Below are 55,840 nucleotides of genomic sequence, written 5' to 3'. Positions count from 1 at the left end.
AGCGCGTCCTTGTTCACGAAGAAGCCGAGCGTGCCCGAGTGGATCGCGAACCAGTAGCCTTGCGGGTCCTTCAGGTTCGCGGGAATGTCGTTCCAGTGCGCGGGCTTGTACGGCGCGATCACGCCCTTGTCCTTCGCCTGGAATGCCGACGATACGCCCAGGTAGACGACGTCGGCCACCGGGCTCTTCTGCTCGGCGATCAACTGTGCGATCGACTGGCCCGAGTTCTTGTTGTCGAACGGCACGCGGATGCCGGTCTTCTGCTTGATCGCCGCGATCTGCGCGGCCCAGTCGGCCCATTCGGGCGGGCAGTTGTAGCAGATCGCCGTTTCGTCGGCGTGGGCCGCGGGGGCGCCGGCGACGAGCGCGGCGAAGGCGAGCGGCGCGGCAAGCGCGCGCAGCAGCGAGGTCAGGCGAAAGGACACGGTGGGTCTCCGGGCGAGTGGGGTGACGCTGGGGTAACGGGGTGTGGTGATCGGTGTACGTGCCGCGTGCGTGTTGCGCTCAGGCCTCGCGCAGTTGCAGGTCGGCGGCCGGCGGTGCGACCGTCGCACCATCGCGCACCGCATGCGGCAGGATCATCGACGTGCGCTCGATCGCTGCGCCGCCGATGCATTCGACGAGACGCTGCCACGCGTGACGGCCGATGTCGCGGTTCGGCGTCGCGACGCTCGCGAGCGGCGGCGCGAGCAGCTCGCCGATCGCGATCCCGTCGAAGCCGAGCACCGACAGGTCGTCGGGGATCGAGAAACCCGCGCGGCGCAGGCCGCGCATCACGACCATCGCGAGCAGGTCGTTGCTGCAGAAGAGGGCGGTCGGACGCGTGGCCTGCGCGGTGAGATGCGCGAGCACTGCGTCGGGCAGCTCGGGCGCGGTGAAGTCGACTTCGACGGGCGGCAGCGGGGCGACGCCGGCTTCGTCGAGCGCTTGCGCATAACCGAGATGACGCTGGCGTGCGCGATCCGACGCGGCGAGCGAACCGGCCAGCATCAGCACGCGGCGGTGGCCGCGCGCGGTCAGCAGCCGCACGCCGTCATAGGCGGCGCGGCGGTTGTCGACCGACACCGACGGACGGCGCTGCGTGTCGTTGTGCATCAGCACGTAATGCGGGCCGTCGCGATCGAGCATGTCGAGCAGCGGGTGCGTATCCGCATCGGCGACGGTGAGGATCAGCCCTTCGACGCGCTGCTCGCGCAGCGTCTCGATCGCATGACGCTCGCGCGCCGCGTCGTATTCGGTCGTCATCAGGATCAGCTTGAAACCGGCCGCGGTCGCGAGCGCGTCGATGCCTTGCAGGCAGTCGGCGAACACCGGGTTCGACAGCGTCGGCACGACGACGCCGACGAGCCGCGTGCGCTCGCCGCGCAGTTGCCGGCCGAGCGGGCTCGGGCGGAATTGCAGCGTGTCGATCGCGGTGCGGATCGTCTGCAGCGTGGCGGGGCTGACGGTATGCGGTGCGTTGATCGCACGCGAAACGGTGGCGATCGAGAAGCCCGCGAGGGCGGCGACGTCCTTGATGGTCGAGGTCATGAAATAACGCGATGTAAACGTTTTCGGCCGGGAAATTATCGAAAACGTTTGTGACTTCGCGATGACGCACGCGACGCTTGTTTCGTGAAAAGCACGACACAAACGTCAGACGGTTGGGGCCGTCGGACGACGCGCGGTCGATTGTATCGGGGCAGGGTGCGGCGCGGGACGAAATCGTCGGCCGTGTGGCATCGGTGTCGTATCGGTGCCGAATGCGCAGGACGAAGCGGTGCGACGATGGCTGGGGCACGATAGGGCGCGCGCGGAATAAGGGAACGCATGCGCCAGCAGTGGTAGAATCGCGTCCGCCCTCTTGCCGGGGTGATGAAATTGGTAAACATAGCGGACTTAAACGATTGAGTGCCCGGCCGGAAACGGTCGGTGCAGAACCCTTCAAATTCGGCGAAACCCCTGATGCGCGCATCGAGGCAACGCCGAGCCAAGCCTCGCGGCATCCGCGAGGAAGGTGTAGAGACTAGACGGGGGGCACCTAAGGCGCATGGGCAGCGGTCACGCCCGCACGCGACGGTGAAGGCATAGTCCAGCGCACGAACGGTTCGCGCACGCGACGCCGGCTTTGAAAGAAGCAGTGTGACGAAAATCCGCCGCCTTAACTGGCTTGCCGGTTCGAGTCCGGTCCCCGGCACCATCGATTGCGTTGACGCGATTCGATGAAGGTGTAAAAAACCCGCGAGAAATGAAGCGCTCGCGGGTTTTTTATTTGGCGCAGACCTATGCAGCGGCACGTCAGCGAGGCTCGCAACGCACGCCGCTGCACCGAAAACCACGCCATGTGATACTGGCACGCACGTCGCACCGGACGCTTGCGTCGCCATCGGCAAATGCGTCCCGCCGACAGCCTCCATATCGTTTGCCTTTCGCCTGACCACCCGTCATGACCGACTCGACCCATCACTATTACGAACCGTCGCAAGGCCACGGCCTGCCGCACGATCCGTTGAACGCGATCATCGGCCCGCGCCCGATCGGCTGGATTTCATCCCGCGGCAGCGACGGCACGCTGAACCTCGCGCCGTACAGCTTCTTCAACGCGTTCAACTATCGCCCGCCGATCATCGGCTTTTCGAGCACCACCGCGAAGGACAGCGTGCGCAACGTGCAGGAAACCGGCGAGTTCGTGTGGAACCTCGCAACGCGCGATCTCGCCGAGCGGATGAACCAGACCTGTGCCGCCGTGCCGTACGACGTGAACGAGTTCGAACTCGGCGGCTTGACCGCGGTGCCGTCGCGCCTCGTCGACGTGCCGCGCGTCGCGGAAAGCGGCGTGAACTTCGAATGCAAGGTGACCGACGTGATCCGCTTGCGCGATCATCACGGCGTCGAGACGCCGGCCACGCTGGTGCTGGGCGAGGTCATCGCGGTCCACATCCGCCACGACCTGCTGAAGGACGGTATCTTCGATACCTTCGGTGCAGGCATCATTCTTCGCGCGGGCGGCCCGTCGGCCTACGTGCACGTGAAGCCCGACAGCCGCTTCGACATCTTCCGTCCCGACGCATGATCGATCGCGCGCCGCAGTAAGCCGGCAATCGGGCGCGCCGGCGCCCGAACCCGACGAAAGACCCTGCCGGGATCCATGATCTCCGCGGGGTCTTTTGCTTCGTACCCTCACATGATCGGGACGACATCGATCCGTCCGTCCCCGATACCCGATCGTCGTCGCCGGCCCGACGACGATGCGCCGCAGCAAACCCGTCCTTCGCCGGCCTCGTCCGCCGCACCCGAGCGTCGCCGCAATCCACCATGGCAAATCTGCTCACCATGAACGAGCGGCTTGGGCATCGACGCGCGTCGCTGCCAGGCATAAATTTCCAAGGTTGACGTGCTTATCCGCGCGTCAGCTCGCGCGCGCGGCCGGCAACCGGCCCGCGCGTTCCCAAACAGCGTGAGACACAATCGAGCGTGGAGACGACACGATGAGCCTGTCAGAGCCATTGCGTCTGCATGTGCCGGAGCCCACCGGGCGCCCGGGCTGCAAGACGGACTTTTCCTATCTGCATCTATCGCCGGCCGGCGCCGTCCGCCGCCCGCCGATCGACGTAGCCGCGGCGGACACCGCCGATCTCGCCCGCAGCCTCGTGCGCGTGCTCGACGACAACGGCAAGGCCGTCGGCCCGTGGGCCCCCGATCTCGACGATGCGCGGCTGCTCGCCGGGCTGCGCGCGATGCTCAAGACCCGCATTTTCGACGCGCGCATGATGATTGCGCAGCGCCAGAAGAAAATCTCCTTCTACATGTTGAGCCTCGGCGAGGAGGCGATCGGCACCGCGCACGCGATGGCGCTGCGCGACGGCGACATGTGCTTTCCGACCTACCGGCAGCAGAGCATCCTGATCGCGCGCGACGTGCCGCTCGAGCGGATGATCTGCCAGCTGATGTCGAACGAAGGCGATCCGCTGAAGGGCCGCCAGCTCCCGGTGATGTACTCGGATCGCGAAGCCGGATTCTTCTCCATTTCCGGCAACCTCGCGACGCAATTCATCCAGGCGGTCGGCTGGGCGATGGCGTCGGCGATCAAGGGCGACACGAAGATCGCGTCCGCGTGGATCGGCGACGGCGCGACGGCCGAAGCCGATTTCCACACCGCGCTCACGTTCGCGCACGTGTACCGCGCGCCGGTCGTGCTGAACGTGGTCAACAACCAGTGGGCGATCTCGACGTTCCAGGCGATCGCGGGCGGCGAGGGCACGACCTTCGCCGGGCGCGGCGTCGGCTGCGGGATCGCATCGCTGCGCGTCGACGGCAACGACTTCCTCGCGATCCATGCGGCGTCGAGCTGGGCGGCCGAACGCGCGCGCCGCAATCTCGGCCCGACGCTGATCGAGTGGGTGACCTACCGCGCCGGCGCGCATTCGACGTCGGACGATCCGACCAAGTACCGGCCGAGCGACGACTGGTCGCATTTCCCGCTCGGCGATCCGATCGAGCGCTTCAAGCGTCACCTGATCGCGAAGGGCATCTGGTCGGACAGCGCGCAGGACGCACTGACGGCCGAGCTCGAGGCCGAGGTGATCGCCGCGCAGAAGGAAGCGGAGAAGTACGGGACGCTGGCCGACGACCGGATTCCGTCGCCGGCCTCGATGTTCGACGACGTGTACAAGGAGCTGCCCGCGCACCTGCGCCGTCAGCGCCAGGAACTGGGGGCGTGATCATGGCGCAACACGAGACAGGGACGGCGACGCAGCCGATGACGATGATCCAGGCGCTGCGCTCCGCGATGGACGTGATGCTCGGGCGCGACAGCGACGTGGTCGTGTTCGGGCAGGACGTCGGCTACTTCGGCGGCGTGTTCCGCTGTACCGAAGGACTGCAGAACAAATACGGCAAGTCGCGCGTGTTCGATGCGCCGATCTCCGAAGGCGGGATCGTCGGCGCGGCGGTGGGGATGGGCGCGTACGGGTTGCGGCCCGTCTGCGAGATCCAGTTCGCCGATTATTTCTACCCGGCCTCCGACCAGATCGTGTCGGAAGGCGCGCGGCTGCGCTATCGCTCGGCCGGCCAGTTCACCGCGCCGATGACGATCCGGATGCCGTGCGGCGGCGGCATCTACGGCGGACAGACGCACAGCCAGAGCCCGGAGGCGATGTTCACGCAGGTGTGCGGGCTGCGCACGGTGATGCCGTCGAATCCGTACGACGCGAAAGGGCTCCTGATCGCGTCGATCGAGAACGACGATCCGGTGATCTTCCTCGAACCGAAACGGCTGTACAACGGGCCGTTCGACGGCCATCACGAACGGCCCGTCACGTCGTGGCTCAAGCATCCGGCGAGCGCGGTGCCCGAAGGCTACTACACGGTGCCGCTCGATACGGCCGCGGTCGTGCGGCCCGGCAACGACGTGACGGTGCTCACGTACGGCACGACGGTGCACGTGTCGCTGGCTGCGGCCGAGGAGACGGGCATCGACGCGGAAGTGATCGACCTGCGCACGCTGTGGCCGCTCGATCTCGACACGGTCGTCGCGTCGGTGCGCAAGACCGGGCGCTGCGTCGTGGTGCACGAGGCGACGCGCACCTGCGGCTATGGCGCGGAGCTCGTGTCGCTGGTCCAGGAACACTGCTTCTACCACCTCGAAGCGCCGGTCGAGCGCACGACGGGCTGGGACACGCCCTATCCGCATGCGCAGGAGTGGGCGTACTTTCCGGGGCCGGCCCGGGTCGGCGAAGCGTTGCGACGCGTGATGGAGGCGTGAGATGGGGATTCATGTCATCAAGATGCCGGATATCGGCGAAGGGATCGCCGAGGTCGAGCTGGTGGCCTGGCATGTGGAAGTCGGGCAGACGATCAAGGAAGACCAGCCGCTCGCCGACGTGATGACCGACAAGGCGGCGGTCGAGATTCCGTCGCCGGTGGCGGGCAAGGTGCTCGAACTGGGCGGCCGGATCGGCGAGATGATGGCGGTCGGCAGCGAGCTGATCCGGCTGGAAGTCGAAGGCGACGGCAACCTGAAGGCCGCGGCACCGGTGCGAGAAACAAAGGTGGCAACCGCACCGGTCGCGGCGGCGGCGCCGTCGAAGCCGGTGGCCGACGCGCCGGCCGAGCCGCCTGCGCAGCCTGAGGCGCCTCGCGCACCGGCGAAACCGCGCCGCGACGAACCGGTCGCGCCGCCGCGCGCGGCGCTCGCGCCGGGCGAACGTCCGCTCGCGTCGCCGGCCGTGCGCCAGCGTGCATGGGACATGGGCATCGAGCTGCGCTACGTGCGCGGCACGGGCGAAGCGGGGCGGATCGTGCATGCGGACCTCGATGCGTATGCGCGCACCGGCGGCGGCGCGGCGCACGCATCGCAACCGCGCGGCTACCACGAACGCCACGACGAAACCGACGTGCCGGTGATCGGCCTGCGGCGCGCGATCGCGCGCAAGATGCAGGAAGCGAAGCGCCGCATCCCGCATTTCAGCTACGTCGAGGAGATCGACGTGACCGAGCTCGAATCGTTGCGCGCGGAACTGAACCGCCGCCACGGCGACACGCGCGGCAAGCTCACGCCGCTGCCGCTGTTGATCCGCGCGCTGGTGATCGCGCTGCGCGACTTCCCGCAGATCAACGCGCGGTTCGACGACGAAGCGGGCGTCGTCACGCGCTACGGCGCGGTGCACATGGGTGTCGCGACGCAGACGGACGGCGGCCTCACGGTGCCCGTGCTGCGCCATGCGGAAGCGCGCGACGTGTGGTCGATCTCGGCGGAAATCGCGCGGCTCGCCGACGCGGTGCGTGCGAATCGCGCGCAGCGCGACGAACTGAGCGGCTCGACGATCACGATCTCGAGCCTCGGCGCGCTCGGCGGCATCGTGTCGACGCCGGTGATCAATCATCCGGAAGTGGGCATCGTCGGCGTGAACCGGATCGTCGAGCGGCCGATGATCCGCGACGGCGCGGTCGTCGCGCGCAAGATGATGAACCTGTCGTCGTCGTTCGACCATCGCGTGGTCGACGGTGCGGATGCGGCCGAATTCATCCAGGCCGTGCGCGCGGTGCTCGAACGCCCGGCACTGCTGTTCGTGGAGTGAGCCGATGAAGAACGAACACACCACACTGCTCGTCATCGGCGGCGGGCCGGGCGGCTACGTCGCCGCGATCCGCGCCGGCCAGCTCGGCATTCCGACCGTGCTCGTCGAACGCGACCGGCTCGGCGGCACCTGCCTGAACATCGGCTGCATTCCGTCGAAGGCGCTGATCCACGTGGCCGACGCGTTCGAGCAGGCGTGCGGCCATGCCGGCGAGGCGGCGCTCGGGATCCGCGTGCGCACGCCCGAGATCGACATCGCGAAAAGCGTCGCGTGGAAGGACGGCATCGTCGATCGTCTGACGCGCGGCGTCGGCGCGCTGCTGAAGAAGAACGGCGTGCGCGTGCTGCACGGCGACGCGCGCGTGATCGACGGCAAGACCGTCGAGGTCGTCGGCGGCGGCCATACGGTGCGGATCGGTTGCGAACACCTGCTGCTCGCGACCGGTTCCGAACCGGTCGAGCTGCCGTCGATGCCGTTCGGCGGGCACGTCGTGTCGTCCACCGAGGCGTTGTCGCCCGCGACGCTGCCGAAGCGGCTCGTCGTCGTCGGGGCCGGCTATATCGGGCTCGAACTCGGGATCGTTTATCGCAAGCTGGGCGTCGACGTCAGCGTCGTCGAAGCGGCCGAGCGCGTGCTGCCTGCGTACGATGCCGAACTCGTGCGGCCGGTGGCCGATTCGCTCGCGCGCCTCGGCGTGCGGCTATGGCTCGGCCACAAGGTGCTCGGGCTGGACGAGCACGGCGCGGTGCGCGTGCAGGCGGCCGATGGCGCCGAGCAGACGCTGCCGGCCGATCGCGTGCTGATCGCCGTGGGCCGCCGGCCGCGCGTCGACGGGTTCGGGCTCGAGACGCTGATGCTCGATCGCAACGGCCGCGCGCTGCGGATCGACGACGAATGCCGGACCTCGATGCGCAACGTCTGGGCGATCGGTGACGTCGCGGGCGAGCCGATGCTCGCGCATCGCGCGATGGCGCAAGGCGAGATGGTGGCCGAGCTGATCGCCGGCCGGCGTCGCGCATTCACGCCCGCGGCGATTCCGGCCGTGTGCTTCACGGATCCCGAGATCGTGACGGCCGGCTGGTCGCCGGACGATGCGCACGCGGCCGGCGTCGATTGCCTGAGCGCGTCGTTCCCGTTCGCCGCGAACGGGCGGGCGATGACGTTGCAGGCGACCGACGGGTTCGTGCGCGTCGTCGCGCGGCGCGACAATCATCTGATCGTCGGCTGGCAGGCGGTCGGGCGCGGTGTCTCGGAGCTGGCCGCGGCGTTCTCGCAATCGCTGGAGATGGGCGCGCGGCTGGAGGACATCGGCGGCACGATCCATGCGCATCCGACGCTCGGCGAAGCGCTGCAGGAAGCGGCGTTGCGCGCGCTCGGACACGCGCTGCATGTCTGACGGGCGAGCCTGACAGGGCGCCGCCGGTGCACGACGCACGCATCGGCGGTGCGCCGGTTCCGAAGCCGGTCCGGTCGGGTCGCCCGTACCCGCATCCGCACGTCGGGCCGGGAACGCGTCCCGCAGCCGCACCAGCCGGGACGAATTCGATGGCCCAGGGCCCTGCGTGACAAGCCCGTAATTTTTCGAGACGAGGGCAGGGTTGTCGGCGCCGCGTCGGCCGACGATCATGTGGATAGCCGGAAGCCGGGCCGCCTCGGGCCCGCCAACGCAGGCACCACAGGGAAGACCCCGATATGAAACTGCTGCTCGTCGGCGCGACCGGACTCGTCGGGCGCCACGTTCTCGAAGCCGCGCTGGCCGATGCGCGCGTCGATCAGGCGATCGTCGTCGCGCGCCGGCCGTTGTCGCCGCATCCGAAGATGCGCGCGCTGGAAGTCGATTTCGATCATCTGCCCGATTCAGCCGACTGGTGGTGCGCGGATGCGGTGATCTGCACGCTCGGCACCACGATGCGGGCCGCCGGTTCGCAAGCGGCCTTCCGGCGCGTCGATCACGACTATCCGCTCGCGGTCGCGCGGCTTGCGCACCGGCATGGCACGCCGACCTACGTGCTGAATTCCGCACTCGGCGCGGATGCCGGGTCGCGCATCTTCTACAGCCGCGTGAAGGGCGAGCTCGAACAGGCGCTCGCCGGTGTCGGGTTCGAATCGCTCACCTACGTGCGACCGGGCCTGATCGACGGCAGTCGCGACGAGTTCCGCTTCGGCGAGCGGCTGTTGGTGTTCGCGCTGAGCGCCGCCGGGCCGGTGCTGCCGGCGAAGTGGCGCGTGAACCCCGCGTCGCGGATCGCGCGCGCGTTGCTCGACGCGGCGATCGACGCGCGGCCGGGCGTGCAGGTCATCGCCTCCGACCGGCTCGTTTGACGCGGCGCGTGCCGCGCGCCCGCCCGGCTATTCGTCTGCGTTGTCGTCGAGCGCGTCGAACTGCTCGGCGAGCGCGGCCGCGAACGCATCCAGCGCTTCGCTGCCGCCCGAATTCCTCGGCGTCGCGAGCTGGAATGTCACCGTGTGGCTCAGCTTGCTCGCGAGCAGCCGGCGCATCTTCCTGGCGGCGACCCACGGCGCGGCGACGTGGTCGGGCAGGAAACCGACGTGCGCGCCCGACAGGATGAAGATCACGTCGGCATCGACGTTTTCCGAGAACGCGGTCGGCTGCGCATCGCGCAGCGCCGCCCCCGACGTGTTCGTCTTGTACAGCCGCGCGACGTTGCTCGCGCGTGAGACGTCGTTGACCGACACGGTCTTCTTCGCGAACAGCGGATGGCGGGCGCCGCAATACAGCGACTGGTGCTCGACGAACAGCGGTGCGTAGTGCAGCCCCGCCTGGTGGCCGGAGAAATAGCCGATCGCGAGCTGCAGTTCGCCTTTCAGCAGCCGGCGCTCCAGCTCGTCGGGCGGCACCGCGATCATCTCGATCAGTACGTCCGGCGCGCGCTCGCGAAAGCGGCCGACGGCCGCCGCGATCGATTCGACGACGTCGGGCGAGAGCCGTTCGGACAGGCCGATGCGCAACTCGCCGAGCAACGTGCCGCGGACGTGCTGCGTGTCGCGCGTGAACACGTCCATCGCGTGCAGCAGGCGGCGTGTCGACTGCAGCACGCGTTCGCCCTTCGGTGTCAGCCGGAAGCCGCTCTTGCCGCGATCGCACAGCCGGAACCCGAGCCGGGTCTCGAGCTTGGCCATCTGCGTGCTGATCGTCGACGGCGCCATGCCGAGCGTGCCCTGCGCGGCGCTGAAGCCGCCGCTCTCGGCGATCGTCAGAAAGAGCCGCAGCAACTGCACATCCATGTCTCTGAGCCGGGTCAGCATGGCGATACATCGCGTTTCGTGAAGTTGACTTATGTTAGTTCATATTTTTCGTTGCATGCGAGGAAGGCAGAATCGGGCACGAGGTCGCCAGCAGCGCGGCCGTGCCCTTTCAGACAGGAATCCGACGATGAGTCAGAACGATCTCGCGTTCACCCGCGACAGCCTCTACGGCACCCGGGCCGAACCGACTTTCGCGGGCGCGACGAGCTTCATGCGCCGGCGTTTCAGCCGCGATCTCGACGGCGTCGACCTCGCGATCACCGGCGTGCCGTTCGACTCCGCCGCCTCGCACCGGCCCGGTACGCGTTTCGGTCCGCGCGGGTTGCGGATCGCGTCGACGGGCATCGCGTGGGCGCGCCCGTGGCCGTGGTCGTTCGATCCGTTCGACGTGCTGGCCGCGGTCGACTACGGCGATTGCGCATTCGATCTCGGGCAGCCCGAATCGGTGCCGGGCGCGATCGAGCGGCATGCCGACGCGATCCTCGCGCGCGGCTGCGCGATGCTGACGCTCGGCGGCGATCACTTCATCACGTATCCGCTGCTGAAGGCGCATGCGAAGGTGCACGGGCCGCTGTCGCTCGTGCATTTCGACGCGCACACCGACACGTGGCCCGATCGCGACGTGAAGCGCATCGATCACGGGACGATGTTCTATCACGCGGCGCGGGAAGGGTGGATCGTGCCCGAACGGTCGGCGCAGATCGGGATTCGTACGACCAACGACGAGCCGATGGGCTTCGACATCCAGGATGCGCGCCACGTGCATGCGTCGACGCCCGCCGCGGTCGCCGCGCGCATTCGCGAGCGTGTCGGCGATCATCCGGTGTACCTGACGTTTGACATCGACTGTCTCGATCCGGCGTTCGCGCCGGGCACCGGGACGCCGGTCTCGGGCGGCCTGTCGAGCCATCAGGCGTTCGAGATCCTGCGCCACCTCGACGGCATCAACCTCGTCGGCATGGACGTGGTCGAAGTGTCGCCGCCGTACGATCATGCGGAAATCACGTCGCTGGCCGGTGCGACGATCGCGCTGGAACTGATCTGCCTGCATGCGTCGCGCCGGCGGCAGAAAAAGGAAGCCGCGATCGATGGATGACCTCACCTGGCGCAAGGCCGTTCCCGGCGACGCGGCCGAATGCATCGCGCTGCGTGCGCGCACGCGCGAGAACGCGTTCACCGAAGCGCAATTGCGCGTGCTCGGCATCACCGTGGAAAGCTGGGACGCCGGTATCCGCGACGGCCGGTTCTCGGGGCACGTCTGCCGTGCGGGCGGACGCATGGTCGGCTACTGCTTCGGCGACACCGGTTCGGGCGAGATCGTCGTGCTCGCGATGCTGCCCGACTACGAAGGGGCAGGGATCGGCAAGGCGTTGCTGCGGCGCGTGATCGACGATTTCGCGGCGAGCGGCTTCACGTCGCTGTTTCTCGGCTGCTCGACCGATCCCGCGTCGCGCTCGTATGGCTTCTATCGCCATCTCGGCTGGACGCCGACGGGGAAGCTCGACGACGCGGGGGACGAGATCCTGACGTTTCAGGTCGGGCAGCGCGATTAAGCGCATGTGTTGTCCGGCGCATGGCGTCTGCGCCGTCCGGGCAACCGCTCGATCACACAAGGTATCGCGGGCTTCCCTCGCGTGCCGGTCGCTTCGGTCACACGTCGAAGCGACGCAACAGAACACTCGCGTTCACGCCACCAAAGCCGAATCCGTTCGACATCGCGTAGTCGATTTCCATTCGCCGCGCGGCGCCGTGCACGATGTCCATTCCGGCAGCCCTGTCGTCCAGCGTCTGCAGGTTGCGTGTCGCCGGCGCGATTTGATCGCGTATGGCCAGCGCCGTGAAGATGGCCTCGACGCCGCCGGCAGCGCCCAGCAAATGTCCGGTGGACGACTTCGTCGCGGAGACGGCCGGGCATCCGGCCGTTCCGAACACGGCCCGGATGGCGTTCAATTCGCTGCTGTCGCCCAGCTCGGTGGACGTGGCATGCGCGTTCAGGTGCTGCACCGCGGCGGGGGCGATGCCGGCCTGTGCGAGCGCCAGCTCCATAGCCCGGCGTGCGCCGTCGCCGTCGGCCGGTGTCGACGTCATATGATAGGCGTCCGAACTGGTTCCATAGCCGACCAACTCGACGATCGGCGTGGCGCCCCGCCGCAGCGCGTGTTCGAGTTCCTCGATGACGACCAGCCCGGCGCCTTCGCCGATCACGAATCCATCGCGTGCCTGGTCGAAGGGGCGGGACGCGTGCTCGGGCCGATCGGCGAAGCCGGTAGACAGCGCGCGAGCTGCCGCAAACGCGCCGATGCTGACCCGGTCGATGCATGCTTCGGCGCCGCCGCACAGTGCAATGTCCGCCTCGCCCGCCCGAATCAGCCGCGCGGCGTCGCCGATGGCCTGGACGCTGGCCGCGCACGCTGTGACCGGTGCGCCGATCGGCCCCTTGAAGCCATGCCGGATCGCGATGTTCCCGGCGGCCAGGTTGGCCAGGAAACTGGGAACGGTGAACGGGGAGAGCCGGCGAGGCCCTTTGGTCTCGGTCGTGCGCACCGCGTCGGCAATCGCGCCAAATCCGCCGATACCCGACGCAACGACCGTGGCGGTCCGCATCCGCTGATCCTCGGTCTCGGGCGACCATCCTGCCTGGCTCAAGGCCTCCTTCGCCGCGGCGAGCGCGAAGAGGATGAAGCGATCCATCTTCTTCTGATCCTTGGCGTCGGCGGCCGAATTCGCGTCGAAGCCGGCCGGATAGTCCGCCGTGCGGTCAGGGACCCGGCCCGCGACTTTCGCGGGTATGCCGTCGACGATTTCATCCGGCAGCGCGACGAGACCGGAATCGCCCCGAAGCAACCTGCGCCATACGTGTTCCAGTCCACACCCAAGCGGGGAGACGATCCCCATTCCCGTGACGACAATTCTTTTCGCGGCCATCGAATTATTTTTCATGGTGATTCGTTCCAGTCGCTGGAACGGGCGGGCATCCGGCCGCAGCGCCTGTTCGAGACGAACGTCTTCCCGTGCCGGCTGCCGTGATTGACGCACTGACTTCATGCGTGTTCTTTCGCTTCGCGTTTCTTCGCCATTTGTGCAAAACGCGCTTTGATCGTCGCGTCGGCGGCGGGGCCCGCCACGACGACATGACTGTCTTGCGTGATGGGGCGTCCCGTTTCCATGTCCATGAGCCCGATCCGCGCGGGTCGTCCCGATGCCTTGTCGAGCACCTGGACGGCGCGCCCCTCCGGCGACAGATGCTCGCCACCCCATTCGATGAGCGCTAGCATCACCGGACGGAACGACCAGCCGAGTTCGGTCAGCACGTACTCGTAGCGCGGCGGCTTGCTGCTGTACTGGACGCGTTCCAGCAATCCGGCCGCGACCAGGTCGGTCAGCCGTCGGGTCAGCATGTTCGGTGCGATGCCCAGACTCTCTTCGAATTCGTCGAAGCGGGTGAGGCCGTACATGGCATCGCGCAGGATGAGGATGCTCCACCACTCTCCTACGCGGTTCAGGCTGCGAGCGATGGGGCAGGCCCATGCGCCGAGATCGGTACGTTTCATCCGGCGCCTCTTCTTGCGAATCGTTACTTTCAAAATGATAGTAACTATATACTTTCATCATGCAAGTAACAAGCGGGCGTTGCACCTCGGTCGTAGTCGACGGCGTGTCCTGCGTCACGCCCGACGTGCGGCGAAATTGCCCGGGCCTGCACCGATTTCTCGGACGATTTCAAAATTCGCTCGATATCGGGTAAATCACCAATATCTCTCAAGTTGTATATACAAGACCATCCGCTGGCAACGTCGGCACGCGTCGTGCCCGTTGCGCGCCGGCGCGCGGACCGTGCGTGGCGTATGCCGGCGATCCACGGCGCCGCCCCGCATCCGCGGAGCCGAAAGGGCGGCTCGCGGCTTTCCGTCCCGTGCAAACCCTGTGTGGTCCTGAGTATTGTGGAGATCGACCCGTGTCAACGAATTCCAGTGGAAAAGCCGGCGGACTGATCGAGGTACGCTCGATCGACTTCATTCCCGACGCGGAGCGCCACGGCGGCCTGCTGAGCCAGTTCACGCTGTGGCTGTCGGCCAACATGCAGATCACGGCCATCGTCACCGGGGCGCTGGCGGTCGTGCTCGGCGGCGACGTGTTCTGGTCGCTGGTCGCGCTGCTGCTCGGCCAGCTCGTCGGCGGCGCGGTGATGGCGCTGCACGGCGCGCAGGGGCCGCAGCTCGGGCTGCCGCAGATGATCTCGAGCCGCGTGCAGTTCGGCGTGTATGGCGCGATGATCCCGATCGTGCTCGTGTGCCTGATGTACATCGGTTTTTCCGCCAGCGGCTCGGTGCTGGCCGGGCAGGCCGTCGCGCAACTGCTGCACGTCGACGACGCGGCCGGCATCCTGCTGTTCGCGGCCGTGATCGTCGTGCTGACGGTGTTCGGCTATCGCGCGATCCACTTCGTCGGCCGGATCGCGAGCGTGGTCGGCATCGTCGCGTTCGTCTACATGTTCGCGCAACTGTTCGCGAACCACGACGTCGGCGTGTTGCTCGCGAACAAGCATTTTTCGCTCGCGAGCTTCCTGCTCGCGATGTCGCTGTCCGCGTCGTGGCAGATCGCGTTCGGCCCGTACGTGGCCGACTATTCGCGCTACCTGCCGCGCTCGACGTCGTCGGTCGCGACGTTTATCGCGGTCGGCCTCGGCTCGGTGATCGGCGCACAGGCGGCGATGGTGTTCGGCGTGTTCGCGGCCGCGCTCGCGGGCAGCCGGTTCGCGCACCATGAAGTGTCGTACATCGTCGGCCTGGGCTCGACGGGCGCCGTGGCCGCGCTGCTGTATTTCAGCATCGCGTTCGGCAAGGTGACGGTGACGGCGCTCAACGCGTACGGCAGCTTCATGTCGATGGCGACGATCGTCAGCGGCTTTCGCGGCAAGCGTGCGGTATCGTCGAAGCGCCGCCTCGCATACATCTTCGGGATGATCTGCGTGTCGACGCTGATCGCGCTCGCGGGCCGTCATTCGTTCCTGAAGGAATTCACCGCGTTCATCCTGTTCCTGCTCGCGTTCTTCACGCCGTGGAGCGCGATCAACCTCGTCGACTACTACTGCTTCACGCGTTCGCGCTACGACGTGCCGGCGCTGTCCGACCCGGACGGCCGTTACGGCCGCTGGAACGGGATGGCCATCGCGATCTACGTGGTCGGCATCCTCGTGCAACTGCCGTTCATGTCGACGCACCTCTACACGGGGCCGCTCGTCGATGCGCTCGGCGGCACCGACATCTCGTGGATTCTCGGCCTCGTCGTGCCGGCCGTGCTGTATTACGTCGGCGCGCGCGCGTCGCGACGCAGCATTCCCGAGCGCCTGATCCTGCCGCTCGAACGCGGCGAAGTTCACCACTGACGCTGCGTCTTGCGCATCGGGCCGGCGCGCCGCCGGCCTGAGCGCCGAGCCGGGCGCGGCCTGCACGGCGCGCTGTCAAGCACGCGCCGTCATTTCCCGAGCCGCTCCGCGAGCGCGTAGCGCTGCATGCAGCGCTCCATCGCGTCGAGAAACGCATGCTCGGCCGCGTTCATCTTGCGATCGCGATGCCACAGCAGGAACACGTCGACATCGACGAGCCCGTCGTCGGGCGGCAGCCGCCACAGTCGTTGCTGCGCAAGATCGTCGCGCACGATGTGCTCGGGCAGGCAGCCGATCCCGTAGCCCGCGAAGATCAGCCGCCGCACTTCCTCGAGGCTCGGCGACGACGCGACGATGCGCCCCGTGAAGCCCTTCTGGTCGCGAAACACGGTGAGCGGCGACAGGCTGTCGCCGATCTGGTCGCTCGTAAACGACACGAAATTCTCCGCGAGCAAGTCTTCCATCCGCAACTGCGTCTGCCCGAACAGCCGGTGATGGCGGCCGCAGTAGATCGCATAGCGCTGGCGCAGGAAGCAGCGCATCTCCAGCTTGTCGTGCGGCGTGCGGCACAGGCCGAGCCCGGCCGTGGCCGTCTTCTGCAGCAACGAGGAGAGGATGTCCGACGAGCGCATCACTTCGATCTGCAGATCGATACGCGGATACGCGCGATGGAAATCCGCGAGGAATTCGTCGTAGACGGGCGATTCGATGCGGCTCACCGTCAGCAGCCGGATCGAACCGGTGAGGTCGGCCGTGCTGTCGTCGATTTCGGTTTCGAGGCGCGAGATGCCGCCGTAGATGTCGCTCGCGATCCGGTACACGGCTTCGCCGGCCGGCGTCGGCGCGAAGTGCGCGCCGCGCCGCTCGATCAGCCGGCGCTCGAGCGTCTCCTCGAGCCGCCGCAACGCCTGGCTCACGGCCGGCTGCGTGACGTGCAGGCGGGCCGCCGCGCGGCTCACGCTGCGCTCCTGCATGATCACCAGGTAAGTGCGCAGCAGGTTCCAGTCGAGGCGGTCGTTCAGGAACGGGGCGAGGTCGGCGCGCATCGGGTCTCCGGGCGGGTGGCGGAAAGTCATTAGTTGAATTTATACGGCGAATAATAACTTGAAATTTGACTAATGATTTGCGGTCGCCGATAAAGGAGGGGCGCCGCAGCGTGCGGCGCGAGGCCGCGACAGACGGCCGTCGTCACGATATTGCGCATCGCCCCGCCGCGACGCGCGTCAGGAGCCCCCATGACCCAGTCCCTTCCTTCCGCCCGCCAGCCCGGGCGCGCCGCGACGGCCGCGTTCATCGGCACGATGATCGAGTGGTACGACTTCTACATCTACGCGACCGCCGCCGCGCTCGTGTTCGGCGAACTCTATTTCCCGTCGCACGACCGCTTCGTCAGCACGATGGCGTCGTTCGCGACGTTCGCGGTCGGCTTCTTCGCGCGGCCGCTCGGGGGCGTGATCTTCGGCCATCTCGGCGACCGCATCGGCCGCAAGAAGGCGCTGATGACGACGCTGATGATGATGGGCGTCGCGACCGTGTGCGTCGGGCTGCTGCCCGATTATTCGAAGGTCGGCATCCTCGCGCCGGTGCTGCTCGTCGCGCTGCGCGTCGTGCAGGGGATCGCAGTCGGCGGCGAATGGGGCGGTGCGGTGCTGATGGCGGGCGAGCATGCGCCGCAGGGGCGCCGCACGTTCTTCGCGTCGTTCGCGCAGCTCGGCAGCCCGGCCGGGCTGATCCTGTCGCTCGTCGCGTTTCGCGCGGTCACGTCGATGGACAAGGCCGATTTCCTCGCATGGGGCTGGCGCCTGCCGTTTCTCGCGAGTTCGGTGCTGCTCGTGGTCGGCATCCTGATCCGGCTCGGCGTGAACGAGTCGCCGGAATTCGCGCGGATCAAGGAAACCCACCGCACGGTGAAGCTGCCGGTCGCGGAAGTGTTCCGTTCCGCGTCGGGGCTCGTGCTGCTCTGCATCGGCGCGAACACGATCGGCATCGCGGGCGTCTATTTCACGAACACGTTCATGATCGCGTACACGACGCAGTACGTCGGCGTGTCGCGCTCGCTGATTCTCGACAGCCTGTTCGCGGTCGCGATCATCCAGTTCTTCGCGCAGCCGCTCGCCGCGTGGATCGCCGAGCGCATCGGCGGCGCGCGCTTCCTGAAGCTTGCGGCGCTCTTCGCGATGCTGTCGCCGTATCCGATGTTCATGCTCGTGCAGGGCGGCACGTCCGCGTCGCTGATCGCCGGCATCGCGCTCGCCGTGGTGTGCATGGCCGGCTTCTATTCGGTGATCGCGGGCTTCGTCAGCGACGTGTTTCCCGCGCACGTGCGCTATTCGGCGATCTCGCTCGCCTATCAGATTTGCGGCGCGATCGCGGGCGGCCTGACGCCGCTCGTCGGTACGTGGCTCGCGCATCGCTTCGCGGGCCAGTGGTGGCCGCTCGCGGTGTTCTACACGTGTCTCGCCGGTATTTCACTGCTTTGCATCGTCGCGCTCGACGCGCGCCGTGCCGCGCAGCCGGCCGCCGCCGAAGCGCTCGGCTCGCACTGACCTTCAACGAACGAATCGATCCGGAATGCCTATGAAACACCTGCTGGAAATCGACGGCGCCCGCCTGTGGCAGAGCCTGGCCGACATGGCACGCGTCGGCGCGACGCCGCGCGGCGGCGTGCGGCGCCTCGCGCTCACCGAGGACGACCGGCGCGGGCGCGACCTGTTCGCGCAATGGTGCCGCGACGCGGGGCTGACGGTGAGCGTCGATGCGGTCGGCAACCTGTTCGCCCGGCGCGACGGCGCCGATGCGCACGCCGCGCCGGTGCTGATCGGCAGCCATCTGGACACGCAGCCCGAAGGCGGCCGCTTCGACGGCGTCTATGGCGTGCTCGCGGCGCTCGAACTCGTGCGCACGCTGAACGACGCGGGCATCGCGACCGACAAGCCGCTCGAGATCGTGTCGTGGACCAACGAGGAAGGCGCGCGCTTCGCGCCCGCGATGCTCGGCTCGGCCGTGTTCACGGGCGCGTTGCCGCTCGACGACGCGCTCGCGAAGCAGGACGCCGACGGCGTCACGCTCGGCGCGGCGCTCGACGCATGCGGCTATCGCGGCACGCGCGCGACGGGCGGCACGGTCGACGCGTATTTCGAGGCGCATATCGAACAGGGGCCCGTGCTCGAGGCGAACGGCACGACGATCGGTATCGTCACGGGCGGGCAGGCGATTCGCTGGTTCGACGTGACGGTGACGGGCGTGGCCGCGCACGCGGGCACGACGCCGATGCCGTATCGCAAGGATGCGTATTTCGCGAGCGCGCAGATCGCGCTGGAGCTCGAGCGGATCGTCGCCGGTTACGCGCCGCGCGGGCTCGCGACGATCGGGCAGGTCGGCATCCGCCACGCGTCGCGCAACACGATTGCCGGCGACGTGACGTTCACGGTCGATCTGCGCCATCACGACGATGCCGAAGTCGACGCGATGGAGCGCGACCTGCGCGACGCATGCGCTCGCGTGGCGGCCGCGCGTGGGGTGAAGGTATCGATCGAAACCTGCTGGCGCAGCCCCGCCACGCCGTTCGATCGGGATTGCGTCGAACTCGTCGCGCGCGCGGCGGCCGCGTTCGGCTATTCGAACGAGCGGATCGTGAGCGGCGCCGGCCACGACGCGATCCTGCTCGCGCGACGCTTCCCGACCGCGATGGTGTTCATTCCGTGCGTCGACGGCCTGTCGCACAACGAAGCCGAGGATGCGTTGCCCGACGACGTGACGCGCGGCACGAACGTGCTGCTCCATGCGGTGCTGGCGCGCGCGGGCATCGCGGCGCGCGTCGATGCGGCGACTGCCGCGCCCGGCGCCTGATCCGGCGACTCGACGAGGACTCGCAATGAAAACCTATTTCCATCCCGAACAACTGCTGCACCATCCGCGCAGCTACCTGTCGCGCGGCCAGATGCGCGAGCCGCAGGAAGTGCCCGAACGCGCGGCGCGGCTCGTCGCGGCCGTCCGCTCGCTCGACTTCGACGTGCGCGAGCCGGCCGACCGCGGCACCGCGCCGATCGCGGCCGTGCACGACATGAACTACCTGCGCTTTCTCGAGGATGCGCACCGCGACTGGAAGCAGATGCCCGACGACTGGGGCGACGAAGTGATGTCGAACGTGTTCGTGCGCGACCCGAACCCGCTGCGCGGCGTGCTCGCGAAAGCCGCGCGCTACCTCGCCGACGGCAGCTGCCCGGTGGGGGCCAACACGTGGCGCGCGGCGTACTGGTCCGCGCAGGGTGCGCTGGCCGCCGCGGCCGACGTCAACGACGGCGCACGCGAAGCGTATGCGCTGTGCCGGCCGCCCGGCCATCATGCGCGCCGCGACGCGGCCGGCGGCTTCTGCTACCTGAACAACGCGGCGATCGCCGCGCAGGCGCTGCGGGATCGCCATCGCCGTGTCGCGATTCTCGATACCGACATGCACCACGGGCAGGGCGTGCAGGAGATCTTCTACGGCCGCGACGATGTGCTGTACGTGTCGATCCACGGCGACCCGACCAACTTCTACCCGGTCGTCGCGGGGTACGAGGAAGAGACGGGGACGGGCGCCGGCGACGGCTTCAACCTCAACCTGCCGATGCCGCACGGCGCGCCGGAGTCGGCGTTCTTCGAGCGGCTCGACGACGCGCTGCGCGCGCTGGCGCGGTTCCAGCCCGACGCGCTCGTGCTCGCGCTCGGTTTCGACATCTACAAGGACGATCCGCAATCGCAGGTCGCGGTCACGACCGACGGGTTCGGGCGGCTCGGCGGCGCGATCGGCGCGCTGCGGTTGCCGACGGTGATCGTGCAGGAGGGCGGCTATCACCTCGCGAGTCTCGAGGCGAACGCGCGCGCGTTTTTCGGCGGGTTTGCCGCGGCGCGCTGAGCGGGCCGGCGGCGCCGGACAGCAGACAGCACGCTGAAAATGAAGACGGCCGCATGGCGCGGCCGTAAAAATGCGTGCGGAACGGCGCCCGGGGCAACCCGGGTGCCCGCGCTCACGAACGCGCGGCGGCCGGCGAGCGGCGGCGCTGCGCGAGTTGCAGCATCACGAGCGCGAGGCCGGCCGCGGCGATCAGCGCGCCGACGAGCGGCACCGCCGCGTAGCCGAACCCGGCCGAGATCGCCGCACCGCCGGCAGCGGCGCCCAGCGCGTTGCCGAGGTTGAACGCACCGATGTTCACGGCCGATGCGAGCCCCGGCGCTTCGTGGGCCGCGCGCATCACGCGCATCTGCAGCGGCGGCACGACCGCGAACGTCGCGATTCCCCAGACCAGCAGCGTGACGGCGGCGCCCGCGTGGGTGGCGGCGAGCAGCGGGAATGCGGCCATCGTCGCGATCAGCAGCAACAGGAAGCCGATCAGCGTGCCGTCGAGCGAGCGGTCGGCCAGCCGGCCGCCCGCGATGTTGCCGATCGAGAAGCCGACGCCGATCAGCACGAGCATCGCGGTCACGAAGCCGGGCGTGGCGCCCGTCAGGTGGTCGAGCGTCGGCGCGACGTACGTATAGAGCGTGAACATCGCACCGGCGCCGAGCACCGTCGTCCCGAGCGCGCCGAGCACGACCGGGCGCGTCAGCACGGACAGTTCCGCGCGCAGGTCGGGCATCTTGCCGGCTTGCCCCTTCGGCAGCGCGGCGAACAGGCCGGCGATCGCGATCAGCCCGAGGCCCGCGGTGGCCGCGAACGACATGCGCCAGCCGATGATCTGGCCGAGCCAGGTCGCGGCCGGCACGCCGCCGACGTTCGCGATCGTCAGGCCCATGAACATCGTCGCGACCGCGCTGGCCTGCCTGTCGCGCGGCACGAGGCTGGCTGCGACCACCGAGCCGAGCCCGAAGAACGCGCCGTGGTTGAGGCTCGTGACGAGCCGCGCGAGCAGCAGCGTCGTGTAGTCCGGCGCGACGGCCGACAGCAGGTTGCCGATCGTGAAGATCGACATCAGCGCGATCAGCGCGGAGCGGCGCGACCAGCGCGCGAGCAGCAGCGTCATCAGCGGCGCGCCGACCATCACGCCGATCGCATACGCGCTGATCAGCATGCCGGCTTGCGGAATCGATACGTGCACGCCTTCGGCGATCACGGGCAGCAGGCCCATCGGCGAGAACTCGGTCGTGCCGATGCCGAACGCGCCGGCGGCGAGCGCCAGCAGCGGCAGCGTGGCGCTGCCGCCGGGGCGGGAAGCAGAGGAAGTCGTGGGGTTCACGCGGGGGCTCCTGTCATCGTGGGACGACGGCACGAAACCGTCGGGGACAGCGCGCAGTGTGCCTGCATTACTTTTGCGGAAAAAGCCGCATTCGGACGAAATTATCTTGATTTCATGTCAACAATGCGGCCCGCGGCGACGTGCGGCCGGGCGGTCCGGACGCATTGGCCGGCGATCGACGATCGCCCGCGGCCGGCGTTGCGCAATGGCTGAGAAGCCTTTCGCTGCGAGGCACAACGGAAAAAAACCCCGACCACAGGGGGTCCGTGGCCGGGGCGGAAACGCATCCTCTCTTTGGCACGAGGGTTGGATGCGCGCGCAGTATATTTCGGGCCATGACGATTCGAATCGGCGTTAAACGACCGTTTTTAGTGTCAATTTGGACATTGCTGTGTCGTCGCGTCATTCGTCGGCGTTCTGAAGGATTTTTCGATGACGCGACGGTGTCGTCTCGTATGCAGAAACGGCGAAAGCGACGAGATCGTGGAAGGGGAATCCGGACGTCGGTCGGCGGTGGGCAAGTCGCATGGTTCGACCGCGTGCCGATGCGTCCAACGTGCGTTCAGCCCGCTTCGCCGGCCGCATCGCGGACGGCCGCAAGAAACCGCGCGACGACGGGCGACGGGGCCGCCGCCGCGCCGTCGAACACGAATTCGATGTCGAAGCGGCTCGCGAGCTCGTCGAGCGCGACGAGCCGGACCGTGCGCGGGCAGGTCGGCGACGCGCTTTCCGGCACGAACGCGCAGCCCATGCCGGCCGCGACGAGGCCGATCAGCGTCGGGATGTCGCTGCCGACCTGCGCGATGCGCGGCGTGAAGCCGGCCTGCCGGCACTGCGTCATCAGGAACCGGTGGTGCGCGGCCGAGCGCTGCGCATCGAACCAGACGAACGGTTCGTTCGCGACGTCGGCCAGCGTGCGCGGCGCGCTGAAGCGGCCGCCCGGCGGCGCGGGCATCGCGAGCACGAAGCGGTCGCTCAGCAGCCGCACGCCCGTCAGGTGCGGCGCTTCCTCGCGACGCCACGCCATGATCCCGGCGTCGAGCTGGCCGCGCATCAACGCGCCCGCCTGTTCGGCCGACAGCATCGGCGCGATCGACAGTTTCACGTCCGGGCACGCAGCGCGAAACGTCTTGAGGACGTTCGCGACGATCGGCAGCGGCAGGCAGTTCGGCAGCGCGCCGAGCCGCAGTTCGCCGAGCTGGCCGGCCGCGCTGCGCAACGCGCGCTCGCGGCTGTCCTGCAGCATGGCGAGCAGGCCGGTCGCATCCTTCAGGAAGCTCGTGCCGGCCGCCGTGAGCGTGACGCCCGTCGCGCGACGGATCAGCAGCGGCGTGCCGATCGCGTCCTCGAGCTCGCGGATCTGCCGCGACAGCGCGGGCTGCACGATGCCGGCCGCACGGGCGCCCGCCATCACGCTGCCGGCCTCGGCGACGGCGACGAAGTAGCGCAGGTGACGCAGTTCGATGTGGCGCATGCGATGTCCGTTCCGGTTCGTCGATATGCCTGTGAAGCATAGCAAACGCCATTCGATGGTATTGGAAAGCATGGCGGGCCTGCCGTACGATGACCGTCACTGCCGCATGCGCTTGTCGCGCGCGTCGCGTGCGCTTCTCCCGTTTCCACTGCGCTCCGTCCCATGCCCCTTCATATCCCCACGCCTTATATCCGCTCGCCCATCGCATCCCGCCGGCTCGGCAGGACCATCCGGCTGAAGCTCGATGCGCTGCAGCCGTCGGGCTCGTTCAAGCTGCGCGGCATCGGCGCCGTCTGCGAGGCGCGCCACGCGGCCGGGGCCCGGCGCTTCGTGTCGTCGTCGGGCGGCAACGCGGGCATCGCGGTCGCGTATTGCGGGCGCGAACTCGGCGTGCCGGTGCGCGTCGTCGTGCCCGAAAGCGCATCGGCCCGCGCGCGGGAACTGATCCGCGTCGAAGGCGCGGAACTCGTCGTGCACGGCGCGAGCTGGGCCGAGGCCAATGCGTTCGCTCAGTCGACGCTCGGCGAGCACGATGCGTTCGTGCATCCGTTCGACGATCGCGTGCTGTGGCAGGGCCACGCGACGATGATCGACGAGATCGCGGCGGTCGGCCCGAAGCCCGACGCGGTCGTGCTCGCGGTCGGCGGCGGTGGCTTGCTGTGCGGCGTGCTCGAAGGGCTCGCGCGCAACGGCTGGCACGACGTGCCGGTCGTCGCGGCCGAGACGGAAGGTGCCGACTGCTATGCGCGCTCGGTCGCGCAAGGGCGGCCGGTCGAACTGGCGGCCATCGCGAGCATCGCGACGACGCTCGGCGCGAAGCGGCCGTGCGACGCGGCGGTCGAGTGGGCGACGCGTCACGCGATCCACCCTGTCGTCGTGTCCGATGCCGACGCGGTGGCTGCGTCGCTGCGGTTTCTCGACGAACACCGGATCGTCGTCGAGCCGGCGTGCGGCGCCGCACTGGCCGCGCTGGAGCGGCCGGTGCCGGTGCTTGAGTCGGCGTCGGACATCGCGGTGATCGTCTGCGGCGGCGTGACCACGACCGCCGAGCATCTGCAGACGCTGCGCGCGACGTTGCGGTAGGCGAGGGCACGGGCAAGCCGCGCGACGCGAGATGGCGGGTTGCCGGCGATTTTCGCGTGGGGCGACCGGGCATGCGCCGCGCATGGCTGACCGCGATGCATCGGCGCTGCCCTTTGCGTCAAATCCCGCACGGCCATGCGCGGCCGGCACATGGCCGGATGGGCGGGAAGGATCTCGGAGCATGCTGCGGACGAGAGGCGTACCGTCGCGCCGCATGAGGGCAGACGCGACGCTACGGGAGCGCGGTCAATTCGCGGCCGGTGTGCTCGCGCCGGACGGCGCGGACGAAGCCACCGGGCTGGCGGCAGCCGGCGCAGGCGCTGCGCTCGACGGCGCCGATGCCGATGCGGGTGCGGATGCCGCGGACGAAGGCGCGGGCGCGGCCGATGACGGCGAGGTGGCGGCCGGCGGTGCTGTCGGAGTCGAAGCAGACTTGGGCGCGGAAGCCGGTGCGGCCGTCGAACCGGAAGTCGACGAAGGGGCCTGCGTGATTGCCGGACCGGAGGCCGGCACAGGCGCCGAAGCGGGCGCGGCAGCCGAAGCGGGGGCAGGGGTCGACGCAGGCGCCGGGGCGGACGCCGCCGCGGGTGCCGCACCCGAAGCCGGCGCCGACCCGGACGCCGCCGCCGGCGCGGCAGCGCGCATCGCGGCCGGCGCCGCGACGGCCGATGCCGCGGCCGGCACGGCATTCGCGCCCGATCCGGGCGCCACGCCCGGCACCGAAAGCGGCACGGGCGCCGCGGGCGGCGTCGGCACGACCGGCGTGGTCATCTTCATCGGTTCGCCCTGCGGCGTCGGCGCGGGTTCGGGCAGCGGCGCGACCGGCTCCTTCTCGGCGGCCTTCACGGTCGCGCGGTCGCGGCGCGCCGGGTCGATCTTCAGGAAATGGTCGACGAGATTGAAGAAGCGCTCGTAGAACACGCCGGCGGGAATCGTCTCGCTCGCGGTCTTGACGAGCGCATCGTCGCTCGACCCGATCGGCAGCGACAGCGAGCCGAACACGCTCAGGCCGACGCTGGCCGACGTATTCGACTTCTTCAGCGTATAGCGGTCCTGCACCGCGTTCACGTACGCGATGCTCGACGAGCCGTCCGCGTTCGCGTCCGCGCACACGACGTGAAACTCGATCACGACGTGCATGTCGTTGCTCGGCTGGAAATTCTTGCTGCCGTCGACCGCGTCGTCGCGCGACGACGACACCACGTAGCCCTGGCTCAGCAGCGCGCGCCGCGCGGCCTCGCACGCCGCGTCGGATTTCGCGTGGAACGTATGCGCATACGGGCTGCTCGTCGCGTCGAACTGTTCCTGCTGGTAGATCGGCTTGGGCGGCGACGAGCATGCCGCCAGCACGGTCGCGGCCGCGAGCGCGCACGGAACGGAAAACAGGCGAAGTCGGTTGTGCATGGCGTCTTTCAGAAGGCTCGGCGAGAGGCGGCGCAACGGGAATGCCCGGACAGGCGCGCGCACGCATCTCGTATGGCCGGGGCGACATTATAGTTTCGTTTGATGTCGCGCTCGCTTCAGCCGGCCGGCGCGCCGCGCGCCGCGGCCAGCAATTGCGCCGTCAGCGGATGATGTTCGCCGCGCCGCGAGCGGATCGCGTGGATCTCCTCGGTCACGTCGCCCGCGCGCCCGAGCCGCCTGAGCCCGCGCAACAGCGACGCATCGTTCGCGCCGAGCTCGCTCAGCGGAAACACGCCGAGCCCGCGCGCCGCGAACACGGCCATCAGCGCGCTGTCCTCGAACTCGCCGGCCACGCGCGGCACGATCCGTTCGCTTTCCAGCCACACGTCGAGGCGCGCGCGCAATGCCGAATGCGCGGTCGGCAGCAGCACGGGCAGGCCGGCCAGGCACTGCGGAAAGCGCTGCCGCGCGGCCGGCGTGACGAGCGCCGCGGGCCCGTACCAGTCGACCGGCGACGCGACGAGCCGCTCGCTCGTCACGCGCAGGTTCGACCCCGACGGCGCGCCCTGGCCGGCCAGCACGAGATCCAGATGATGCAGCGCGAGCTCCGCGAGCAGCGCGTCGTGCTCGCCCTCGTGGCACAGCAGCCGCAGCGTGGGCGTATCGAGCACCGGCGCCAGGATCGCGTGCGCGGCGAGCTTGGAGATGCCGTCCGCGAGGCCGACCGCGAGCCGCACGGTCGGCTGGCTGGCCGCCGCGCGCACGTCGTCGGGAATCAGCCGGCCCATCTCGAAGATGATTTCCGCACGCGCGAACGCGGCCTGCCCGGCGTCGGTCATCGCGACGCCGCGCCCGGCCGGGCGCAGCAACTGGTGCCCGAGCGATTTTTCCAGCTCGCGCACCTGCGCGCTGATCGTCTGCACGGCCATGTCGAGCCGCTCGGCCGCGCGCGCGAAGCCGCCTTCCTTCACGACGACCCAGAAGTAGTACAGATGTCGGAAATTCAGCATCGACGAGCGATATATCGTAAAAACCGAACCTAAAGTCAGATTCTCTCTGATTTTTTCGAAGTCCGGGGCATCCTATCATCAGGTTTTCCACTTTCGTATCGGCCCCTCCCATGGACTACCTGCTGACGCTTGCCGCCGACCCCGCCGTCTGGGCCGCGCTCCTGACGCTCGTCGTGATGGAAGTCGTGCTCGGCATCGACAACCTGATCTTCATCTCGATCCTCAGCAACAAGCTGCCCGAAGTGCAGCGCGCCCGCACGCAGCGCCTCGGCATCGCGCTCGCGCTGGTGATGCGCCTCGCGCTGCTCGGCAGCGTCGCGTGGATCGCGAGCCTGACCGAACCCGTGTTCACGCTGTTCGGCCATGCGTTCTCGTGGCGCGACATGATCCTGCTGTCGGGCGGCCTGTTCCTCGTGTGGAAGGCGACCACCGAGATCCATCACCACGTGTCGCACGACGGCGACGGCGCGAACGGGGCCGCCGGCGCGGCCGGCCTGACGATGTGGGCCGCGATCGGCCAGATCGTGATGCTCGACATCGTGTTCTCGATCGACAGCATCGTGACCGCGATCGGCATGACCGAGCACGTCCCGATCATGTTCGTCGCGGTGATCGTCGCGGTGACCGTGATGCTGTTCGCCGCGCAGCCGCTCGCACGCTTCATCGACCGCAACCCGACGATCGTGATGCTCGCGCTGTCGTTCCTGGTCGTGATCGGCATGACGCTGATCGCCGAGGGGTTCGGTTCGCACGTGCCGAAGGGGTACATCTATGCGGCGATGGCGTTCTCGGCGTTCGTCGAGGGCATGAACATGCTGGCGCGGCGCGCGAAGGCGAAGCGGGCGACGCACGCGGCGCGCGACTGAACCGGTGCGCGCGACGCCGGCCGCTGCGGCGGCCGGCTCGTGCGTGTCATATGGAATCCGGATGAAATCCGCACGGAAAGGAGCAACGCGATGAAATGTCCTGTCTGCAAGACGCCCGACCTGCTGATGGCCGAGCGCCAGTCGATCGAGATCGACTACTGTCCGACCTGCCGCGGCGTGTGGCTCGATCGCGGCGAACTCGACAAGCTGATCGCCCGCGACACCGGCGACGTGCCGGCCCGCCGCGACACCGCGCCGGCGCAACACGCAGCGCACATGCCGCGCGGCCGCGATGACGGCTGGGGGCGCGACGGCCGCTCGTACGACGAACGCGACCGGCACGACGGCCGGCGTCGCAAGAAGTCGGTGTTCGACCTGTTCGATTTCGATTGAAGCCGCAGCCCGCGTGTCTGAACGCGGGCGGCCCGATGCACAAAAGCCCCGCCCGGCATCGCGCCGGGGCGGGGCTTTTTCATGCGCGTCGCGTCACGTCACGACACGCGTCGGCACTCAGGCATTGCCGGCGGTCACGTCGATGCGGCGCGGACGCGTTTCCTCGCGGCGCGGGATCGTCAGCGTCAGCACGCCGTCGCGCAGGTTCGCGTCGATCCGCGACGTGTCGAGATCGGCGCTCAGCACGAAGGACCGTGCATAGCGCGTCGCACGCACTTCCGCGTGTCGCACGCGCAGGTCGGCCGGCGTGTCGAGGTGCGTCGCGGCCTCGATCGTCAGCGTCGTGTCGTGCACCTTCACGTCGAGGTTCTCGCGCGGCACGCCGGGCAGGTCTGCCCGCAGCGTGACGCCGCGTGCGTCCTCGGCGATGTCGACGGACGGCGTGATCGCCGGCCGGCGCGCGGCTTCGGCGGCGGCTGCGTGAACGGTGCTCGGGTGGCGTTCGGCCAGGGTCGGGTTCGTGTTCATGTCGGTATCCTGAAGGTTACTGAATCGTGATCGCACGCGGCTTCGATGCTTCGCGCCGGCCGACGCGAATCAGCAGGCAGCCGTTTTCGTAGCGGGCGCTGACCTGGTCGGGGTCCGCGTCGCGCGGCAGCTCGACCACGCGGCGGAACGCGCCGTGAAAGCGCTCCTGCGCATAGGTGCGCACGTCGTCGCCTTCGCGCGGCGCCGGCTTGCGCTCGCCGCTGATCGTCAGCAGGTCCTTGTCGATCGACACGTCGAAGTCGGCCGCGGCCATGCCGGGCGCGAACGCGACGATCTCGATCGCATCGTCGGTCGCGCCGACGTTGAGGGCGGGGAACGCGCCGGGGCGCACCGCGCGGATGCCCGACGGGCGTTCGCCGAGCAGGCTCGCCATCTGCCGTTGCACGCGGGCGAATTCGTCGAACAGGTCGTAGCCGTGATGGATACCGCTCATGTTGTCCTCCTGAACAGGGAACGCGGGAGACGTGACCGCGCGTCGCCTGCGGCGGGCGCGACGGGGGGCTCCACGGGGTCGATACGGGGGCGGTGCGTGGCATGCGGCACGGCCCGACGACGCTTAATTAGTGGCCGCCGCCGCGCATTTCAAGAGGGCATTCGCAATCGCATGTCGACGCATGCATGCGGGAATCGATGCGACAATCGCCGCGGCATATCCGCAGACCACCACACGGGACAACCATGGACATTCGACGTATCGCGATCGTCGGCACCGGCGTGATCGGCGCGAGCTGGGCCGCCTTCTACCTGACGCAGGGCTTCGACGTCGTCGCGACCGACCCGGCGCCGCAGGCCGACGCGCGGCTGCGCGACGCGCTCACCGCATTCCTCGGCGAACGGGCCGCCGAACTTTCCGCGCGGCTGTGGTTCGACGCCGATCTCGTGCGTGCGCTGGACGGCGTCGACTTCGTGCAGGAGAGCGGTCCCGAGCGACTCGACCTGAAGCGCGCGCTCTATCGTCAGATGGACGACGTGCTGCCCGCGCACGTGCCGATCGCATCGAGCTCGTCGGGCCTGAAGATGTCCGACATCCAGACCGCATGCGCGAAGCATCCGGAACGCTGCCTGATCGCGCATCCGTTCAATCCGCCGCACCTGATCCCGCTCGTCGAGCTGGTCGGCGGCGACGCGACCGGCCCGGACGTGATCGCGCGCGTGAAGCAGTTCTACGATGCGCTCGGCAAGCAGACGATCGTGCTGAACAAGGAGATGACCGGCCACGTCGCGAACCGGCTCGCGGCCGCGCTGTTCCGCGAGGTGTATCACCTCGTCGGCGAAGGCGTCGTGAGCGTCGCCGATGCGGACAAGGCCGTCGCGTGGGGCCCCGGCCTGCGCTGGGGGCTGATGGGGCAGTGCCTGACCTATCACCTGGGCGGCGGCGCGGGCGGGATCGCGCACTTCCTCGAGCACCTGTCGGGCCCGATCACGAGCTGGTGGGACGACCTCGGCACGCCGTCGTTCGATCCCGAAGTCGATCGCAAGCTGAACGACGCGTTGCGCGCGATCCAGGGCGAGCGCTCGATGCAGGAACTGGCGGCGGAGCGCGACCGGCTGCTCGTCGAACTGATCGACGCACGGCGTCGCAGCTTCCTGCCCTGATCCCGATGCTGGTCCGATCGCGCGCCGCGGCGGCGCCGGTCATTGCGGCGACGCCGCTTGGCGCTCGGGCGGCACGTGGGCCAGCCAGGCCGGGCTCGCGGCCTGCACGAGCTCGCGGTTGCGCGCGCGCGTCGCGGCGTTCGGCGGGTAGTTGCCGTCGTTCGTCGGCAGTTCGCCGTCGAGATAGGCCTGCTTGAGCTGCTCGATGACTTCCGCGCGTGTCAGGCCCTGCGTGGGCGCCGACGCGTCGGTCTGGGCAAGGGCGGGGGACAGCGCGGCGGCTGCGGCGGTCGCGACGGCGAATCGCAGGATGTTCTTCATGGCGGGCTCCGGTCAACGGGACGGGTACGGATGCGCGCGGCGAGGTGCCGAGCGTTCCGATGAGTCGCATTGTCGGAAACGGGTGCTGCGCGGACGATGACGCGTTCCGGGCAAAGCTGTCAGGTGCGGGCGCGATCGCGCCCCGCGCGCGGCGCGCCGTGCCGTTACAACTCGGCCGCCGCCGCGATCAACGTCGCTTCGAGCGCGAGCGTCGAGCGCGACGCGGCCGCGGGCCGGTCGATCACGTATTCGAGTTCGCCGAGTTCGGGCAACCCCGCGTCGAGCCGCGCGAGCCCGGCCGGAATCACGTAGCCGGCGAACGCGCTGACGCCGAGCCCCGCGCTCGCCGCCGCGCGCAACACCGCGATGCTGCTGCTCACGACGGCGATCCGGTAAGGGCGCCCGACGGCCTCGAGCGATTCGAGCACGCGGCGGCGCGACACGCTCGGCTCCGGATGCATCGCGAGCGGCAGTACGGCCTCGTGGCCGGTGATCCGCGAATCGGGGCCGGTGCACCAGTACAGCGGCTCGCTGCGGATCACGCGGCCGCGCCGGCTGCCGGCGATGCGTTTCGCGAACACGAGATCGTGCCGGCCTTCGTCGAGCGCATCGAACAGGTCGCCCGACAGCCCGGTCGAGATCGCGAGCTCGACATCCGGGTTGCGCTGCACGAAGCTCGCGAGCGCGGCCGTCAGGTGCGCCGACGCGAAATCCTCCGACATCGCGAGCCGCACCTTGCCCGACAGCGGCGGCCCGCAGACCGACGTGACGGCCTCGTCCATCAGTTCGAGGATGCGCACCGCGTAGCGGAACAGCGCGTCGCCGTGCTGCGACAGGTGCACGTTGCGCGTGTCGCGCTCGAACAGCGGCCGGTCGAGCAGCTCCTCGAGGCGGCGGATATGCTGGCTGACGGTCGACTGCGACAGGTTCACGCGCTCGGACGCGGCGGTGAAGCTGCCGGACTGGGCGACGGCGACGAAGCTGCGCAGCAGTTCGGGCGGTAACGGACGCATTGCTAAATCCACTGAATCGGTTTCGACAACTTCATAAATGGCCGGATTGTGCGGCGCTAGTATCGGATCACGCGCCAGTGCGGCCTCCGCGAACGGGGGGCGCCGGACGCGTAGCCCGTGTCGCGCCGCCGGCTGCATCGGTCAGTCTAAGCCATCCGGCGTCCGGCCCGAAACCGCATCATCCCATCGACCCCGAGAACGTGCTCGCACGACGAGCCGCCGGGCCGCGGCGCCCCGCCGCAGGAGACAGACAGTCCGCCCGGGATCGGCGTGCGGGCCTGGCTCCCGCACGCGTCAGGCGCCCGTCACGAAGAGACTGGAGACGACTCATGATCATCTACGGAACCGCGCTGCTGGCGTTCTGCCACCTGGCCGGACTGTTTCTCGGCGACCTGCTCGGCGCAGCCATCGGCGTGAAGACCAACGTCGGCGGCGTCGGCATCGCGATGCTGCTGCTGATCTGCCTGCGCCTGTGGCTGCATCGGCGCGGCTGGCTGCCGAAGGAGACCGAGGCCGGCGTCGGTTTCTGGGGCGCGATGTACATCCCGGTCGTCGTCGCGATGGCCGCGAACCAGAACGTCGTCGCCGCGCTGAAAGGCGGCCCGGTCGCGCTGCTGGCCGCCGTCGGCGCGGTCGCGATCTGCGCATGCTGCATCGCGGTATTGGCCCGTACCGGGCGCGACGACACGGCCTTCGCGGGCGTGCCGCAATTCGAAGAACAGTGACGGAGGCCGCCATGCTGCAGATGCTCGAAAAAACCGTCGCCCACAACGGGCTCGTCGCGTCGTTCGCACTGGTCGGCCTGATCATGTGGCTGTCGTCGATCGCGTCGCGCAAGCTCACGTTCGGCCGCGTGCACGGCTCCGCGATCGCGATCGTGATCGGCCTCGTGCTCGCCTACGTCGGCGGCGCCTTCACCGGTGGCGAGAAGGGGCTGGCCGACGTCAAGCTGTTCGCCGGCATCGGCCTGATGGGCGGCGCGATGCTGCGCGATTTCGCGATCGTCGCGACCGCGTTCGAAGTGCAGCCGACCGAGGCGCGCAAGGCCGGGCTCGTCGGCGTCGTGTCGCTGCTGCTCGGCACCGTGCTGCCGTTCATCGTCGGCGCGTGCGTCGCGCGCGCGTTCGGCTATACCGACGCGGTCAGCATGACGACGATCGGCGCGGGCGCCGTCACCTACATCGTCGGGCCCGTCACGGGCGCGGCGATCGGCGCGAGCTCCGACGTGATCGCGCTCAGCATCGCGACCGGGCTCGTGAAGGCGATCATCGTGATGGTCGGCACGCCCGTTGCCGCCAACTTCATGGGCCTGAAGACGCCGCGCTCCGCGATGATCTTCGGCGGGCTGGCCGGCACCGTCAGCGGCGTGAGCGCGGGGCTCGCCGCGACCGACCGCCGGCTCGTGCCGTACGGCGCGCTGGTCGCGACGTTCCATACCGGCGTCGGCTGCCTGCTCGGGCCGTCGCTGCTGTTCTTCACGACGCGCGCGCTGGTCGGCGCGTAGGGCGCTGCGACGCGGCCCGCGCGCGGGCCGCATCCATCGCGGCGTCCTCTGAGTCGCATTCGGCAACATCATCAATCGACGGCGGCGCCAGGCTTAGAATGCCGCTGAACCCTCGAAGCGGAGAACTGTTCATGACGGGATGGAATCACGCGCGGCAGGCGCGCGATGCACGCCTCGCGGCCGGCGCGGTTTATGCGCACGGCAAGCGGGTCGATGCGCGCGACACCGTCGCGTTGCTCGAAGCGGTGCTGCGGCCGGGCGACCGCGTATGCCTCGAAGGCGACAACCAGAAGCAGGCCGACCTGCTCGCGACGGCGCTTGCCGACGTCGACAGCGCGAAGGTCCACGACCTGCACATGGTGCAGTCCGGCGTCGTGCTGCCCGAGCATCTCGACGTGTTCGAGCGCGGCATCGCGAAGCGTCTCGATTTCGCGTATTCGGGCCCGCAGTCGCAGCGCATCGCGAAGCTGCTGTTCGGCGGCAAGATCGCGCTCGGCGCGGTGCATACCTATCTCGAACTGTTCGCCCGCTACTTCATCGACCTCACGCCGCAGGTCGCGCTGATCGCGGCCGTGAGCGCCGACGCCGACGGCAACCTGTACACGGGCCCCAACACCGAGGACACGCCGACCGTCGTCGAAGCCACCGCGTTCAAGGACGGCATCGTGATCGCGCAGGTCGACCGCATCGTCGACAAGGTGCCGCGCGTCGACATCCCGGGCGATCGCGTGCATTTCGTCGTCGAGGCCGGCCGGCCGTTCTACGTCGAGCCGCTGTTCACGCGCGATCCGGCCGCGATCACCGAAACGCAGATCCTCACCGCGATGCTCGCGATCAAGGGCCTCTACGAGCCGTACGGGATCAGGCGCCTGAATCACGGGATCGGCTTCAACACGGCCGCGATCGAGCTGCTGCTGCCGACCTACGGCGCGAAGCTCGGGCTGAAGGGCAAGGTCTGCACGCACTGGGCGCTCAATCCGCATCCGACGCTGATTCCCGCGATCGAATCGGGCTGGGTCGAGCAGATCCACTGCTTCGGCTCCGAGGTCGGGATGGACGACTACATCCGCGCGCGCTCCGACGTGTGGTTCACGGGCCCCGACGGGTCGCTGCGCTCGAACCGCGCGTTCTGCCAGACGGCCGGTCTTTACGCGTGCGACATGTTCATCGGCTCGACGCTGCAGATCGACCTGTCCGGCCATTCGTCGACGGTCACGGCCGAGCGCATCGCCGGCTTCGGCGGCGCGCCGAACATGGGCAGCGACGCGCGCGGCCGGCGCCATCCGAGCGAGCCGTGGCTGAAGGCCGGCGCGGAAGCCGACCCGGACACGCCGGCGGCGCTGCGGCGCGGCCGCAAGCTGGTCGTGCAGATCGGCGAGACGTTCGGCGACAAGAACGTGCCGATGTTCGTCGAGAAGCTCGATGCGCTGAAGCTCGCCGACAAGCTGCAGCTCGATCTCGCGCCGATCATGGTCTATGGCGACGACGTCACGCACATCGTCACCGAGGAAGGGATCGCGAACCTGCTGATGTGCCGCGACAAGGACGAACGCGAGCACGCGATTCGCGGCGTCGCCGGTTATACGGACGTCGGCCGCGGCCGCGACCGCAAGATGGTCGAGCGGCTGCGCGCGCGCGGCGTGATCCGCCGCCCGGAGGATCTCGGCATCGATCCGCTCGACGCCGACCGCCGCTGGCTCGCCGCGCGCTCGATCAAGGATCTCGTGCACTGGTCGGGCGGGCTCTATGCGCCGCCGGCGCGGTTCCGCAACTGGTGAGGAAGAGGGCATGGAACAGTTGAACTATCGCTTCACCGCGCGCGAACGCGCGAAAGGCGAGCAGGCCGCGGCGCTCGTCGGCGTGGTCGCGTCCGGCAATCTCGAGGTGCTGGTCGAGCGTGTGCTGCCGGGCAACGAATGCGAGATCGACATCCGCACCGCCGCCGTCGGCTTCGGCGCGGTCTGGCAGGCGGTCGTGACGGATTTCGTCGAACGGCGCACGCCGGGCGGCCTGAAGCTGTCGATCAACGACGGCGGCGCGCGCCCGGACATGGTGTCGCTGCGGCTCGCGCAGGCCGTGCGCGCGATCGAGGGGGATGCACGATGAGCGACGTGATCCACGACGCGCCGGCGTTCGTCGCGAACGCGGCGAGCTGGTACGAAGCGTCGGCGCGACAGCGCATCGACGGGCTGCTCGACGCGGGCAGTTTCAGCGAATTCCTCGGGCCGGCCGAGCGCGTGACGAGCCCGCACCTGCCGCTGTTCGATCTGCCGCAGCAGTTTGACGACGGGATGGTGGTCGGCCACGGCCGGCTCGATGGCAAGCCGGTGTTCGTCGCCGCGCAGGAAGGTCGCTTCATGGGCGGCGCGTTCGGCGAAGTGCACGGCGCGAAGCTCACCGGGCTGCTGCGCGCCGCGCGCGAGCTCGGCAAGCCGGTGCTGATCCTGTTCGATACGGGCGGCGTGCGGCTGCAGGAAGCGAACGCCGGCGAGCTCGCGATCGCCGAGATCATGCGCGCGCTCGTCGACGCGCGTGCGGCCGGCGTGCCGGTGATCGGGCTGATCGGCGGGCGCGCGGGCTGCTATGGCGGCGGCGGGCTGCTCGCCGCGTGCTGTTCGGCGCTCGCGGTGTCGGAGCAGGGCCGCATCAGCGTGTCGGGCCCCGAAGTGATCGAGACCAATCGCGGCGTCGAGGAATTCGATTCGAAGGATCGCGCGCTGATCTGGCGCACGATGGGCGGCAAGCACCGGCGGCTGATCGGCGGCGCGGACCGCTACGTGGCCGATACGCCCGACGCGTTTCGCGCGGCCGCGCTCGATTTGATCGGCCGCGCGCCCAGGTTCGATGCAGCGATGCTGCGCGCCGAACAGGCACGCCTCGAGGCGCGCGTCGAACGCTTCGGCGCATGCAAGGACGCGCTCGACGTGTGGCGTGCGCTCGGCGCGAGCGAACCGGAAGCGATTCCCGGCATGCCCGACGACGAATTCGCGAAGCTCGCCGATCAACTGCAGGAGCCGCAGCATGACGCTCGATGAAGTACTGACCTCGCTGTTCCCGAAAGGCCACGCGATCGCGCGAACCGGCGGCCTGCTGACGGGCCATGCGGAACTGGCCGGCACGCGCGTCGACGTGATCGGCGTGACCGACCGCTTGCCGTTCGGCATCGACGAGGCGCTGACGCTCGCGTCGCGCGTGCTCGACACGGTCGCGCGCGGCGGCGACACGCCGATCCTCGTGCTGGTCGACAGCGACAGCCAGCGGATGAGCAAGCGCGACGAACTGCTCGGCCTGAACGAAGGGCTGTCGCATCTCGCGAAGTGCCTGATGCACGCGGATCTCGCCGGACACCGGACGATCGGCGTGCTGTACGGCCACACGGCCGCCGGCGCGTTCATCGCGACCGCGCTCGCGACGCGCACGCTGCTCGCGGTGCCGGGCGCCGAGCCGGAGGTGATGGACCTGCCGTCGATGTCGCGCGTGACCAAGCTGCCGATCGACGTGCTCAAGGAGATGGCGCGCGCGACGCCGGTATTCGCGCCGGGGCTCGACAACCTCGTGAAGATGGGCGCCGTCGATGCCGTGCTCGATCCGTCCCGCGCGCTCGACGCGCAGGTCGGCGAATGGCTCGGCAGGCCGGCCGAGCGCATCGACGGGCGCGCGGCGCGCGGCCGGCCGGTCGCGACCGACGTCGCCGCCCGCGTCGAGGCACTCGCGCGTGCCGCACGCTGACACACCGCTGCGCCGCCACACGCTCGTCACGCTGACGGCGGCCGGGTGGCGCGCGGCATTCGCCCGCAACCCCGCGCTCGCGAGCGATCCGCCGGTATGCGCATGGGCCGAACGCGGCTGGCCGCTGATCGTGCGTCGCGCGTCGCCGGACGAAGCCGAGGCCGGCCGCGTGCCGCTCGGCCTGCCGCTGCCGCCGTCGGCAGGCAAGCGGCGCATCGCGCTGAACGTGGCCGCCGATGCGCTCGCGACGATCGTCCCGCTGCCGACAGTGACGGACGTGCTCGCCGCCGCGCCCGCGGCTTGGCATGCTCCGCTGCGCGAGCTCGACGCGCTCGGCGCGCGCTGCGGCGTGCCGGGGCGCGTGTTCGGCAGCCTCGCCTGGCAGGCGCTGACGGGTGAGCCGTATCTGAGCACATCGTCCGATCTCGACATCGTGTTTCCGCTACCGGCGCCCGCATCGCTCGCGCCGCTGCTCGACGGTCTCGCGGCGACCGACGCGCGCGCGCCGATGCGCATCGACGGCGAACTGCTGCGCGGCGACGGCGCGGGCGTCAACTGGCGCGAGCTGCACGCGCGCTTGCCCGAAGTCGCGGTGAAGACCGCGATGGCCGTCGAACTGATGCGCGCCGACGCATTCACCGGAGGCGCGCGATGAACGCACGGTCGGCCTGCCGCGTCGCGCGGCCGTCGGATGCCGAGCGCATCGCCGCGCTGGCCGAACGCAGCCTCGTGCTCGAGATCGACACCTATCCGAAGCCGGGCCTCGTCAGTCACGTCGATACCGGCAGCCACACGGACATGGATGCGGCGACGTTCGCGCGCAGCGCCGCCGTGCTGCGGCCGTACTTCGCGGAACTCGCCGAGGCGGGCGCGCGCGACGCCGACATGGCCGTGCTGCGCAAGATCGGCCTGCGCGCCGAGCACGCGATGCTTGCGGCGACCGGCGGCGTCAATACGCATCGCGGCGCGATCTTCGGGCTCGGGCTGTTGTGCGCGGCCGCCGGCCGGCGCGATGTGCCGGGTGCGATGCCGGCCGGCATGACGCTCGGCGCGTTCGTCGCGCGCCGCTGGGGCGTCGACATCCTCGGCGGCCCGCGTTTGCCGGACAGCCACGGCGAGCGCGCCAGCCGCCGTTACGGTGTCGGCGGGGCGCGTCGCGAGGCGGCCGACGGCTTTCCGACCGTGTACGCGATCGGCTTGCCCGCGCTGCGCCGCGCACGGCGCGACCTGCCGGACGATCCGGAAGCCGCGCGCGTCGCCGCGTGCTTCGCGCTGATCGCCGCGCTCGACGACACGAATCTGCTGCACCGGGGCGGGCAGGCCGGCCTCGATTTCGCCCGCGCGACCGCCCGCGCGTTCGTCGCGCGCGGCGGCGTGCGGGCGCCCGACTGGCGGCTGCGCGCGGCGGCCGCACATCGTGCGTTCGTCGCGCGCCGGCTGAGCCCCGGCGGGGCGGCCGATCTGCTCGCGATGAGCGTGTTCGTCGATGCGCTCGAAACCGACGGGCACGCACGATGACGCTGGCCATCCTGTGCTCGGGGCAAGGCGCGCAGCGCGCCGACATGTTCGACCTGACCGGTGCGGCGCCGCAGGCCGACGCACTGTTCGCGCATGCGGGCCGGCTGCTCGGCGGCGATCCGCGCACCTGGGTTCGCGAGGCCGGGCCCGACGCGCTGCGGGAAAACCGTGCCGCGCAGATCCTCTGCACGGTGCAGGCGCTCGCCGCGGCGGCGCTGCTCGACGCGGTGTGGCCGCGCCGGCGCTGCGTCGCCGGCTACAGCGTCGGCGAGGTCGGCTCGTGGAGCGTCGCGGGGATGATCGACCCGCACGACGCGCTCGACCTGGCCGATGCGCGTGCGCGCGCGATGGATGCCGCGAGCAACGGCGACGAGCGGATGGTGTTCGTGCGCGGCTTGACGCGCACGCAATTGGCGCAGCTGTGCGACGGTCGCGACGCGGCCATCGCGATCGCGAACCCCGGCGATGCATTCGTGGTCGCGGGGCGGCATGCCGATGTCGATGCGGTGGCCGACGACGCGGCGCGCACCGGCGCGTTGCGCGTCGCGCCCGTCTGCGTGCGGATCGCGTCGCACACGCGCCGGCTGGCGGCGGCCGTGCCGGCATTCCGCGCGGCGCTGGCCGCGACGCGCGTGCGCCGGCCGCTGCCCGGCACGCGGCTGTTCTCGGGGATCGACGGCGCGTCGGTGCTCGATGTCGACACGGGCCTCGACAAGCTCGCGCGGCAGATCGCGGAACCGGTCGAGTGGGCGGCGTGTCTGGCCGCGTGCGTGGAGGCCGGCGCGACCGCGTTTCTCGAACTCGGCCCCGGGCGCGCGCTGGCCGAGATGGCCGCTGGCGCGTACCCGGCGCTGCCGGCGCGCAGCCTCGCGGATTTCCGTTCCGTCGACGGCGTGACGGGCTGGCTCGCGCGCGTCGCGGCCGGCCGATCGACGGGTTGAAACCGGCTGAAACACAGCCGTCGGACACCCGTTTCGTGCTGTGTGTTGCGCCGGCGCAGCAGCGTCGCGGCCGCCCCTTGTCACGCACATTGGCGTCGCTACAATGGCGCCCGCCATGAGACCAGCCGCCTTCCTGCTCGCCGCGTTCTGCTGCGCGACGAGCGTCCACGCCAGCCAGATTCCGTCCGACGCCGCGTCGGTCGGCACGTACTTTTCGTATGACAACGCGGCGGCCGACGCGACCGTCGATCTGATCGAACAGGCGCAGCGTCGCGTGCTGCTGGCCGGCTACACGCAAGTGCCGCCGGCTGTCGCGAGCGCGTTGCGCGCGGCCCGCGCACGGGGGATCGAGGTACGCGTCGTGCTGGTGCGTCCGCCGCGCGCGGGGAAGTACAGCGGCGCCGGCTATCTGAAATCCGCGGGCATCGACGTCGCGATCGATTCGCGACACGGCGGTCCCGCGTCACGTTTCGCGATCGTCGACGACAGCGTCGCGTTGACGACGCTGTCCGACGGCGCGGCCGAGCGGGCCGACACGGTGAACGTGTTCCGGCGCGCGCCCGAACTCGCGCAGTCGTACGCGCAGTCGTTCTGGCGGCTGTACCGGCAGGCCAGCGGCCTCTGACCCTTTCCTGCGGCGCATCGCGCGCCGGTATGACCCTGCTTGCATCGGCGCGACCGATGAACCATCCTCGTTGACAGGCGTCGGCGCGGCTGTCGCGGATCCGGCGCAACGGCAGGGAGCCGATCGTGACCGAAAGCAGTTTTGCCGATCGCGCCGATGCCGGCCGCCAGTTGGCCGACGCGTTGCGCGAATACGCGGGGCGTAGCGATGTGGTCGTGCTCGCGTTGCCGCGCGGCGGCGTGCCCGTCGCGTATCCGGTCGCGTGCGCGCTGCGCGCGCCGCTCGACGTGCTGGTCGTGCGCAAGCTCGGCGTGCCGTTCGATCCCGAGTTCGCGATGGGCGCGATCGCGACGGGCGGCGCGACGCATCTGCGACGTTCGGTGATTCGCGCGATGGATGTATCGGATGCGCAGCTCGCCGACGTGATCGCGCGCGAGACGGCCGAACTGCATCGTCGCGAGGCGCTGTATCGCGGCGCGGCGCCGCCGGTGGCGGTGGACGGCCGTATCGCGATCGTCGTCGACGACGGTGTCGCGACCGGCGCATCGATGCGCGTCGCGCTGCAGGCGCTGCGCGAGCGCCGCCCGGCGCGTATCGTCGCGGCGGTGCCCGTCGCGCCGGCGGGCGCGGCGCAGGCGTTCGACGGCCTGGCCGACGCGTTCGTCACGGTGTCGCAGCCGCTGCGGTTCTTCGGGATCAGCCAGTTCTACGCGCGCTTCGCGCAGACGAGCGACGATGAAGTCCGCGCGCTGCTCGACGCGGCGCGCCCCTGACGCGGCATCACGTCCGCCGCGCTCGGCGCGGGCGCGAGCCCGGTCGGCGGGCTTCCGCCAGTGCGAACACGCGCTGCAGCGCCGGATGGACGTTGCCGTGCCAGCGCGGCCCCGTAAACAGCCCGTAGTGATCGCAATCGTCGATGTCGACGCGATGGCGCTCGTCGGCCGAGAGGCCGCTGCACAGGCCGAGCGCCGCATGCGTCTGGCCGGCGCCCGTGACCGCGTCGCGGGCGCCTTCGACGGTCAGCAGCGCGACGTCGCGCAGCGCGGCCGGTTCGACGCGCCGGCCGCGCACGCGCCACGCGCCGGTCGCGAGCAGCATGCGCTGGAACACGACGTCGATCGTGTCGAGAAAATAGTCGGCCGGCATGTCGAGCAGCGCGGTGTATTCGCGCAGCGCCCGCCGGGCGTCGGCGAGCCCGGTCATGTCGAAGCGGGAAGCGGCCAGCGCGTAGGTCTCGATCAGCGTCAGGAAGCGTTGCGGATACAGGAGCGCGATCTCGCCCTGTTGCAGATAGGTCGGAAACACGCGGCGGCCGTGCCCCGCGAAGCCGGGCGGCACGATGTCGATCAGGTGGCGCCGGCACCAGTCGAGCGAATGGGCCGCGGCCGCGGCGCCGAGCGCGCTCGGGTTCAGCCGCGCGTCGAGCGGGCCGCCGATCAGCGTGATGCTCGCGGGCGGCGCGAGCCCGCGTGCCGCCCGCAGCGCGAGTGCGCCGAGCGCCGGCACGGTCGCCTGGCACACGGCAACGACGTGCAAGGGCCGATCGTCGCGCTGGAGGGTGCCGACGAAGCCGTCGAGCATCGCGACGTACTCGTCGAGTCCGAAACGGCCGGCCGCGAGCGGCACGTCGCGCGCGTTGCGCCAGTCGGTCACGCAGACGTCGCCATCGGCGAGCAGCGTTTCGGCGGTTTCTCGCATCATCACGGCCGCGTGCCCGACGAGCGGCGCGCACAGCAGCACGGTGCGGCGCGCGTCGTCGTGCGCGAAGCGCCGCAAGTCGCAAAACGCCGTGTGCGCGACGATCTGCTCGCTGACGGCGGGCCACGCGAGGTCGAAGCCCGGCGGCGCGGCCGCCGGCCCGAGCAGCGGTTCGAACAGGTCGTCGTAGCACGACGACGCGGCATGCGGCAGCGACGCCGCGGGCCATGCATCGAACGCGTACCGCGTCGCCGCGCGCCATGCGCGCATCCATTCCCGCTGCTGTTCGACGACGGCGTACCACATGGCGGACCCTGGGGCGGAAGGAGCGTGAACCTCCATTATGGTCACAGCAGCCGGACAGCGGGAGCCCGGCGTGCGGGCGGATGATGCGTATCGCATGCACGGGCGCGCCAGGCGATGCCGCGCGACGCTGCTACAGTCGTCGGTCCCATTCCCTCGAAGCGGAGCGTTTGCGATGAAGCTGATCGGCATGCTGGATTCCCCGTTCGTGCGCCGCGTCGCCATTTCGGCGAAGCTGCTCGACCTGCCGTTCGGACACGAGTCGATCTCGGTGTTTCGTCATGTCGAGCGGTTCAGGGCGGTCAACCCGGTCGTCAAGGCGCCGACGCTCGTGACCGACGGCGGCGCGACGCTGATCGACTCGTCGCTGATCGTCGACTATCTCGATCACCTGGCCGTGCCGGAGCGGCGCCTGCTGCCCGATGCGGTCGATGCCCGGCTGCGCGCGCTGGTGCCGATCGGCTTCGCGCTGGCGGCCGCCGAGAAGACCGTCCAGGTCGTCTACGAGCAGGCGCTGCGGCCGTCGGACAAGCAGCACGAACCGTGGGTCGATCGCGTGCTGAACCAGCTCGAAGGCGCGTACGGCGCGCTGGAGCCGCTGGTCGCGGCCGCGAACGGCTGGTTCGGCGGCGCGCGGCTGCTGCAGTCGGACGTGACCGTCGCGGTGGCGTGGCGCTTCACGCAGTTCATGGCGGCCGATTATCCGGTGCTGGCGCGGATCGATCCGGCCCGTTATCCGGCGCTCGCCGCGCATTCCGCGCGGGCGGAAGCGTTGCCGGCCTTCGTCGACACGCCGCTCGTCTAGGGCCTGTTCACGCTAATAACGGGCTTGCGAACGTGCCTTTGCGCCCGCAGGGCAAGGAGAGAGGAGGCGCAATAGCCGTAGCTATTGCAACGACGAACGACGCCGCCATGCGGGCGCAAAGGCACGTTCCCCTGTTTGGAGAAAATCGTTCGTGGGGCTGACCGCCAGAAGGGCCGATCGCCGCGTCATGCTCCTCGCGAATACGTCGAGTATTCGCTTCGTCGCAATCCTTGCGCTCGGCCCTTCTGGCGGCCAGCGCAAGCCCGTTATTAGCGTGAACAGGCCCTAGGCTTCGAAGCGGGGCGCCGAGCGTCGCCACACCGCTGTCGGTCGCCGCCCGGCCTTGTCCGGCAAGCCGCAGCCGATTGTTCTCCGCGGCTGACAAGTGACTTCGCATTCGCGGTGTTTATCCGGAGGCGACCGATCCCTAGAATCCACTCCATCGAATCACGCATTGCCAGATGGAGCCGATGATGAAAGCCCTGATCGAATCGAGCCTGTACCACCCGTCCGTCGTGTTGCCGCTTGCCGCGCTGACGCAATTGATGGTCGAGCGCGATTTCAATCTCGGCCAGGTCGGGCTGATCGTCGCGGCGCGCGGTGCGCAGGCCGCCGTGTCGCGCTCGCGTGCGCTGATCTTCTGCCGTCACTGCGAAGCGCACGCATGAGGGCGCTCGTGCCGATTGAATGAAAAAAAGCCCGGCCGGCGCAAGCCGGTCGGGCGGATCGGTTTCGATCGGACCCCGGCTTCGGCCGGGTTTTTTCATTGCGCGGCGCTCACGCGCGGGCGGGTGTCGCGACGCCGTAGATTTCCGACGCGTCGTCGTCCTCGCGCAACTGGCGCGCGAGCTGGTGCGCCTCGCGGCGCGTCGCGACGGCCGGCGGCGAGCCTTTCAGCGGCTGGCGCGCCGTTTCGGCGAGCGCGACGACCGACACGATGCCGATCAACGCGGCGCCCATCATGTAGTACGCGGGCATCATCAGGTTGTGCGTCACGTCGACGAGCCATGCGGTGACGAGCGGCGTCGTGCCGCCGAACAGCGACACCGACACGTTGAAGCCGATCGCGAGCGCGCCGTAGCGGATCTCGGTCGGGAACAGCGCGGGCAGCGCCGACGGCATCACGCCGGTGAAGCACGACAGCAGCACGCCGAGGATCAGCAGGCCGCCGAACACCGACGCGGTGGTGCCCGCGTGGATCAGCATCAGCGACGGGATCGACAGCACCAGCAGCCCGACGCAGCCGGCGAGCATCACCGGCTTGCGGCCGATCTTGTCCGACAGGCGGCCGGCGTACAGCGTCATCGGCATCATCAGCACCATCACGAGCAGCACCAGCACGAGGCTGTGCGATTCGTCGAAGTGCAGCGTCGACGACATGAAGCTCGGCAGGTACGACAGCACCATGTAGTCGGTCACGTTGAAGATCAGCACGAGGCCGACGCACAGCAGCAGCGCACGCCAGTTGCGCAGCAGCGTCTCGCGAAAGCGCGCCTTCGGCACGGCCTTGTCCTGCGCTTCGCGCGCCTCGGCCTGGCGCTTGAACGCGGGCGTTTCCTCGAGCTTCATCCGGATGTAGAGACCGATCAGGCCGAGCGGGCCCGCGATCAGGAACGGCACGCGCCAGCCCCACGACAGCAGCGCTTCCTGCGACAGCGACGCGGTGAGCAACGCGACGACGCCCGCGCCCAGCACATAGCCGATCAGCGTGCCGAATTCGAGGAAGCTGCCCATGAAGCCGCGGCGCTTGTCGGTCGAGAACTCGGCGATGAAGGTGGCGGCGCCGCCGTATTCGCCGCCGGTCGAGAAGCCCTGCACGAGACGGGCGACGAGCAGCAGGATCGGGGCCATGATGCCGATCGACGCATAGCTCGGGATCAGGCCGATCGCGAAGGTGCCGACGGCCATCATGATCATCGTGGCGGCGAGCACGCGCTGGCGGCCGATGCGGTCGCCGAGCGGGCCGAACACCATGCCGCCGAGCGGGCGCACGAGGAACGCGGCCGCGAACGTGCCGAAGGTGGCGAGCAGCTGCGCGGACGGGCTGCTGGACGGGAAGAACACCTTGCCGAGCGTGACGGCGATATAGCTGTAGACGCCGAAGTCGAACCATTCCATCGCATTGCCGATGGCCATCGCGCTGACGGCGCGCTTGAGCAGGCTCTGGTCGACGACGGTGATGTCGTCCGCGGCGAGCGGGGCTTCGCCGGACGGCGAAGCGGGGGAAGAGACAGCGGTCGGGCTGACGTGTGTTGCGGTCAAGGTCATGCACTCCTTTGACAGCGCCGGAACGGGCGGGCCGTCCGACACGGTTTGCCGGCGAGCGCGGTGTCGTGTGCTGCGCGTCGGGGCAGGCCATCAAGCGCTTGCTGCACATCAGGCAGCAAAGGGCCAAGGGGCTGCTTCGACGCGGGCCCGAGGGGCCATCGCGACAGTGCGCTCATGAAGAATGGGCCGCGTGATGCAAGCGGCGGATGCCGGTGCGGACGAGGGGTCCGGCGTTCCGGCAACGCCCCGGAGGGGCAGCGAAACGAGAAAAGCGGGCCTGTCGGGCGGGCTTTCCTGTGGATGCAATTTCGATCGAGGCACCGGCCCGCGTCGTGCGGACGGGCTTCTCTCAAAATCGAAAAGACAGAGATTGAATGTTGAAACAGGCGACATGATAGCACGATGACTGACGATCGTGCAAATTGCCGGGAATCGCCCGTCCGGCGGGGATTCGGCGCGGCCCGCTCGGGTATGATCGGCGGCGCGCGGCGCGGCCGTGCCGGCCGCCGCCACGGGGCTGAATTCGCGAGGAACCGGATGACCGAACTGATGAGGATCGCGGCGCTGTTCGCCGCTACCGCGCTGGCCGAAATCGTCGGCTGCTACCTGCCGTGGCTCGTGCTGAAGGCCGGGCGCCCGGCGTGGCTGCTGGTGCCGGCCGCGCTGTCGCTCGCGCTGTTCGCGTGGTTGCTGACGCTGCATCCGAGCGCGGCGGGGCGCACGTATGCCGCGTACGGCGGCGTGTACATCGCGGTGGCGCTGATCTGGCTGCGGGTCGTGGACGGCGTCGCGCTGACCCGCTGGGACGTGGCCGGCGCGGTGCTCGCGCTCGGCGGGATGGCCGTCATCGCGCTGCAGCCGCGCGCATGAGCGCGGCCGCGACGCGGGCTGCGGGTATTACGCCGCTTCGGCGGTATCCGTCGCGGCGGCCTGGCGCCACACGCAGGTGCCCTTGACCGACTTGTCGAGCTCGTCGAGCTGAGCCTGATGCGCGGCGAGCTCGTCGTCGCTCGCGGCCACCACGGCCAGGTCGAGCGCGGCGAGCGACACGCGCTGGCCGTTCGAGCCGCTGCCGTCGGCGCCGGTGTCGTCGAGCATGTCGATCACGAGGCTGTCCTGGCCGCGCGTCATCGCGAGATACACCTCGGCGAGCAGCTCCGAGTCGAGCAGTGCGCCGTGCAGCGTGCGGTGCGCGTTGCTGATGCCGAAACGGTCGCACAGCGCGTCGAGCGAATTGCGCTTGCCCGGGAACATCTGCTTGGCCTGCACCAGCGTGTCGATCACGCCGCCGCAATGCTCGGTGAACGGCGGCAGGCCGAGCCGCGCGAATTCGGCGTCGAGAAAGCCCAGGTCGAACGGCGCGTTGTGGATGATCAGCTCGGCGTCCTTCACGAAGTCGAGGATCTGGTGGGCGATTTCGGCGAATTTCGGCTTGTCGCTCAGGAATTCGGTCGTGAGGCCGTGCACCGCCAGCGCGCCCGGATCGCTGTCGCGTTCGGGGTTCACGTAGAAGTGCAGGTTGTTGCCGGTGAGCCGCCGGTTCAGCAGCTCGACGCAGCCGATTTCGATGAGGCGGTCGCCCGTGCGGGCGTTCAGGCCGGTGGTTTCGGTATCGAGAATGATCTGGCGCATGTCGGGAAAAGCAAGAAAATCAGGAGAGGGTGGCCAGCGATTCGACGCCGCGGTTCGCGAGCGCGTCCGCGCGCTCGTTTTCGGGATGGCCCGCGTGGCCCTTGACCCAGCGCCACTCGATTTCGTGCTGCGCGACGAGCGCGTCGAGCCGCTTCCACAGGTCGGCGTTCTTCACGGGCGTCTTCGCCGCGGTGACCCAGCCTTTCTTCTTCCACCCGTGGATCCACTCGCTGATGCCTTTCTGCACGTATTGCGAGTCGGTATGCACGATCACGTGGCACGGGCGCTTCAGCGCTTCGAGCGCGGCGATCACGCCCATCAGCTCCATGCGGTTGTTGGTCGTGTTCGGCTCGCCGCCGAACAGTTCCTTTTCCTTGTCGCCGTAGCGCAGCAGTGCGCCCCAGCCGCCGGGGCCGGGGTTGCCCTTGCAGGCGCCGTCGGTATAGATGTCGATGGTATCGGTTGTCATGAACGTTCTTGATGGGTGGTCGGGGAGGCCGCCGGCGTCAGGCCCGGTGCGAGCACGGGCTTCTTCATCTTGATCGGGCCGACGAGGCGCATGCCGCGCACGCGCTTGACGGCCGTCACCATGTAGACGGCGCCGAAGATCGGCCACCAGCGGTCGCCGGCGGCTTCCATGAAGCCGTAGCGGGCCAGCCACTGATCGGTGGCGAGCGGCGGCCGGTAGCAGCCGAAGCGGCCGCGTTCGAGGTCGAAACCGAGCAGCTTGATCCAGTCCTTGAGCCGGATGAACGCGATCTGGTCGCGCGTGGCCGGCACGAACGGGCGGTTCGCCATGCGCCCGAACGTCTGCCGCATGCCCCACAGGCTGAGCGAGTTGAAGCCGGTGATCACGAGCTGGCCTTCCGGCATCAGCACGCGCTCGGCCTCGCGCAGCAGGCGGTGCGGGTCGGACGTGAATTCCAGCGTGTGCGGCATCACGATGAGATCGACGCTCTGCGACTCGAACGGCAGGTCGAGCAGGTCGCACCACGTCGTGCTGCGATCGGCGGGCGCATGCGGCGCCGCGTGCGGGTCGCGCGCCCACGGAAACTGATACGGCGCACTCGCGCCGCTCGCCGGGTCGAGCACCAGGCCGCGATACGGCATGCGGTTCTCGCGCAGCGCGTCGAGCTGCGGCAGGCCGAGCTGCAGCGCGTGGAATCCGAACACGTCGGACACGATCCGGTCGAGCTGCGCCTGTTCCCAGCCCAGCACGTAGCGGCCGGGCGGCGAGTCGGTCCAGGCGGGCCAGTCTATAATTTGACGGTCAGACATAACGATGATTGCGCGCCCATGAACGAGCTGGAATACGTGCCGGTTCCGGCATTCGAAGACAACTATATCTGGCTCGTCTCGGACGGCCGCGATGCGATCGCCGTCGACCCGGGTGAAGCCGCGCCCGTACGCCGGGTTCTTGCCGAACGAGGCTGGCGGTTGACCGCTATTTTACTCACGCACCACCACGCCGACCACGTCGGCGGTGTCGACGCGCTGCGCAATGGCCAACCGGCCGATGTTCCGCTCACTGTTTACGGCCCCGCGGCCGAGGCGATCGACGTCGTCACGCGGCCGCTTTCGGGCGGCGATCGCGTGACGCTCGACGCGCCGGCCGTCGCGTTCGACGTGCTCGACGTGCCGGGCCATACGCGCGGCCACATCGCGTATTTTCAAAAAGCGGGGCAGGGCAACGCGGTGCCGCACGTGTTCTGCGGCGACACGCTGTTCTCGTGCGGCTGCGGCCGGCTGTTCGAAGGCACGCCCGCGCAGATGCTCGCGTCGCTCGACGCGCTCGCGGCGCTGCCCGGCGACACGCGCGTGCATTGCGCGCACGAATACACGCTGTCGAACATCCGCTTCGCGCTCGCGTGCGAGCCGGACAATGCGGCGCTCGCCGCGTGGCGCGACGACGCGCAGGCGCTGCGTGCGCGCGGCGCGCCGACGCTGCCTACGACGATCGCGCACGAGCGCGCCGTCAACCCGTTCATGCGGGCCGACAGCGCGGCGATCCACGCGACGCTCGAGGCCGAGCTGCACGAAACGGTGACGGATCGCCTGGCGGCGTTCACGCTGATGCGCGAATGGAAAAACCGGTTCCGATGACGTTTTTCGGAGGACTCCAAAGCTCAAGCGGTGTCTGTAAAAATTGCTCCAAACATAGGATTTCGCTGAGTTTTCGGTGTTTTTATTGACGTGAAGCACGCACTTCCGTAGTATCGCCTGCAATTTCCAGCCGTCGGAAGCCGAGATTTTCATGCGACTTATATTGAGTGCGATGGTGGTGCTGCTACTCGCCGCGTGTGCGAGCCAGCCCCCTGTCGCCAACAACGCCGCCGATTCGCAGGCGACGTCCAACTACCTCCGTAAATCAGCCACCGCCAAAGAAACGGTCGACGTCGACAAGCAATCCGTCGGCGACCTGACCACCGCGGACTCCGATCTCTGGGCGCGCATCCGCCGCGGCTTCCAGATGCCCGACCTGCAGAGCGACCTCGTCGACATGCAGACGACCTGGTACACGCAGCGTCCCGATTACGTGCAGCGCATGACCGAGCGCTCGCAGAAGTACCTGTATCACATCGTCGAGGAGCTCGAGGCGCGACACATGCCGACCGAGCTTGCGCTGCTGCCGTTCATCGAGTCCGCGTACAACCCGCAGGCGCTGTCGGTCGCGAAGGCGGCCGGCATGTGGCAGTTCATGCCCGGCACCGGCCGCACGTACAACCTGAAGCGCAACATGTGGCAGGACGAGCGCCGCGACGTGCTCGCGTCGACGAGCGCCGCGCTCGACTACCTGTCCCGCCTGCACGACATGTTCGGCGACTGGTATCTGGCGCTCGCCGCGTACAACTGGGGCGAAGGCAACGTGCAGCGCGCGATCGCGCGCAACCAGGCGGCCGGCCTGCCGACCGACTACCAGAGCCTGCGGATGCCGAACGAGACGCGCAATTACGTGCCGAAGCTGCAGGCGGTGAAGAACATCATCGCGAGCCCGCAGCAGTATGGCCTGACGCTGCCGGATATCCCGAACCACCCGTATTTCGTGACGGTCACGACGTCGCGCGACATCGACGTGGCGGTGGCCGCGAAGCTCGCGAACCTGCCGCTCGACGAGTTCCGCTCGCTGAACCCGTCGTTCTCGAAGCCCGTGATCCTCGGCGCGACCGAGCCGCAGATCCTGCTGCCGTTCGACAACGCGTCCGCGTTCGAGAAGAACCTGAAAGCCTACAGCGGCCAGCTGTCGTCGTGGACCACCTATACGGTCAGCGAACGGGCGCGCCCGGCCGCGATCGCCGAGAAGATCGGCGTCGACGCCGATACGCTGATGTCGGTCAACAAGATCCCGGCCGGCATGCGCCTGAAGCCGGGCTCGACGATCGTCGTGCCGCGCGGCGATGACGACGACGAGGACATCAGCGCCGACGTCGCCGAAAACGGCGCGCTCGCGATGGAGCCGGATGTCCCCGATACGCGCAAGATGCTGATCCGCGTGCGCCGCAAGCAGTCGATGGCGGCGATCGCCGGCCGTTACGGCGTGTCGGTCGGCCAGTTGAAGGCGTGGAACCGTACGCACCGCGATCTCGCGATGCCGGGCCAGGCGCTCGTGCTGCACGTGCCGGTCGGCCGTGCGGTGCCGGCGGAACCCGGTCCGGAGCGGATCGCGACGTCCACGGGCGGTGCGCACATCGAGCGCGCGAGCCTCGCGGTGGGCGGCAAGTCGCACGGCGGCAAGCGCGGCGCCGCCAAGTCGTCGGCCCGGCCGGCGGCGAAGGCCGCGCCCGCGAAAGCCGCGCCGGCCAAGGCCGCTGCGCGCAAGGGCAAGAAGAAGTAGGCGCCGCCGCGCGCGATGTAGCGGCCGTCGGGCCCGCACGATTGCGCTATCATCCGACGAACGCGACGAAACGCCGTCACCGAGGTGACGGCGTTTTCATTTGTGCGCGACGCGGCGGGCTGCGTCGCGCGTGTTGATGTGACGAGGGGAAGCGATGTCGTCGGTGCAGGTGAGGGTGCTCGCGCTGTTCTCGGTCGGGTATTTCGTGTCGTATGTGTTTCGCGGCGTCAATCTGGGCTTCGCGCCGTTCGTCACGCACGAGCTCGGGCTGTCGGCCGCCGATCTCGGCCTGCTCACCAGCCTCTATTTTCTCGGCTTCGCGGGCGCGCAGATCCCGGCCGGCGTGATGCTCGACCACTTCGGCCCGCGCCGCGTGACGGCCGGCATGCTGCTGTTCGCGGCGGCCGGCGCGGCCGTGTTCGGCGCGGCGCACGGCATCGGCGCGATGATGGTCGGCCGCCTGTTGATCGGCGTCGGCGTATCGGTGTGCCTCGGCGCGGCGTTCAAGGCGCTCGCGCAGCATTTCCCGGTCGGCCGGCTGCCGCTCGTCAACGGGCTCGTGATGGCCGTGGGCGGCCTCGGCGGCGTGATGGTCGGCTCGCCGCTGACCTGGCTGCTCGGCTGGGCGAGCTGGCGCGCGATCTGTTTCGGCCTCGCGGTGCTGACGGTGGCCGTCGCGGCGTCGATCGGCTTCGGCGCGCCCGACGCGCCGCAGGCGCGCCACCAGGGCGGGCTCGTCAGCCAGTTCAAGGGCACGTGGCACATCCTGAGCAGTCGCGCATTCTGGAAGATTGCGTCGTTCTCCGTCGTCACGCAGGGCGTGTTCTATGCGATGCAGTCGCTGTGGGTCGGCCCGTATCTGCGCGATGTCGGCGGATTCGATGCGCCGCACGCCGCGCGCCTCGTGTCGGTGCTCGGTTTCGCGATGATGGCCGGCTGCGTCGGCTTCGGCGCGGCGGCGCGCGTGCTCGAGCGGCGCCACGTGTCGGTCTATGCAACCTGCGGCATCGGCATGGCGCTGTTCGTCGCGACGCAGCTCGCGATCGTCGCGCGCGTGCCGTTGCCGCCCGCCGTGCTGTGGGCCGCCTACGGGATGTTCGGCGGCGTGGGCATCCTGACCTACGCGGTGATGGCGGGGCACTTTCCCGCTCATCTGATCGGCCGCGCGAACACGACGCTCACGCTCGTGATCTTCCTGCTGATCTTCGCGTTCCAGATCGGCGTCGGCGCCGTGCTGTCGCACTGGCCGGCGGTCGACGGCCGTTATCCGGCCGCCGCGCACCTCGCCGCGTGGGGCGTGCTGCTCGCGCTGCAGCTCGCGAGTGCGGTCTGGTACGTGTGGCCCGCGCGCGGCGCTGGCCAAGCGCACTGATCCGGCGGTACGCTGGCGGGTAGGGCGGCCGCGAAAACGGGGCCGCAGCGCGTCGCGCCGTGCGGCAGAGCGCGGCGCGCATGCGATCGGACGGCCATATCAATTGAAGAGAGGGCCATTTTCAGGCTATAATTTGAAAGTTTGTGCTGATCAACCTCGCACCCTAGCGCCTACCTCATTCATCCCGTTCATCCGCCGCACGCCGCCTGTCGGGCGATGCCGCGAAGCCTCGTGCGCCACGCGCCGGGTTCGCGTCTCGACAATGCAGGCCGCGTCCAGCTAGCGACCGCGCGCGCCCACGCAGCGCGGCGCTCGCGCGGCAGGGTAAACAGGTCGGCAGCAGGGTGTTCCCCAAGGAGCCTCCCGTGTTGCCGTCTTTTTCTCCCGCCTTGCTTGCACTCGCCGACGGCACGGTCTTTCGTGGTTATTCGATCGGGGCCGAAGGCCACACGATCGGCGAAGTCGTGTTCAATACCGCGATCACCGGCTATCAGGAAATCCTGACTGACCCGAGCTACTCGCGCCAGATCGTCACGCTCACCTATCCGCATATCGGCAACGTCGGCGTCAACGCCGAAGACGTCGAAGCCACGAAAGTCCATGCCGCCGGCCTGATCATCCGCGATCTGCCGACGCTCGCATCGAACTTCCGCATGGAACGCACGCTCGGCGACTACCTGCGCGACGAAGGCGTCGTCGCGATCGCCGGTATCGACACCCGCAAGCTGACCCGCATCCTGCGCGACAAGGGCGCGCAGAACGGTTGCATCCTGACGGGTTCCGACGACGAAGCGAAGGCGATCGAGCTCGCCCGCTCGTTCCCGGGCCTCGCCGGCATGGATCTCGCGAAGGTCGTGTCGACCACCAAGCCGTTCGAGTGGAAGCAGACGGAATGGCGTCTCGAAAGCGGCTACGGCATGCAGGAAGCGCCGAAGTACCGCGTCGTCGCGTACGACTTCGGCGTCAAGTACAACATCCTGCGCATGCTCGCGGAGCGCGGTTGCCACGTGACGGTGCTGCCGGCCCAGGCCAGCGCGGAAGAGGCGCTCGCGCTGAATCCGGACGGCATCTTCCTGTCGAACGGCCCCGGCGATCCGGAGCCGTGCGATTACGCGATCGCGGCCACCAAGGCATTCATCGAGCGCGGCGTGCCGACCTTCGGCATCTGCCTCGGCCACCAGATCATGGGCCTCGCGGTCGGCGCGAAGACGCTGAAGATGAAGACGGGCCACCACGGCGCGAACCATCCGGTGAAGGATCTCGGCGACGGCCGCGTGGTGATCACGTCGCAGAACCACGGCTTCGCGGTCGACGCCGATTCGCTGCCGGCCAACGCGCGCGTGACGCACGTATCGCTGTTCGACGGCACGCTGCAGGGCTTCGAGCTGACCGACAAGCCGGCGTTCTGCTTCCAGGGCCACCCGGAAGCGTCGCCCGGCCCGCACGACATCGGCTACCTGTTCGACCGTTTCACCGCGTTGATGGACGCGGCGAAGCAGCGCACCGCCTGACGTCACCGACGCAATCGAAGAACGGGAGAGTCGCATCATGTTCGGCCACGCACTCGGCATCACGGATATCTGGACCTACGTGTTCGGCGTGATCTTCATCATCCTGCTGCCGGGGCCGAACTCGATGTACGTGCTGTCGCTCGCCGCGCAGCGCGGCGTGAAGGCCGGCTATCGCGCGGCCTGCGGCGTGTTCGTCGGCGACACGGTGCTGATGGTGCTGTCCGCCGCGGGCGTCGCGTCGCTGCTGAAGGCGAACCCGCTGCTGTTCTCCGTCGTCAAGTACGGCGGCGCAGCGTACCTGCTGTACATCGGCACCGGGATGCTGCGCGGCGCGTGGCGCAAGCTGAGCGCGCGCGGCGACGCGCCGGTCGACGCGCCGCAGGCGGTCGACGGCGAGCGGCCCTTTCGGAAAGCGCTGATCGTGAGCCTCCTGAATCCGAAGGCGATCCTGTTCTTCATCTCGTTCTTCATCCAGTTCGTCGACCCGGCATTCCCGCATCCCGCGCTGTCGTTCGTCGTGCTCGGGGCGATCGCGCAATGCGCGAGCTTCCTGTACCTGAGCACGCTGATCTTCGCGGGCGCGCGGCTCGCCGAGCACTTCCGCCGCCGCCGCAAGCTCGCGGCGGGCGCGGCGAGCAGCGTGGGCGGCCTGTTCATCGGTTTCTCGGTGAAGCTGGCGCTCGCGACCATGAGCTGAGCGCCGCCGGCCGACCCACGACAACGATTACTTATTGAATTCACAAGCCATGCCAAAACGCACAGACATCAAGAGCATCCTCATCATCGGCGCCGGCCCGATCATCATCGGCCAGGCGTGCGAGTTCGACTATTCGGGCGCGCAGGCTTGCAAGGCGTTGCGTGAGGAGGGCTACAAGGTCGTTCTCGTCAACAGCAACCCGGCGACGATCATGACCGACCCGAACACGGCCGACGTGACCTACATCGAGCCGATCACGTGGGAAGTCGTCGCGCGCATCATCGAGAAGGAGCGCCCGGACGCGATCCTGCCGACGATGGGCGGCCAGACCGCGCTGAACTGCGCGCTCGACCTGCATCACCACGGCGTGCTCGAGAAGTTCGGCGTCGAGCTGATCGGCGCGTCGCCGGAAGCGATCGACAAGGCCGAAGACCGCCAGAAGTTCAAGGACGCGATGACCAAGATCGGTCTCGGTTCCGCGAAGTCCGGCATCGCGCACTCGATGGAAGAGGCGACCAAGGTGCACGCCGAGATCATGGCGGCCACCGGCGGCAGCGGCTACCCGGTCGTGATCCGCCCGTCGTTCACGCTCGGCGGCTCGGGCGGCGGCATCGCGTACAACCGCGAAGAGTTCGAGGAGATCTGCAAGCGCGGTCTCGACCTGTCGCCCACGCGCGAGCTGCTGATCGAAGAGTCGCTGCTCGGCTGGAAGGAATACGAGATGGAAGTCGTGCGCGACCGCGCCGACAACTGCATCATCGTCTGCTCGATCGAAAACCTCGACCCGATGGGCGTGCACACCGGCGACTCGATCACGGTCGCACCGGCACAGACGCTGACCGACAAGGAATACCAGATCCTGCGTAACGCATCGCTCGCGGTGCTGCGCGAGATCGGCGTCGACACCGGCGGCTCGAACGTGCAGTTCTCGATCAACCCGAAGGACGGCCGCATGGTCGTCATCGAAATGAACCCGCGCGTGTCGCGTTCGTCGGCGCTCGCGTCGAAGGCCACCGGCTTCCCGATCGCGAAGGTCGCCGCGAAGCTGGCGGTCGGCTACACGCTCGACGAGCTGAAGAACGAAATCACCGGCGGCCAGACGCCGGCGTCGTTCGAGCCGACGATCGACTACGTCGTCACGAAGATCCCGCGCTTCGCGTTCGAGAAGTTCCGCGAAGCCGATTCGCGCCTGACGACGCAGATGAAGTCGGTCGGCGAAGTGATGGCGATCGGCCGCACGTTCCAGGAATCGTTCCAGAAGGCGCTGCGCGGCCTCGAAGTCGGTGTGGACGGCCTCGACGAGAAGTCGACCAACCGCGACGAGATCGCGATCGAGATCCACGAGCCGGGCCCGGACCGCATCTGGTACGTCGGCGATGCGTTCCGCATCGGCATGACGGCCGAGGAAATCTTCGCGGAAACCGCGATCGACCCGTGGTTCCTCGAGCAGATCGAGCAGATCATCCTGAAGGAAAAGGCGCTCGCCGGCCGCACGCTCGCGTCGCTGACGTTCGACGAGCTGCGCTACCTGAAGCAGAGCGGCTTCTCCGACCGCCGCCTCGCGAAGCTGCTCGGCGCGACGCCGGAAGACGTGCGCCGCCGTCGCGTCGAACTGAACGTGCGCCCGGTCTATAAGCGCGTCGACACGTGCGCGGCCGAGTTCGCGACGAAGACGGCCTACATGTACTCGACCTACGAGGAAGAGTGCGAGGCGCAGCCGACCACCAACAAGAAGATCATGGTGCTGGGCGGCGGCCCGAACCGGATCGG

Annotated in this window: 55 protein-coding genes (2 of these 55 cut by a window edge); 36 read left to right on the top strand and 19 right to left on the bottom strand. The window is 69.1% G+C overall.

The genetic code is table 11. From position 1 onward, the window contains the following. On the bottom strand, positions 1-425 hold the start of the coding sequence (locus HWX62_RS08875) for an ABC transporter substrate-binding protein (protein ID WP_175929538.1). The gene continues 604 nt to the left of window position 1, outside the view; 425 of the gene's 1,029 nt are visible here — the first part of the coding sequence; its start codon is at positions 423-425; its stop codon lies beyond the left edge, outside the window. A gap of 79 nt (positions 426-504) precedes the next feature. After that, positions 505-1,530, bottom strand: coding sequence for a substrate-binding domain-containing protein (locus tag HWX62_RS08870; RefSeq protein WP_175929537.1), 1,026 nt, complete (start codon positions 1,528-1,530; stop codon positions 505-507). A gap of 895 nt (positions 1,531-2,425) precedes the next feature. Here HWX62_RS08870 and HWX62_RS08865 point away from each other — a divergent pair. The 6 genes from HWX62_RS08865 to HWX62_RS08840 all read left to right on the top strand — a co-directional run bounded on the left by HWX62_RS08865 (position 2,426) and on the right by HWX62_RS08840 (position 9,380). Next, entirely contained in the window at positions 2,426-3,052 is a 627-nt protein-coding gene (locus HWX62_RS08865) for a flavin reductase family protein (protein ID WP_175929536.1), read from the top strand. Positions 3,053-3,467: 415 nt separating this feature from the next. Continuing rightward, entirely contained in the window at positions 3,468-4,700 is a 1,233-nt protein-coding gene (locus tag HWX62_RS08860) for a 3-methyl-2-oxobutanoate dehydrogenase (2-methylpropanoyl-transferring) subunit alpha (protein WP_175929535.1), read from the top strand. A gap of 2 nt (positions 4,701-4,702) precedes the next feature. After that, a complete protein-coding gene (locus HWX62_RS08855; RefSeq protein ID WP_175929737.1) occupies positions 4,703-5,743 on the top strand; it encodes an alpha-ketoacid dehydrogenase subunit beta in 1,041 nt (346 codons plus the stop codon). Position 5,744: 1 nt separating this feature from the next. Next, positions 5,745-7,058: a dihydrolipoamide acetyltransferase family protein gene (locus tag HWX62_RS08850; RefSeq protein WP_175929534.1), complete on the top strand. Its 1,314-nt coding sequence runs from the start codon at positions 5,745-5,747 to the stop codon at positions 7,056-7,058. 4 nt (positions 7,059-7,062) lie between these two features. Continuing rightward, on the top strand, positions 7,063-8,454 hold the full coding sequence (gene lpdA, locus HWX62_RS08845) for a dihydrolipoyl dehydrogenase (RefSeq protein ID WP_175929533.1): 1,392 nt from the start codon (positions 7,063-7,065) through the stop codon (positions 8,452-8,454). Between the two features lie 296 nt (positions 8,455-8,750). Further along, positions 8,751-9,380 carry an NAD-dependent dehydratase gene (locus HWX62_RS08840; RefSeq protein WP_175929532.1) on the top strand — a complete coding sequence of 210 codons (630 nt, stop codon included), beginning with the start codon at positions 8,751-8,753 and terminating at the stop codon, positions 9,378-9,380. Positions 9,381-9,407: 27 nt separating this feature from the next. Here the strand turns inward: HWX62_RS08840 and HWX62_RS08835 are convergent, their stop codons facing one another. Continuing rightward, positions 9,408-10,325 (bottom strand): LysR family transcriptional regulator, encoded by a 918-nt coding sequence (locus tag HWX62_RS08835; protein WP_175929531.1) that lies wholly within the window; start codon positions 10,323-10,325, stop codon positions 9,408-9,410. 127 nt (positions 10,326-10,452) lie between these two features. On the opposite strand from HWX62_RS08835, the gene speB reads away from it, so the two are divergent. Both speB and HWX62_RS08825 read left to right on the top strand, forming a co-directional pair. Further along, positions 10,453-11,421: an agmatinase gene (gene speB, locus HWX62_RS08830; RefSeq protein ID WP_175929530.1), complete on the top strand. Its 969-nt coding sequence runs from the start codon at positions 10,453-10,455 to the stop codon at positions 11,419-11,421. Then, positions 11,414-11,878 carry a GNAT family N-acetyltransferase gene (locus HWX62_RS08825; protein ID WP_175929529.1) on the top strand — a complete coding sequence of 155 codons (465 nt, stop codon included), beginning with the start codon at positions 11,414-11,416 and terminating at the stop codon, positions 11,876-11,878. The genes speB and HWX62_RS08825 overlap by 8 nt, the downstream gene beginning before the upstream one ends. A gap of 97 nt (positions 11,879-11,975) precedes the next feature. Here HWX62_RS08825 and fabF read toward each other — a convergent pair whose 3' ends face one another. Together fabF and HWX62_RS08815 are read right to left on the bottom strand one after the other, a co-directional pair. Beyond that, positions 11,976-13,250: a beta-ketoacyl-ACP synthase II gene (gene fabF / locus HWX62_RS08820; RefSeq protein ID WP_175929736.1), complete on the bottom strand. Its 1,275-nt coding sequence runs from the start codon at positions 13,248-13,250 to the stop codon at positions 11,976-11,978. A 116-nt stretch (positions 13,251-13,366) separates the two neighbouring features. Next, on the bottom strand, positions 13,367-13,876 hold the full coding sequence (locus HWX62_RS08815) for a helix-turn-helix domain-containing protein (RefSeq protein WP_175929528.1): 510 nt from the start codon (positions 13,874-13,876) through the stop codon (positions 13,367-13,369). A gap of 404 nt (positions 13,877-14,280) precedes the next feature. On the opposite strand from HWX62_RS08815, the gene HWX62_RS08810 reads away from it, so the two are divergent. Then, positions 14,281-15,711 (top strand): cytosine permease, encoded by a 1,431-nt coding sequence (locus HWX62_RS08810; RefSeq protein WP_175929527.1) that lies wholly within the window; start codon positions 14,281-14,283, stop codon positions 15,709-15,711. 89 nt (positions 15,712-15,800) lie between these two features. On the opposite strand, the gene HWX62_RS08805 is transcribed toward HWX62_RS08810, so the two are convergent. Next, on the bottom strand, positions 15,801-16,757 hold the full coding sequence (locus HWX62_RS08805; protein ID WP_175929526.1) for a LysR family transcriptional regulator: 957 nt from the start codon (positions 16,755-16,757) through the stop codon (positions 15,801-15,803). 189 nt (positions 16,758-16,946) lie between these two features. Here HWX62_RS08805 and HWX62_RS08800 point away from each other — a divergent pair, with 189 nt between their 5' ends. From HWX62_RS08800 to HWX62_RS08790, 3 genes are read left to right on the top strand one after another with little or no spacing between them, the layout of a single operon-like run. After that, complete coding sequence (locus HWX62_RS08800) at positions 16,947-18,257, top strand: MFS transporter (protein ID WP_175929525.1); 1,311 nt, start codon at positions 16,947-16,949, stop codon at positions 18,255-18,257. 31 nt (positions 18,258-18,288) lie between these two features. Further along, complete coding sequence (locus tag HWX62_RS08795) at positions 18,289-19,560, top strand: Zn-dependent hydrolase (RefSeq protein WP_175929524.1); 1,272 nt, start codon at positions 18,289-18,291, stop codon at positions 19,558-19,560. Positions 19,561-19,585: 25 nt separating this feature from the next. After that, positions 19,586-20,608: a histone deacetylase family protein gene (locus HWX62_RS08790; RefSeq protein ID WP_175929523.1), complete on the top strand. Its 1,023-nt coding sequence runs from the start codon at positions 19,586-19,588 to the stop codon at positions 20,606-20,608. A gap of 112 nt (positions 20,609-20,720) precedes the next feature. Here HWX62_RS08790 and HWX62_RS08785 read toward each other — a convergent pair whose 3' ends face one another. Together HWX62_RS08785 and HWX62_RS08780 are read right to left on the bottom strand one after the other, a co-directional pair. Continuing rightward, positions 20,721-21,926 carry an MFS transporter gene (locus HWX62_RS08785; RefSeq protein WP_175929522.1) on the bottom strand — a complete coding sequence of 402 codons (1,206 nt, stop codon included), beginning with the start codon at positions 21,924-21,926 and terminating at the stop codon, positions 20,721-20,723. A 562-nt stretch (positions 21,927-22,488) separates the two neighbouring features. Beyond that, positions 22,489-23,400, bottom strand: a complete 912-nt coding sequence (locus HWX62_RS08780) for a LysR family transcriptional regulator (RefSeq protein ID WP_175929521.1) — start codon at positions 23,398-23,400, stop codon at positions 22,489-22,491. 162 nt (positions 23,401-23,562) lie between these two features. Between HWX62_RS08780 and HWX62_RS08775 the strand changes: the two genes are divergently transcribed. Further along, complete coding sequence (locus HWX62_RS08775) at positions 23,563-24,483, top strand: pyridoxal-phosphate dependent enzyme (RefSeq protein WP_175929520.1); 921 nt, start codon at positions 23,563-23,565, stop codon at positions 24,481-24,483. Between the two features lie 246 nt (positions 24,484-24,729). On the opposite strand, the gene HWX62_RS08770 is transcribed toward HWX62_RS08775, so the two are convergent. Both HWX62_RS08770 and HWX62_RS08765 read right to left on the bottom strand, forming a co-directional pair. Then, a complete protein-coding gene (locus HWX62_RS08770; RefSeq protein WP_175929519.1) occupies positions 24,730-25,887 on the bottom strand; it encodes a DUF2242 domain-containing protein in 1,158 nt (385 codons plus the stop codon). Between the two features lie 116 nt (positions 25,888-26,003). Then, positions 26,004-26,897, bottom strand: a complete 894-nt coding sequence (locus HWX62_RS08765) for a LysR family transcriptional regulator (RefSeq protein WP_175929518.1) — start codon at positions 26,895-26,897, stop codon at positions 26,004-26,006. Positions 26,898-27,007: 110 nt separating this feature from the next. Here HWX62_RS08765 and HWX62_RS08760 point away from each other — a divergent pair, with 110 nt between their 5' ends. Further along, a complete protein-coding gene (locus tag HWX62_RS08760) occupies positions 27,008-27,763 on the top strand; it encodes a TerC family protein (RefSeq protein ID WP_175929517.1) in 756 nt (251 codons plus the stop codon). 90 nt (positions 27,764-27,853) lie between these two features. Then, positions 27,854-28,156: a zf-TFIIB domain-containing protein gene (locus tag HWX62_RS08755; protein WP_175929516.1), complete on the top strand. Its 303-nt coding sequence runs from the start codon at positions 27,854-27,856 to the stop codon at positions 28,154-28,156. 117 nt (positions 28,157-28,273) lie between these two features. Here the strand turns inward: HWX62_RS08755 and HWX62_RS08750 are convergent, their stop codons facing one another. Then, positions 28,274-28,684, bottom strand: a complete 411-nt coding sequence (locus HWX62_RS08750; RefSeq protein ID WP_175929515.1) for an Hsp20/alpha crystallin family protein — start codon at positions 28,682-28,684, stop codon at positions 28,274-28,276. A gap of 16 nt (positions 28,685-28,700) precedes the next feature. Then, entirely contained in the window at positions 28,701-29,138 is a 438-nt protein-coding gene (locus HWX62_RS08745) for an Hsp20/alpha crystallin family protein (RefSeq protein ID WP_175929514.1), read from the bottom strand. Between the two features lie 245 nt (positions 29,139-29,383). Between HWX62_RS08745 and HWX62_RS08740 the strand changes: the two genes are divergently transcribed. Further along, a complete protein-coding gene (locus HWX62_RS08740; RefSeq protein WP_175929513.1) occupies positions 29,384-30,301 on the top strand; it encodes a 3-hydroxyacyl-CoA dehydrogenase NAD-binding domain-containing protein in 918 nt (305 codons plus the stop codon). 39 nt (positions 30,302-30,340) lie between these two features. On the opposite strand, the gene HWX62_RS08735 is transcribed toward HWX62_RS08740, so the two are convergent. Both HWX62_RS08735 and HWX62_RS08730 read right to left on the bottom strand, forming a co-directional pair. Then, on the bottom strand, positions 30,341-30,622 hold the full coding sequence (locus HWX62_RS08735; protein WP_175929512.1) for a DUF4148 domain-containing protein: 282 nt from the start codon (positions 30,620-30,622) through the stop codon (positions 30,341-30,343). A gap of 164 nt (positions 30,623-30,786) precedes the next feature. After that, positions 30,787-31,635: a LysR substrate-binding domain-containing protein gene (locus HWX62_RS08730; RefSeq protein WP_059573894.1), complete on the bottom strand. Its 849-nt coding sequence runs from the start codon at positions 31,633-31,635 to the stop codon at positions 30,787-30,789. A 329-nt stretch (positions 31,636-31,964) separates the two neighbouring features. On the opposite strand from HWX62_RS08730, the gene madL reads away from it, so the two are divergent. The 11 genes from madL (at position 31,965) to HWX62_RS08675 (ending at position 40,725) form a co-directional block, all read left to right on the top strand. Continuing rightward, complete coding sequence (gene madL / locus HWX62_RS08725) at positions 31,965-32,360, top strand: malonate transporter subunit MadL (protein WP_175929511.1); 396 nt, start codon at positions 31,965-31,967, stop codon at positions 32,358-32,360. An 11-nt stretch (positions 32,361-32,371) separates the two neighbouring features. Then, entirely contained in the window at positions 32,372-33,139 is a 768-nt protein-coding gene (gene madM / locus HWX62_RS08720) for a malonate transporter subunit MadM (protein ID WP_027808885.1), read from the top strand. Between the two features lie 131 nt (positions 33,140-33,270). Beyond that, positions 33,271-34,917, top strand: coding sequence for a malonate decarboxylase subunit alpha (gene mdcA / locus HWX62_RS08715; protein ID WP_175929510.1), 1,647 nt, complete (start codon positions 33,271-33,273; stop codon positions 34,915-34,917). Between the two features lie 10 nt (positions 34,918-34,927). Further along, entirely contained in the window at positions 34,928-35,245 is a 318-nt protein-coding gene (mdcC, locus tag HWX62_RS08710) for a malonate decarboxylase acyl carrier protein (protein ID WP_175929509.1), read from the top strand. Beyond that, positions 35,242-36,174: a biotin-independent malonate decarboxylase subunit beta gene (locus tag HWX62_RS08705; RefSeq protein ID WP_175929508.1), complete on the top strand. Its 933-nt coding sequence runs from the start codon at positions 35,242-35,244 to the stop codon at positions 36,172-36,174. Before mdcC ends, HWX62_RS08705 begins: the two co-directional genes overlap by 4 nt. Next, the gene (gene mdcE, locus HWX62_RS08700) at positions 36,161-36,868 is read left to right on the top strand and encodes a biotin-independent malonate decarboxylase subunit gamma (RefSeq protein ID WP_175929507.1); all 708 of its coding nucleotides are present in this window, start codon (positions 36,161-36,163) and stop codon (positions 36,866-36,868) included. Before HWX62_RS08705 ends, mdcE begins: the two co-directional genes overlap by 14 nt. Beyond that, a complete protein-coding gene (gene mdcG / locus HWX62_RS08695) occupies positions 36,855-37,523 on the top strand; it encodes a malonate decarboxylase holo-[acyl-carrier-protein] synthase (RefSeq protein WP_175929506.1) in 669 nt (222 codons plus the stop codon). The genes mdcE and mdcG overlap by 14 nt, the downstream gene beginning before the upstream one ends. Continuing rightward, positions 37,520-38,386, top strand: coding sequence for a triphosphoribosyl-dephospho-CoA synthase MdcB (gene mdcB, locus HWX62_RS08690; protein WP_175929505.1), 867 nt, complete (start codon positions 37,520-37,522; stop codon positions 38,384-38,386). The genes mdcG and mdcB overlap by 4 nt, the downstream gene beginning before the upstream one ends. Next, the gene (gene mdcH, locus HWX62_RS08685; protein ID WP_175929504.1) at positions 38,383-39,327 is read left to right on the top strand and encodes a malonate decarboxylase subunit epsilon; all 945 of its coding nucleotides are present in this window, start codon (positions 38,383-38,385) and stop codon (positions 39,325-39,327) included. The genes mdcB and mdcH overlap by 4 nt, the downstream gene beginning before the upstream one ends. A gap of 103 nt (positions 39,328-39,430) precedes the next feature. Beyond that, positions 39,431-39,952 carry a phospholipase D-like domain-containing protein gene (locus tag HWX62_RS08680; RefSeq protein WP_175929503.1) on the top strand — a complete coding sequence of 174 codons (522 nt, stop codon included), beginning with the start codon at positions 39,431-39,433 and terminating at the stop codon, positions 39,950-39,952. A 125-nt stretch (positions 39,953-40,077) separates the two neighbouring features. Then, complete coding sequence (locus HWX62_RS08675; RefSeq protein ID WP_175929502.1) at positions 40,078-40,725, top strand: phosphoribosyltransferase family protein; 648 nt, start codon at positions 40,078-40,080, stop codon at positions 40,723-40,725. A gap of 7 nt (positions 40,726-40,732) precedes the next feature. Here HWX62_RS08675 and HWX62_RS08670 read toward each other — a convergent pair whose 3' ends face one another. Next, complete coding sequence (locus tag HWX62_RS08670) at positions 40,733-41,956, bottom strand: polyhydroxyalkanoate depolymerase (protein WP_175929501.1); 1,224 nt, start codon at positions 41,954-41,956, stop codon at positions 40,733-40,735. A gap of 172 nt (positions 41,957-42,128) precedes the next feature. On the opposite strand from HWX62_RS08670, the gene HWX62_RS08665 reads away from it, so the two are divergent. Both HWX62_RS08665 and HWX62_RS08660 read left to right on the top strand, forming a co-directional pair. After that, on the top strand, positions 42,129-42,758 hold the full coding sequence (locus HWX62_RS08665; protein ID WP_175929500.1) for a glutathione S-transferase: 630 nt from the start codon (positions 42,129-42,131) through the stop codon (positions 42,756-42,758). Between the two features lie 470 nt (positions 42,759-43,228). Continuing rightward, positions 43,229-43,426: a hypothetical protein gene (locus HWX62_RS08660; protein WP_244136001.1), complete on the top strand. Its 198-nt coding sequence runs from the start codon at positions 43,229-43,231 to the stop codon at positions 43,424-43,426. Positions 43,427-43,535: 109 nt separating this feature from the next. Here HWX62_RS08660 and proP read toward each other — a convergent pair whose 3' ends face one another. Continuing rightward, the gene (gene proP, locus HWX62_RS08655) at positions 43,536-45,026 is read right to left on the bottom strand and encodes a glycine betaine/L-proline transporter ProP (RefSeq protein ID WP_175929498.1); all 1,491 of its coding nucleotides are present in this window, start codon (positions 45,024-45,026) and stop codon (positions 43,536-43,538) included. A 537-nt stretch (positions 45,027-45,563) separates the two neighbouring features. Between proP and HWX62_RS08650 the strand changes: the two genes are divergently transcribed. Further along, entirely contained in the window at positions 45,564-45,896 is a 333-nt protein-coding gene (locus HWX62_RS08650; protein WP_011545077.1) for a YnfA family protein, read from the top strand. A 27-nt stretch (positions 45,897-45,923) separates the two neighbouring features. Here HWX62_RS08650 and dnaQ read toward each other — a convergent pair whose 3' ends face one another. The 3 genes from dnaQ to HWX62_RS08635 are packed head-to-tail and all read right to left on the bottom strand — an operon-like array spanning position 45,924 to position 47,936. Further along, positions 45,924-46,658 (bottom strand): DNA polymerase III subunit epsilon, encoded by a 735-nt coding sequence (dnaQ, locus tag HWX62_RS08645; RefSeq protein ID WP_175929497.1) that lies wholly within the window; start codon positions 46,656-46,658, stop codon positions 45,924-45,926. A 19-nt stretch (positions 46,659-46,677) separates the two neighbouring features. Continuing rightward, positions 46,678-47,127 carry a ribonuclease HI gene (gene rnhA / locus HWX62_RS08640; protein WP_175929496.1) on the bottom strand — a complete coding sequence of 150 codons (450 nt, stop codon included), beginning with the start codon at positions 47,125-47,127 and terminating at the stop codon, positions 46,678-46,680. Further along, a complete protein-coding gene (locus HWX62_RS08635) occupies positions 47,124-47,936 on the bottom strand; it encodes a class I SAM-dependent methyltransferase (protein ID WP_175929495.1) in 813 nt (270 codons plus the stop codon). Before HWX62_RS08635 ends, rnhA begins: the two co-directional genes overlap by 4 nt. A gap of 18 nt (positions 47,937-47,954) precedes the next feature. Here HWX62_RS08635 and gloB point away from each other — a divergent pair, with 18 nt between their 5' ends. The 6 genes from gloB to carB form a co-directional block, all read left to right on the top strand. After that, the gene (gene gloB / locus HWX62_RS08630) at positions 47,955-48,761 is read left to right on the top strand and encodes a hydroxyacylglutathione hydrolase (RefSeq protein WP_175929494.1); all 807 of its coding nucleotides are present in this window, start codon (positions 47,955-47,957) and stop codon (positions 48,759-48,761) included. Between the two features lie 151 nt (positions 48,762-48,912). After that, a complete protein-coding gene (locus HWX62_RS08625) occupies positions 48,913-50,490 on the top strand; it encodes a transglycosylase SLT domain-containing protein (protein WP_175929493.1) in 1,578 nt (525 codons plus the stop codon). 154 nt (positions 50,491-50,644) lie between these two features. Further along, the gene (locus HWX62_RS08620) at positions 50,645-51,862 is read left to right on the top strand and encodes an MFS transporter (protein ID WP_175929492.1); all 1,218 of its coding nucleotides are present in this window, start codon (positions 50,645-50,647) and stop codon (positions 51,860-51,862) included. Between the two features lie 365 nt (positions 51,863-52,227). Next, complete coding sequence (gene carA / locus HWX62_RS08615) at positions 52,228-53,373, top strand: glutamine-hydrolyzing carbamoyl-phosphate synthase small subunit (protein ID WP_175929491.1); 1,146 nt, start codon at positions 52,228-52,230, stop codon at positions 53,371-53,373. Between the two features lie 37 nt (positions 53,374-53,410). Further along, positions 53,411-54,070 carry a leucine efflux protein LeuE gene (gene leuE, locus HWX62_RS08610; RefSeq protein ID WP_175929490.1) on the top strand — a complete coding sequence of 220 codons (660 nt, stop codon included), beginning with the start codon at positions 53,411-53,413 and terminating at the stop codon, positions 54,068-54,070. A gap of 49 nt (positions 54,071-54,119) precedes the next feature. Then, positions 54,120-55,840 carry the 5' portion of a carbamoyl-phosphate synthase large subunit gene (carB, locus tag HWX62_RS08605; protein ID WP_175929489.1) on the top strand. It continues 1,534 nt past the right edge of the window, so 1,721 of the gene's 3,255 nt are visible here — the first part of the coding sequence; the start codon lies at positions 54,120-54,122; the stop codon falls past the right edge of the window.

Origin of the sequence: Burkholderia sp. BCC0506 (assembly GCF_902833145.1) — a bacterium.
Lineage (GTDB): Bacteria > Pseudomonadota > Gammaproteobacteria > Burkholderiales > Burkholderiaceae > Burkholderia.
The sequence above is the reverse complement of the archived record's forward strand: the minus strand, read 5'-3'. Positions and strand labels throughout refer to the sequence as shown.

Coding starts and splice junctions, on each gene's coding strand:
- dnaQ (WP_175929497.1), bottom strand. CDS start 46,658: ATGCGCCAGATCATTCTCGATACCGAAACCACCGGCCTGAACGCCCGC.
- mdcE (WP_175929507.1), top strand. CDS start 36,161: ATGACGCTCGATGAAGTACTGACCTCGCTGTTCCCGAAAGGCCACGCG.
- HWX62_RS08790 (WP_175929523.1), top strand. CDS start 19,586: ATGAAAACCTATTTCCATCCCGAACAACTGCTGCACCATCCGCGCAGC.
- gloB (WP_175929494.1), top strand. CDS start 47,955: ATGAACGAGCTGGAATACGTGCCGGTTCCGGCATTCGAAGACAACTAT.
- madL (WP_175929511.1), top strand. CDS start 31,965: ATGATCATCTACGGAACCGCGCTGCTGGCGTTCTGCCACCTGGCCGGA.
- HWX62_RS08870 (WP_175929537.1), bottom strand. CDS start 1,530: ATGACCTCGACCATCAAGGACGTCGCCGCCCTCGCGGGCTTCTCGATC.
- HWX62_RS08840 (WP_175929532.1), top strand. CDS start 8,751: ATGAAACTGCTGCTCGTCGGCGCGACCGGACTCGTCGGGCGCCACGTT.
- HWX62_RS08740 (WP_175929513.1), top strand. CDS start 29,384: ATGGACATTCGACGTATCGCGATCGTCGGCACCGGCGTGATCGGCGCG.
- HWX62_RS08755 (WP_175929516.1), top strand. CDS start 27,854: ATGAAATGTCCTGTCTGCAAGACGCCCGACCTGCTGATGGCCGAGCGC.
- HWX62_RS08665 (WP_175929500.1), top strand. CDS start 42,129: ATGAAGCTGATCGGCATGCTGGATTCCCCGTTCGTGCGCCGCGTCGCC.
- HWX62_RS08815 (WP_175929528.1), bottom strand. CDS start 13,876: ATGAAACGTACCGATCTCGGCGCATGGGCCTGCCCCATCGCTCGCAGC.
- HWX62_RS08705 (WP_175929508.1), top strand. CDS start 35,242: ATGAGCGACGTGATCCACGACGCGCCGGCGTTCGTCGCGAACGCGGCG.
- HWX62_RS08795 (WP_175929524.1), top strand. CDS start 18,289: ATGAAACACCTGCTGGAAATCGACGGCGCCCGCCTGTGGCAGAGCCTG.
- mdcA (WP_175929510.1), top strand. CDS start 33,271: ATGACGGGATGGAATCACGCGCGGCAGGCGCGCGATGCACGCCTCGCG.
- lpdA (WP_175929533.1), top strand. CDS start 7,063: ATGAAGAACGAACACACCACACTGCTCGTCATCGGCGGCGGGCCGGGC.
- HWX62_RS08745 (WP_175929514.1), bottom strand. CDS start 29,138: ATGAGCGGTATCCATCACGGCTACGACCTGTTCGACGAATTCGCCCGC.
- HWX62_RS08670 (WP_175929501.1), bottom strand. CDS start 41,956: ATGTGGTACGCCGTCGTCGAACAGCAGCGGGAATGGATGCGCGCATGG.
- HWX62_RS08780 (WP_175929521.1), bottom strand. CDS start 23,400: ATGCGCCACATCGAACTGCGTCACCTGCGCTACTTCGTCGCCGTCGCC.
- rnhA (WP_175929496.1), bottom strand. CDS start 47,127: ATGACAACCGATACCATCGACATCTATACCGACGGCGCCTGCAAGGGC.
- HWX62_RS08760 (WP_175929517.1), top strand. CDS start 27,008: ATGGACTACCTGCTGACGCTTGCCGCCGACCCCGCCGTCTGGGCCGCG.
- HWX62_RS08650 (WP_011545077.1), top strand. CDS start 45,564: ATGACCGAACTGATGAGGATCGCGGCGCTGTTCGCCGCTACCGCGCTG.
- madM (WP_027808885.1), top strand. CDS start 32,372: ATGCTGCAGATGCTCGAAAAAACCGTCGCCCACAACGGGCTCGTCGCG.
- HWX62_RS08730 (WP_059573894.1), bottom strand. CDS start 31,635: ATGCGTCCGTTACCGCCCGAACTGCTGCGCAGCTTCGTCGCCGTCGCC.
- HWX62_RS08800 (WP_175929525.1), top strand. CDS start 16,947: ATGACCCAGTCCCTTCCTTCCGCCCGCCAGCCCGGGCGCGCCGCGACG.
- fabF (WP_175929736.1), bottom strand. CDS start 13,250: ATGGCCGCGAAAAGAATTGTCGTCACGGGAATGGGGATCGTCTCCCCG.
- HWX62_RS08750 (WP_175929515.1), bottom strand. CDS start 28,684: ATGAACACGAACCCGACCCTGGCCGAACGCCACCCGAGCACCGTTCAC.
- HWX62_RS08850 (WP_175929534.1), top strand. CDS start 5,745: ATGGGGATTCATGTCATCAAGATGCCGGATATCGGCGAAGGGATCGCC.
- mdcC (WP_175929509.1), top strand. CDS start 34,928: ATGGAACAGTTGAACTATCGCTTCACCGCGCGCGAACGCGCGAAAGGC.
- HWX62_RS08770 (WP_175929519.1), bottom strand. CDS start 25,887: ATGCACAACCGACTTCGCCTGTTTTCCGTTCCGTGCGCGCTCGCGGCC.
- leuE (WP_175929490.1), top strand. CDS start 53,411: ATGTTCGGCCACGCACTCGGCATCACGGATATCTGGACCTACGTGTTC.
- proP (WP_175929498.1), bottom strand. CDS start 45,026: ATGACCTTGACCGCAACACACGTCAGCCCGACCGCTGTCTCTTCCCCC.
- HWX62_RS08805 (WP_175929526.1), bottom strand. CDS start 16,757: ATGCGCGCCGACCTCGCCCCGTTCCTGAACGACCGCCTCGACTGGAAC.
- HWX62_RS08680 (WP_175929503.1), top strand. CDS start 39,431: ATGGCGCCCGCCATGAGACCAGCCGCCTTCCTGCTCGCCGCGTTCTGC.
- HWX62_RS08620 (WP_175929492.1), top strand. CDS start 50,645: ATGTCGTCGGTGCAGGTGAGGGTGCTCGCGCTGTTCTCGGTCGGGTAT.
- HWX62_RS08735 (WP_175929512.1), bottom strand. CDS start 30,622: ATGAAGAACATCCTGCGATTCGCCGTCGCGACCGCCGCAGCCGCCGCG.
- HWX62_RS08635 (WP_175929495.1), bottom strand. CDS start 47,936: ATGTCTGACCGTCAAATTATAGACTGGCCCGCCTGGACCGACTCGCCG.
- HWX62_RS08825 (WP_175929529.1), top strand. CDS start 11,414: ATGGATGACCTCACCTGGCGCAAGGCCGTTCCCGGCGACGCGGCCGAA.
- HWX62_RS08660 (WP_244136001.1), top strand. CDS start 43,229: ATGATGAAAGCCCTGATCGAATCGAGCCTGTACCACCCGTCCGTCGTG.
- mdcH (WP_175929504.1), top strand. CDS start 38,383: ATGACGCTGGCCATCCTGTGCTCGGGGCAAGGCGCGCAGCGCGCCGAC.
- HWX62_RS08775 (WP_175929520.1), top strand. CDS start 23,563: ATGCCCCTTCATATCCCCACGCCTTATATCCGCTCGCCCATCGCATCC.
- speB (WP_175929530.1), top strand. CDS start 10,453: ATGAGTCAGAACGATCTCGCGTTCACCCGCGACAGCCTCTACGGCACC.
- HWX62_RS08860 (WP_175929535.1), top strand. CDS start 3,468: ATGAGCCTGTCAGAGCCATTGCGTCTGCATGTGCCGGAGCCCACCGGG.
- HWX62_RS08865 (WP_175929536.1), top strand. CDS start 2,426: ATGACCGACTCGACCCATCACTATTACGAACCGTCGCAAGGCCACGGC.
- HWX62_RS08625 (WP_175929493.1), top strand. CDS start 48,913: ATGCGACTTATATTGAGTGCGATGGTGGTGCTGCTACTCGCCGCGTGT.
- mdcB (WP_175929505.1), top strand. CDS start 37,520: ATGAACGCACGGTCGGCCTGCCGCGTCGCGCGGCCGTCGGATGCCGAG.
- HWX62_RS08835 (WP_175929531.1), bottom strand. CDS start 10,325: ATGCTGACCCGGCTCAGAGACATGGATGTGCAGTTGCTGCGGCTCTTT.
- HWX62_RS08765 (WP_175929518.1), bottom strand. CDS start 26,897: ATGCTGAATTTCCGACATCTGTACTACTTCTGGGTCGTCGTGAAGGAA.
- HWX62_RS08855 (WP_175929737.1), top strand. CDS start 4,703: ATGGCGCAACACGAGACAGGGACGGCGACGCAGCCGATGACGATGATC.